At 62.8% G+C, this 47,382-nt stretch carries 51 protein-coding genes and 1 pseudogene (1 of these 52 running past the window's edge); 29 read left to right on the top strand and 23 right to left on the bottom strand.

All coding sequences use genetic code 11. The features are described 5' to 3' along the window. The 5 genes from YH62_RS04530 to cimA form a co-directional block, all read left to right on the top strand. Positions 1-460: the 3' portion of a GFA family protein gene (locus tag YH62_RS04530; protein ID WP_046792902.1), read on the top strand. 23 nt of this gene lie to the left of the window's left edge; only the last 460 of its 483 coding nucleotides appear in the window; its start codon lies beyond the left edge, outside the window; its stop codon occupies positions 458-460. Further along, complete coding sequence (locus tag YH62_RS04535) at positions 457-939, top strand: GFA family protein (protein WP_046792903.1); 483 nt, start codon at positions 457-459, stop codon at positions 937-939. The genes YH62_RS04530 and YH62_RS04535 overlap by 4 nt, the downstream gene beginning before the upstream one ends. After that, complete coding sequence (locus YH62_RS04540) at positions 936-1,409, top strand: GFA family protein (RefSeq protein ID WP_046792904.1); 474 nt, start codon at positions 936-938, stop codon at positions 1,407-1,409. Before YH62_RS04535 ends, YH62_RS04540 begins: the two co-directional genes overlap by 4 nt. Then, complete coding sequence (gene pip, locus YH62_RS04545) at positions 1,406-2,368, top strand: prolyl aminopeptidase (protein WP_046792905.1); 963 nt, start codon at positions 1,406-1,408, stop codon at positions 2,366-2,368. Before YH62_RS04540 ends, pip begins: the two co-directional genes overlap by 4 nt. Before the next feature lie 242 nt (positions 2,369-2,610). After that, positions 2,611-4,227: a citramalate synthase gene (gene cimA / locus YH62_RS04550; RefSeq protein ID WP_046792906.1), complete on the top strand. Its 1,617-nt coding sequence runs from the start codon at positions 2,611-2,613 to the stop codon at positions 4,225-4,227. Between the two features lie 2 nt (positions 4,228-4,229). On the opposite strand, the gene YH62_RS04555 is transcribed toward cimA, so the two are convergent. Further along, on the bottom strand, positions 4,230-5,102 hold the full coding sequence (locus YH62_RS04555; RefSeq protein ID WP_046792907.1) for a methyltransferase domain-containing protein: 873 nt from the start codon (positions 5,100-5,102) through the stop codon (positions 4,230-4,232). A gap of 126 nt (positions 5,103-5,228) precedes the next feature. Between YH62_RS04555 and rarD the strand changes: the two genes are divergently transcribed. Then, positions 5,229-6,140, top strand: a complete 912-nt coding sequence (rarD, locus tag YH62_RS04560; protein WP_046792908.1) for an EamA family transporter RarD — start codon at positions 5,229-5,231, stop codon at positions 6,138-6,140. Between the two features lie 32 nt (positions 6,141-6,172). Here rarD and YH62_RS04565 read toward each other — a convergent pair whose 3' ends face one another. Continuing rightward, the gene (locus YH62_RS04565; RefSeq protein WP_245282038.1) at positions 6,173-6,778 is read right to left on the bottom strand and encodes a TIGR00730 family Rossman fold protein; all 606 of its coding nucleotides are present in this window, start codon (positions 6,776-6,778) and stop codon (positions 6,173-6,175) included. A gap of 165 nt (positions 6,779-6,943) precedes the next feature. On the opposite strand from YH62_RS04565, the gene YH62_RS04570 reads away from it, so the two are divergent. From YH62_RS04570 to YH62_RS30430, 6 genes are all read left to right on the top strand, one after another. Next, positions 6,944-8,761 carry an Ig-like domain-containing protein gene (locus tag YH62_RS04570; protein WP_046792910.1) on the top strand — a complete coding sequence of 606 codons (1,818 nt, stop codon included), beginning with the start codon at positions 6,944-6,946 and terminating at the stop codon, positions 8,759-8,761. Between the two features lie 189 nt (positions 8,762-8,950). Continuing rightward, positions 8,951-10,840 (top strand): ABC transporter ATP-binding protein/permease, encoded by a 1,890-nt coding sequence (locus tag YH62_RS04575; RefSeq protein ID WP_046792911.1) that lies wholly within the window; start codon positions 8,951-8,953, stop codon positions 10,838-10,840. A gap of 25 nt (positions 10,841-10,865) precedes the next feature. Next, on the top strand, positions 10,866-11,015 hold the full coding sequence (locus YH62_RS30015) for a hypothetical protein (RefSeq protein ID WP_156176928.1): 150 nt from the start codon (positions 10,866-10,868) through the stop codon (positions 11,013-11,015). A 140-nt stretch (positions 11,016-11,155) separates the two neighbouring features. Beyond that, a complete protein-coding gene (locus YH62_RS04580) occupies positions 11,156-11,854 on the top strand; it encodes a phosphatidylserine decarboxylase (protein WP_046793049.1) in 699 nt (232 codons plus the stop codon). 12 nt (positions 11,855-11,866) lie between these two features. After that, positions 11,867-12,691, top strand: a complete 825-nt coding sequence (locus YH62_RS04585; protein ID WP_046792912.1) for a phosphatidylcholine/phosphatidylserine synthase — start codon at positions 11,867-11,869, stop codon at positions 12,689-12,691. 182 nt (positions 12,692-12,873) lie between these two features. After that, complete coding sequence (locus YH62_RS30430; protein WP_170986289.1) at positions 12,874-13,014, top strand: hypothetical protein; 141 nt, start codon at positions 12,874-12,876, stop codon at positions 13,012-13,014. 7 nt (positions 13,015-13,021) lie between these two features. Here the strand turns inward: YH62_RS30430 and YH62_RS04590 are convergent, their stop codons facing one another. From YH62_RS04590 to YH62_RS04600, 3 genes are read right to left on the bottom strand one after another with little or no spacing between them, the layout of a single operon-like run. Next, positions 13,022-13,636 carry a LysE/ArgO family amino acid transporter gene (locus tag YH62_RS04590; RefSeq protein WP_170986291.1) on the bottom strand — a complete coding sequence of 205 codons (615 nt, stop codon included), beginning with the start codon at positions 13,634-13,636 and terminating at the stop codon, positions 13,022-13,024. Positions 13,637-13,674: 38 nt separating this feature from the next. After that, a complete protein-coding gene (locus YH62_RS04595) occupies positions 13,675-14,442 on the bottom strand; it encodes an SOS response-associated peptidase (protein ID WP_046792914.1) in 768 nt (255 codons plus the stop codon). Positions 14,443-14,473: 31 nt separating this feature from the next. Beyond that, positions 14,474-14,800 carry a YnfA family protein gene (locus YH62_RS04600; RefSeq protein ID WP_046792915.1) on the bottom strand — a complete coding sequence of 109 codons (327 nt, stop codon included), beginning with the start codon at positions 14,798-14,800 and terminating at the stop codon, positions 14,474-14,476. A 92-nt stretch (positions 14,801-14,892) separates the two neighbouring features. Here YH62_RS04600 and YH62_RS04605 point away from each other — a divergent pair, with 92 nt between their 5' ends. From YH62_RS04605 to YH62_RS04635, 7 genes are all read left to right on the top strand, one after another. Then, on the top strand, positions 14,893-15,309 hold the full coding sequence (locus YH62_RS04605; protein ID WP_046792916.1) for an NUDIX domain-containing protein: 417 nt from the start codon (positions 14,893-14,895) through the stop codon (positions 15,307-15,309). Positions 15,310-15,345: 36 nt separating this feature from the next. Further along, complete coding sequence (locus YH62_RS04610) at positions 15,346-15,765, top strand: TIGR02301 family protein (RefSeq protein ID WP_046792917.1); 420 nt, start codon at positions 15,346-15,348, stop codon at positions 15,763-15,765. A gap of 106 nt (positions 15,766-15,871) precedes the next feature. Beyond that, a complete protein-coding gene (locus YH62_RS04615) occupies positions 15,872-16,129 on the top strand; it encodes a hypothetical protein (protein WP_046792918.1) in 258 nt (85 codons plus the stop codon). 16 nt (positions 16,130-16,145) lie between these two features. Further along, complete coding sequence (locus YH62_RS04620) at positions 16,146-16,916, top strand: hypothetical protein (RefSeq protein ID WP_046792919.1); 771 nt, start codon at positions 16,146-16,148, stop codon at positions 16,914-16,916. Positions 16,917-17,078: 162 nt separating this feature from the next. Then, a complete protein-coding gene (locus YH62_RS04625) occupies positions 17,079-17,918 on the top strand; it encodes a folate-binding protein YgfZ (RefSeq protein WP_046792920.1) in 840 nt (279 codons plus the stop codon). A 32-nt stretch (positions 17,919-17,950) separates the two neighbouring features. Next, positions 17,951-18,529, top strand: coding sequence for an HD family hydrolase (locus YH62_RS04630; RefSeq protein WP_137326609.1), 579 nt, complete (start codon positions 17,951-17,953; stop codon positions 18,527-18,529). Further along, positions 18,526-19,065 (top strand): tyrosine phosphatase family protein, encoded by a 540-nt coding sequence (locus YH62_RS04635; RefSeq protein ID WP_046792921.1) that lies wholly within the window; start codon positions 18,526-18,528, stop codon positions 19,063-19,065. Before YH62_RS04630 ends, YH62_RS04635 begins: the two co-directional genes overlap by 4 nt. A 271-nt stretch (positions 19,066-19,336) precedes the next feature. Here YH62_RS04635 and YH62_RS04640 read toward each other — a convergent pair whose 3' ends face one another. The 3 genes from YH62_RS04640 to YH62_RS04650 all read right to left on the bottom strand — a co-directional run bounded on the left by YH62_RS04640 (position 19,337) and on the right by YH62_RS04650 (position 22,142). Beyond that, complete coding sequence (locus YH62_RS04640; protein WP_046792922.1) at positions 19,337-20,149, bottom strand: ABC transporter permease; 813 nt, start codon at positions 20,147-20,149, stop codon at positions 19,337-19,339. Further along, entirely contained in the window at positions 20,146-20,934 is a 789-nt protein-coding gene (locus YH62_RS04645; protein ID WP_046792923.1) for an ABC transporter ATP-binding protein, read from the bottom strand. Before YH62_RS04645 ends, YH62_RS04640 begins: the two co-directional genes overlap by 4 nt. Positions 20,935-21,110: 176 nt before the next feature. Further along, positions 21,111-22,142 carry an ABC transporter substrate-binding protein gene (locus YH62_RS04650; RefSeq protein ID WP_046792924.1) on the bottom strand — a complete coding sequence of 344 codons (1,032 nt, stop codon included), beginning with the start codon at positions 22,140-22,142 and terminating at the stop codon, positions 21,111-21,113. A 249-nt stretch (positions 22,143-22,391) separates the two neighbouring features. On the opposite strand from YH62_RS04650, the gene YH62_RS04655 reads away from it, so the two are divergent. The 3 genes from YH62_RS04655 to YH62_RS04665 are packed head-to-tail and all read left to right on the top strand — an operon-like array spanning position 22,392 to position 26,658. Beyond that, complete coding sequence (locus YH62_RS04655; RefSeq protein WP_046792925.1) at positions 22,392-25,145, top strand: DUF2339 domain-containing protein; 2,754 nt, start codon at positions 22,392-22,394, stop codon at positions 25,143-25,145. Beyond that, on the top strand, positions 25,142-25,795 hold the full coding sequence (locus YH62_RS04660) for an HD domain-containing protein (protein ID WP_046792926.1): 654 nt from the start codon (positions 25,142-25,144) through the stop codon (positions 25,793-25,795). The genes YH62_RS04655 and YH62_RS04660 overlap by 4 nt, the downstream gene beginning before the upstream one ends. 11 nt (positions 25,796-25,806) lie before the next feature. Continuing rightward, the gene (locus tag YH62_RS04665; protein WP_046792927.1) at positions 25,807-26,658 is read left to right on the top strand and encodes an MOSC domain-containing protein; all 852 of its coding nucleotides are present in this window, start codon (positions 25,807-25,809) and stop codon (positions 26,656-26,658) included. Positions 26,659-26,705: 47 nt separating this feature from the next. On the opposite strand, the gene YH62_RS04670 is transcribed toward YH62_RS04665, so the two are convergent. After that, positions 26,706-27,932, bottom strand: a complete 1,227-nt coding sequence (locus tag YH62_RS04670) for an MFS transporter (protein ID WP_046792928.1) — start codon at positions 27,930-27,932, stop codon at positions 26,706-26,708. Positions 27,933-28,056: 124 nt separating this feature from the next. Here YH62_RS04670 and YH62_RS04675 point away from each other — a divergent pair, with 124 nt between their 5' ends. The 3 genes from YH62_RS04675 to YH62_RS04685 all read left to right on the top strand — a co-directional run bounded on the left by YH62_RS04675 (position 28,057) and on the right by YH62_RS04685 (position 31,041). Further along, the gene (locus YH62_RS04675) at positions 28,057-28,659 is read left to right on the top strand and encodes a TetR/AcrR family transcriptional regulator (protein WP_046792929.1); all 603 of its coding nucleotides are present in this window, start codon (positions 28,057-28,059) and stop codon (positions 28,657-28,659) included. Positions 28,660-28,812: 153 nt separating this feature from the next. Beyond that, positions 28,813-29,712: a DMT family transporter gene (locus YH62_RS04680; RefSeq protein WP_046792930.1), complete on the top strand. Its 900-nt coding sequence runs from the start codon at positions 28,813-28,815 to the stop codon at positions 29,710-29,712. Between the two features lie 105 nt (positions 29,713-29,817). Further along, complete coding sequence (locus tag YH62_RS04685) at positions 29,818-31,041, top strand: MFS transporter (RefSeq protein ID WP_046792931.1); 1,224 nt, start codon at positions 29,818-29,820, stop codon at positions 31,039-31,041. Here the strand turns inward: YH62_RS04685 and recO are convergent. Then, positions 31,029-31,781, bottom strand: coding sequence for a DNA repair protein RecO (recO, locus tag YH62_RS04690; RefSeq protein WP_046793051.1), 753 nt, complete (start codon positions 31,779-31,781; stop codon positions 31,029-31,031). The two genes, YH62_RS04685 and recO, sit on opposite strands and share 13 nt — an antisense overlap. A 163-nt stretch (positions 31,782-31,944) precedes the next feature. On the opposite strand from recO, the gene YH62_RS04695 reads away from it, so the two are divergent. Then, entirely contained in the window at positions 31,945-32,310 is a 366-nt protein-coding gene (locus tag YH62_RS04695; RefSeq protein ID WP_046792932.1) for a hypothetical protein, read from the top strand. A gap of 293 nt (positions 32,311-32,603) precedes the next feature. On the opposite strand, the gene era is transcribed toward YH62_RS04695, so the two are convergent. The 7 genes from era to rpoZ all read right to left on the bottom strand — a co-directional run bounded on the left by era (position 32,604) and on the right by rpoZ (position 38,902). Next, positions 32,604-33,542 (bottom strand): GTPase Era, encoded by a 939-nt coding sequence (gene era / locus YH62_RS04700; protein WP_046792933.1) that lies wholly within the window; start codon positions 33,540-33,542, stop codon positions 32,604-32,606. 9 nt (positions 33,543-33,551) lie between these two features. Beyond that, entirely contained in the window at positions 33,552-34,271 is a 720-nt protein-coding gene (rnc, locus tag YH62_RS04705; protein WP_046792934.1) for a ribonuclease III, read from the bottom strand. Continuing rightward, positions 34,268-35,014: a signal peptidase I gene (gene lepB, locus YH62_RS04710; protein ID WP_046792935.1), complete on the bottom strand. Its 747-nt coding sequence runs from the start codon at positions 35,012-35,014 to the stop codon at positions 34,268-34,270. The genes rnc and lepB overlap by 4 nt, the downstream gene beginning before the upstream one ends. Before the next feature lie 107 nt (positions 35,015-35,121). Continuing rightward, the gene (gene acpS / locus YH62_RS04715; protein ID WP_046792936.1) at positions 35,122-35,520 is read right to left on the bottom strand and encodes a holo-ACP synthase; all 399 of its coding nucleotides are present in this window, start codon (positions 35,518-35,520) and stop codon (positions 35,122-35,124) included. Between the two features lie 323 nt (positions 35,521-35,843). Continuing rightward, positions 35,844-35,996, bottom strand: coding sequence for a DUF3563 family protein (locus YH62_RS29340; protein ID WP_082118229.1), 153 nt, complete (start codon positions 35,994-35,996; stop codon positions 35,844-35,846). A 141-nt stretch (positions 35,997-36,137) separates the two neighbouring features. After that, the gene (locus YH62_RS04720) at positions 36,138-38,354 is read right to left on the bottom strand and encodes a bifunctional (p)ppGpp synthetase/guanosine-3',5'-bis(diphosphate) 3'-pyrophosphohydrolase (protein WP_046792937.1); all 2,217 of its coding nucleotides are present in this window, start codon (positions 38,352-38,354) and stop codon (positions 36,138-36,140) included. Positions 38,355-38,488: 134 nt separating this feature from the next. Beyond that, positions 38,489-38,902 (bottom strand): DNA-directed RNA polymerase subunit omega, encoded by a 414-nt coding sequence (rpoZ, locus tag YH62_RS04725; protein WP_046792938.1) that lies wholly within the window; start codon positions 38,900-38,902, stop codon positions 38,489-38,491. A 278-nt stretch (positions 38,903-39,180) separates the two neighbouring features. Between rpoZ and YH62_RS04730 the strand changes: the two genes are divergently transcribed. Then, positions 39,181-39,756, top strand: a complete 576-nt coding sequence (locus YH62_RS04730; protein WP_046792939.1) for an NYN domain-containing protein — start codon at positions 39,181-39,183, stop codon at positions 39,754-39,756. Positions 39,757-39,821: 65 nt separating this feature from the next. Then, the gene (locus tag YH62_RS04735; protein WP_046792940.1) at positions 39,822-40,916 is read left to right on the top strand and encodes a trifunctional transcriptional activator/DNA repair protein Ada/methylated-DNA--[protein]-cysteine S-methyltransferase; all 1,095 of its coding nucleotides are present in this window, start codon (positions 39,822-39,824) and stop codon (positions 40,914-40,916) included. Here the strand turns inward: YH62_RS04735 and YH62_RS04740 are convergent. The 4 genes from YH62_RS04740 to dapA all read right to left on the bottom strand — a co-directional run bounded on the left by YH62_RS04740 (position 40,908) and on the right by dapA (position 43,726). After that, positions 40,908-41,852 (bottom strand): YbhN family protein, encoded by a 945-nt coding sequence (locus YH62_RS04740; protein WP_046792941.1) that lies wholly within the window; start codon positions 41,850-41,852, stop codon positions 40,908-40,910. The genes YH62_RS04735 and YH62_RS04740 overlap by 9 nt on opposite strands. Further along, a complete protein-coding gene (locus YH62_RS04745; RefSeq protein ID WP_046792942.1) occupies positions 41,849-42,133 on the bottom strand; it encodes a hypothetical protein in 285 nt (94 codons plus the stop codon). The genes YH62_RS04740 and YH62_RS04745 overlap by 4 nt, the downstream gene beginning before the upstream one ends. 103 nt (positions 42,134-42,236) lie before the next feature. After that, on the bottom strand, positions 42,237-42,713 hold the full coding sequence (gene smpB, locus YH62_RS04750) for an SsrA-binding protein SmpB (RefSeq protein ID WP_046792943.1): 477 nt from the start codon (positions 42,711-42,713) through the stop codon (positions 42,237-42,239). A 128-nt stretch (positions 42,714-42,841) separates the two neighbouring features. Then, positions 42,842-43,726 carry a 4-hydroxy-tetrahydrodipicolinate synthase gene (gene dapA / locus YH62_RS04755; RefSeq protein WP_046792944.1) on the bottom strand — a complete coding sequence of 295 codons (885 nt, stop codon included), beginning with the start codon at positions 43,724-43,726 and terminating at the stop codon, positions 42,842-42,844. A gap of 232 nt (positions 43,727-43,958) precedes the next feature. Here dapA and YH62_RS04760 point away from each other — a divergent pair, with 232 nt between their 5' ends. After that, complete coding sequence (locus tag YH62_RS04760; RefSeq protein WP_046793052.1) at positions 43,959-46,019, top strand: lytic transglycosylase domain-containing protein; 2,061 nt, start codon at positions 43,959-43,961, stop codon at positions 46,017-46,019. A 208-nt stretch (positions 46,020-46,227) separates the two neighbouring features. Here the strand turns inward: YH62_RS04760 and YH62_RS04765 are convergent, their stop codons facing one another. Next, a complete protein-coding gene (locus tag YH62_RS04765; RefSeq protein ID WP_046792945.1) occupies positions 46,228-47,259 on the bottom strand; it encodes a porin in 1,032 nt (343 codons plus the stop codon). Positions 47,260-47,300: 41 nt separating this feature from the next. Next, positions 47,301-47,382, bottom strand: a pseudogene (locus tag YH62_RS30715) (site-specific integrase); the annotation flags it as partial.

The raw sequence follows: 47,382 nt of genomic DNA on the forward strand, positions 1-47,382 counted from the left end.
ATGCCAATGCGGAGCGGTCCGCTACCGTGCCGAAGGCGAGATCGGATTTCCGCATCTCTGCCATTGCCGCATGTGCCAGAAGGCTGCCGGCAGCTACTTCATGCCGCTCGGCGGCGTTAAGTACGAGAGCTTTTCCATCACGCGCGGCGAACCTGCCTGGTTCCAATCCTCGGAAACGGTGCTGCGCGGCTTTTGCGCGCAATGCGGAACGCCGCTCTTCTATGCCGGCGGCAGCGATCATATCAGCATCATGCTCGGCTCGCTCGACGATCCGGAAAGCGTGAAACCGAAGTTGCAGACCAATCTTTCGCATAAAATGTCCTGGTTCGGCGAGCTCGACGGCCTCAAGCACGCGGCGGAGATGGACATGACGCCGGAAGAGGAAAAAAGGGTTGCGGCAAGCAGCCGCCAGCATCCCGACCACGACACGGATACCTGGCCACCGGAGGATCGACCATGACCGCAACGGTCCGAACCGGCGGCTGCCAGTGCGGCGCGATCCGCTTCCGGCTTGCCGGCGAGCCGAAGAGCTCCTCGATCTGCCATTGCCGCATGTGCCAGAAGGCTTTCGGCGCCTATTACGCACCGCTGGTCGATGTCGGCGAGGCGGAGCTTTCCTGGACTCGCGGCAAGCTCAAACATTTCCGGTCCTCGAACCATGTTCTGCGCGGCTTCTGCGGAGACTGCGGCACGCCGATGACCTACGAGGCCGCGGACGGCATCGCGATCTCGGCCGGCAGTTTCGACGATCCGGCCGCGCTTCCGCCGGTCGTGCAGTTCGGGGTGGAGGGCAAGCTCGGCTTCGTCGACCACCTGCACGAACTGCCGGAACGGCACACCATGGAGGATATCGCCGCGGCTCCGTTCCTGGCAGATATCATTTCCTACCAGCATCCCGACCACGATACCGAAACCTGGCCACCGGAGAGATTGCGATGACCGAAAAGATCAGAACAGGCGGCTGCCAGTGCGGCGGCGTGCGCTTCCGCATCCATGGCGAACTCGGGCGCGCTTCCATCTGCCATTGCCGCATGTGCCAGAAGGCTTTCGGCGGCTTCTTCGGGCCACTCGTCAGTGCGCCCAAGGATGGGGTGGAGTGGACCCGCGGTGAACCGAAATATTTCCAGTCCTCGGTCAATATCGATCGCGGCTTTTGCGAAAACTGCGGCACACCGCTGACTTATCGATATCCGGGTGGACTCGAGCTTTCCATCGGCTCGTTCGATGACCGCGACGACCTCGCGCCGAAGATCCAGGTGAATTACGACTCTCATATCCCGTGGGTCACGACGATCTTCGAGCAGCCGATCCGCGACGCTATCGAGGACGCCAAGCAGGAGCAGATCATTTCTTTCCAGCATCCCGACCACGATACCGAAAACTGGCCTGAGAAAGGGCTGCATCTATGACAGAGTTGCTTCGCACCCTCTATCCGGAAATCGAGCCTTACGAGACGGGCCATCTCGATGTCGGCGACGGTCACTCGATCTACTGGGAAAGAGTGGGCACGCCCGGCGCCAAGCCTGCGGTCTTCCTGCATGGCGGACCGGCCGGCGGCATCAATCCCAACCAGCGGCGGCTCTTCGATCCCGAGCTCTACGACGTCATCCTCTTCGACCAGCGCGGCTGCGGCAAGTCCACTCCCTATGCCAGCACCGAGGCCAACACGACCTGGCATCTGGTCGCCGATATCGAGCGGCTGCGCGAGATGACCGGCGTCGAGAAATGGCTGGTCTTCGGCGGTTCCTGGGGCTCGACACTGGCGCTCGCCTATGCCGAAAAGCATCCCGAACGGGTAAGCGAACTCGTCGTGCGCGGCATCTATACGCTCACCAAGGCGGAGCTCGACTGGTACTATCAGTTCGGCGTGTCGGAAATGTTTCCGGACAAGTGGGAGGCCTTCGTGGCGCCCATTCCGGAAAACGAGCGGCACGAGATGATGCTCGCCTATCATCGCCGCCTCAATGGCCCTGACGAGGCGGAAGCGCTGCGCTGCGCCAAGGCCTGGAGCACCTGGGAAGGTTCGACCATCACGCTTCTGCCGGACCCTCAGCTCACCGCCGGCTTCGGAGAAGACCGTTACGCGATCGCCTTCGCGCGCATCGAAAACCACTTCTTCGTCAATGCCGGCTGGCTGGAGGAAGGGCAGTTGCTGCGCGACGCGGTGAAACTCAAGGGCATTCCCGGCACCATCGTGCACGGCCGCTACGACATGCCCTGCCCGCTGAAATACGCCTGGCAGCTTTCGAAGGCGTGGCCGGATGCGGATTTCCACATCATCGAGGGCTCGGGCCACGCGGTCTCGGAGCCTGGCATCACCGACCGGCTGATCCGCGCGACGGACAGGTTTGCGGGGAAGAGTCACTAAGGCAGGACATTTAAGAACTCCCCCTCTGGCCTGCCGGCCATCTCCCCCACAAGGGGGGAGAAAATCTGCGGCACCGGCTTCGCCAGATTGAACCCTCTTCCGTGGCTGGTGGCCATCGCCAGCGTTCCCGATGGAAGAAGAATGCAGCGGCTTGGTCTCTCCCCCCTTGTGGGGGAGATGGCCGGCAGGCCAGAGGGGGTCTATAACTCAGCAAGACACCTGCTCCGGCAGGAGGAGCGTCCATGACACGCGAACGCATCTATCTCTTCGACACGACGCTGCGCGACGGGCAGCAGACCCCCGGCGTGGATTTCTCGGTCGAGGACAAGATCGCCATCTCCAACCTGCTCGATGACTTCGGCATAGACTATGTCGAGGGCGGCTATCCAGGTGCCAACCCGACGGACACCGCCTTCTTCTCCGAGAAGCGCACGGAGAAATCGAAATTCGTCGCCTTCGGCATGACGAAGCGCGCAGGCATTTCCGCCTCCAACGATCCGGGCTTGAGCGTCCTTCTACAGGCAAAGAGCGACGCCATCTGCTTCGTCGCCAAGAGCTGGGACTATCATGTGCGCGTCGCGCTCGGCTGCACCAACGAGGAGAACCTCGAAGCGATCCGCGACAGCGTGATCGCCGCCCGCAGCACGGGCAAGGAGGCAATGGTCGATTGCGAACATTTCTTCGACGGCTACAAGGCCAATCCGGCCTACGCACTCGCCTGCGCCAAGACTGCCCATGACGCCGGAGCGCGGTGGGTCGTGCTCTGCGACACCAATGGCGGCACACAGCCGAACGAGGTGCGCGAGATCGTCGCCGCGGTGATCGCCTCGGGTATTCCGGGCAGCTCGCTCGGCATCCATGCCCATGACGACACCGGCCAGGCGGTCGCCAATTCGCTGGCGGCCATCGAGGCGGGCTGTCGGCAGATCCAGGGCACGCTGAACGGCATTGGCGAACGCTGCGGCAATGCCAATCTCGTGACGCTGATCGCCACGCTTGCCCTGAAAGAGGTCTATTCCAGCCGCTTCGAGACTGCCATCGACCCTGACCGGCTGACCGGCCTGACGGTGCTGAGCCATGCCTTCGACGAATTGCTCAACCGCTCGCCGAACCACCAGAGCCCTTACGTCGGAGCCTCCGCCTTCGCCACCAAGGCCGGCATCCATGCCTCGGCGCTTCTGAAGGACCCGCGCACCTACGAGCATGTGACGCCGGAAAGCGTGGGCAATTTCCGCAAGGTCATGGTTTCCGACCAGGGCGGCAAGTCGAACTTCATCAATGCGCTGAAGCGGCGCGGCATCGAGGTTGCCAAGGACGATCCGAAGCTGGATCAGCTCATCTCAATCGTCAAGGAACGCGAGGCATCCGGCTATGCCTACGAGGGGGCGGACGCGAGCTTCGAACTGCTTGCGCGCCGCACGCTCGGCACTATCCCGGAATTCTTCTCCGTCGAAGGTTTTCGCGTGATGGTCGAACGGCGTTTCGACTCCCACGGCCGTATCAAGATCGTCTCGGAAGCGGTGGTGACGATCGCAATCGACGGCCAGACGCTGATGTCGGTCGCGGAAGGCGACGGCCCGGTCAACGCGCTCGACCTCGCGCTGCGCAAGGATTTCGGCAAGTATCAGCACGAGATCGATGACCTCGTGCTGGCGGATTTCAAGGTGCGTATCCTGAACGGCGGCACTGAGGCGATCACCCGCGTGCTGATCGAATCCACCGATTCGAGCGGGGTGCGCTGGTGGACGGTGGGCGTTTCGGAAAACATCATCGACGCCTCGTTCCAGGCGCTGATGGATTCCGTCATCTACAAGCTGATGAAGAACCGCGAACTTGCGGGGAAGATCGCTGCGGAGTGAGGTCAGGGCTCCTCGAACGAAAGGCCCCAATCCTCCTCACTATACCACTCACCCTCCGGGCGCGGTTTCCGCCAGCGAAAGCTGCGGACCTGATAGGCTCGGCGGCTGCGGAAAGCATCCGCCAGCCCCTCGTGACGGCCGGGCGGCGGCGAACCCAATCCTTCCGCCCAGACGAAGCTGACCGATTGCAGGAAGCGCGCGCCGAACGAACGAGCCATGCGGTCGATCAGCAAAAAGGCTCCCGCGCGTGTAAAACCGGTCGGCTTGCCATTCTCGAAGCCGGGAATGCCGAGCGGGAACAGGAGCCTGCCACTGATCGCCAGATTGTCGATCCAGGCTGCCGGCGGATGGTCGAGGGCAAAGTTGACATAGATGACATCGGCATCCGACTTCGGCCACTCCCTCGCATCGCCCGCGACAACCTCCACGTTGGAATAGCCTTTCAGGCTTGCCCGCGCGCGGTCGGCAAGCGCCGGGTCGAACTCCACCGCAAGCACCTTGCCGGACGAACCGACGAGTTCCGCGAGGATCGCCGTGTAATAGCCGGTACCGGCGCCGAGATGGACGACGGTCTCACTCTCGCGGATTTTAAGCGCGTGAAGTGCCGAGGCATGCAGCGAGGGCATTCCGTTGTTGACGCCTCTTTCGGTATCGAGACCGATCAGGAGGTCCTGATAAAGAACCACCGGGTCGGTCGACGCCATCTCGCGGTATTTCCGGAAATCGTTGAATATCCAGGGCGGCGGACCGATGAATGCCTCCCGCGGCACCCTCGAAAAGGCATTCATGAGCCTTGCATTTCCCGAAACGCCGGCCTTGGCCAGAATCTGCCTGGCGTAAATTCGCCGGTGGATCGGCTGCTCTTCGAAATCCATTCCTTCCTCCCCTTCACGCGCATGGATGAACGCTACGCAATCAATGCTTCACTGAAATGAATTGGTTCGCCGTGCCCTATTCCTTTAAAGCAGGACCATAACCAGAACATATCCCGGAAACATCCCATGGCTACCGATACCATGCCCGACGCGGCAAAGAACGAGGATTCCGCGCGTGGCTTCGCCTTCGCGCTCTCGGCCTATTTCCTCTGGGGCTTCCTGCCGATCTACATGAAGGCGGTGGGGCATATACCGGCCATGGAAGTGCTGGCGCATCGGGTGATCTGGTCGGTGCCGGTCGCCGGCCTGGTGCTGCTCGTGCTCGGCCGCACCGCCGATATCAAGGCGGCGATCCGCTCTCCCCGCACCCTGATGATGGCAGGACTTACCGCAGCGCTCATCACCGTGAACTGGCTCACCTATATCTGGGCGATCAGCGCCGGGCACGCGCTCGATACGGCGCTCGGCTACTTCATCAATCCCCTCTTCAGCATCTTTCTTGCGGCCGTGCTCTTGAAGGAGAAGCTCTCGCCGATGCAGCTCGCGGCGATCGCGCTGGTGGTCGTCGCCGTCGCGATCCTGACCTTCGAGGCCGGGGGCCTCCCCTGGGTGGCGCTGGTGCTGATGGTAACCTGGGGTTTCTACGCCTTCTTCCGCAAGACGCTGCCGGTCGGCCCCAACCAAGGCTTTTTCCTGGAAGTGATCATCCTCTGCCTGCCCTGCCTCTTCTACATCCTCTATCTCGAAGGCAGCGGCGAGGGCCATCTCGTCGGGACGAGCGTTTCCGACAGCCTGCTTCTGATCGCCAGCGGCGTGGTGACCGCGATTCCGCTGATCATGTATGCCAACGGCGCCAAGCTGCTCAGGCTCTCCACCATCGGCCTCATGCAGTACATAGCGCCGACGATGATCTTCCTGATCGCCGTCTTCGTGTTCCACGAGGAGCTCAGCACGACGAAGCTCATCGCCTTCGCGCTGATCTGGACGGCGCTGCTCGTCTATTCCTGGCCGATGATCCGCAACGCACGCGGGCGCTGAACACGCCCGCTACACCCCTTATCGTCTGGTCCCTACAGTCTGGAGATCACCGCCTCCTCGCCCGCGGCGGGGCGCTCGCCATTGCTGAACTCGAGGATGGCGGGAACGATATCCTCCACCTCGGCGATCACCATCGGCTGGACCAGGTGCTCGCGGTGGATGAAGCCCTGCTCGCGCATGTGCTGGATGAGGTCCAGCATCGGGTCCCAGAATCCGCCGATATTGGCGAAGACCATCGGCTTCTCGTGGCGGCCGAGCTGCGCCCAGGTCATGATCTCGACGATCTCCTCCAGGGTGCCTATGCCTCCCGGCAGGGTGACGAAGGCATCGGCCTTCTGAAACATCGTATGCTTGCGGGCGTGCATGTCTTCCGTCACAATCAGCTCGTCGAGCTGCCCCAGAGAGTGTCGGGTGGCCTCCATATCGACAAGAAACTCGGGAATGATGCCGGTGACCTGACCGCCGTTCGACAGAACGCCGGAAGCGACCGCGCCCATGATACCCTTTGTGCCGCCGCCATAAACGAGGCGCAGGCCGTGGGTGGCAATGGATTTTCCCAGAGCGCGTCCGGCGGCAATATAAGCCGGATCGCGTCCCGGCTGAGAGCCGCAGTAAACGCAGATGGATCGAATCGGCACAATTTTCTCCGTGAAGTACAAGAAGATCAGGCGAGATTACGCCCAAACGACAAAAGTGACCGGAAAGTCCGGCAAGAGCAAGGGTTTATAGTGTGAAAAGCTTGTGAACGCAGGCCGAAAAGACTATCCGGATAATGGCGACTTACGCCGCCTGGAGAGACATTGATGATGAATAACCGTGCCGGCTGGCTCGCTCTGTCTGTACTTGCCGCAGCAACTTTGCTGATGGTGTTCTTCGTTCTGCCGCGGATTTCCAATGAAGCGAAACCTGTCGGCGAGGCGATCAATGCGGCCGGCACGGCCATCAAGGAAGCGGTGACCGAGGGCGGCGCGGCAGAGAGGGAACTCGTCGAGCCGCCGGCAGTCGCCGAAAAGGCGGTAAAGCCCGCAGAGCCCGCGCCCGGCCAAACCGCAGCGAACCAGCCCGCCACGCAATCCGCACAGCAACAGCAGCCCGCCTCCCCGGTTATGCCGTCCTTCGACGTGCTGCGCGTTGAGCCGAACGGCTCCACGGTGATCGCCGGCAGCGCAGAGCCGGGCTCCAAGCTCGAAATCTCGGACGGCAAGACCGTGATCGCCAAGGTCGAGGTCGGCCCCAGCGGCGATTTCGCCGCAGTGCTCGACACCCCCTTGAAGCCGGGCGAACACGAGTTGGTGCTGAAGGCAACCGGCCCGGACGGCCGCAGCGTCACCTCCGAGGAAACCGCTACCGTTTCCATTCCCCAGGATCGCGCCGGAAAACTGCTCGCCCTGGTGACGAAGCCCGGCAAGGCTAGCCGTCTCATCGCCGTCCCCGGTACCGAGACTCCAGCCGGCCAACCCGCGACCGGGGCAATCACCGCTCCGACCGCGGAAACGGCGGCCGCAAGCCCCGCCCCCGCGACAGGCTCCACACCGGCGTTGCCGGAAGCATCTTCCGGCCTCGTCGCCTCCGCGCCGCCCATTCCGGCCGCACCGGGTGCCGCGGCAGGCGCCGTCGCTCCCGAACTGGCGCAGGCACTCAAGGTCACGGCCGTCGAAATCGAGGGAAGCAAGATCTTCGTTGCCGGCCTCGCCAAGCCGAACGCCTCCCTGCGCGGAGAAGCCGACGGCAAGCCGATCGGCAAGGCCACCGCCGATGGAAACGGCCACTTCGTGATCGAGGGAACCGCCGACCTCACGATCGGCGACCATACCATCAGCGTCGAAACGGTGGGGCCGAACGGCCAGGTGCAGCTGCGCGTCGAAGTTCCCTTCAACCGGCCTTCCGGAGAACAGATCGCCGCCGTTGCCGGACCGCGGTCCTCGCAGGAGCTGTCGCCCATCGACGGCGGCGCCTTCGACAAGCTGCGCAACGATGTGGCACGCGCCTTCGACATTCTGCGCGGCCTTTATGCGGATGGGCGTGAGCCTTCCATGGAAGAACTCGCCGCTGCCCGTTCCGCTACCGGCATCGCCCTGAAATCGCTTTCCGAGTATCGCGTGCCGGTCGACGCGATCCCTTCGGTGAAGGCGATCGCCGAAAAGACCGCCGTCGAAGCGAGCAAGGCGCTTGCCGCGCTCGATACGCTGCCGAAGGAGATCAACGCGGTGGGCACGGGCTTAGCGGGCATCAGCGACATGATCGCCCAGGCCATCGGTCCGGTGATCGCCAAGGGGCTCGAGGAGAGCGAAACCGCCGCAGCCGAGCCGGCTGCCGCAACGCCGGCTCCGCAGACTGCGCCGGCAGCCGCCGAGAGCGCAGCCGGCACCCCGACGATCGCCCAGGCGCCGCTCACGCCGAGCGAGCAGAATTCGGTGATCATCCGACGCGGCGACACGCTGTGGCAGATTTCCCGCCGCATCTATGGCCAGGGCGTCCGCTATACGACGATCTATCTGGCCAACCAGGACAAGATCGCCAATCCGGACATCATCCAGCCGGGGCAGACTTTCGAAGTTCCGAACGAAGCGCTGCCCGATGCGGAGGAAGTGCATCGCACGCGCCTGCGGCAGAAGAGCTGAGACCGGCGATAAAGATTTACGGAAGGGCAGCGGATTCGCTGCCCTTTTTTCATGAGGCCCCACCGTGAGCTCTTGACCGGCCGGAGGCGGTGAGCTGGCCTCGAACTTTCACAATCACGTCATTGCAAGCTTCGCTTCTCCGTCCTATGTGCCGGGAAACGTTTTTTGCCCGCCGGCGCGGAGAGATTCATGGCAGACCGGAAAAAGACCGTATCGGCGGATTCCAGCAATCCGCTGGGAACCCTCGTCAACCTATGGCCCTATATGTGGCCGGCAGACCGGCCCGATCTCAAGGCGCGGGTGATCTGGGCGACCTTCTACCTCTTCCTTGCCAAGTTCGTGCTGCTCGCGGTGCCCTATTTCTTCAAGTGGGCGACCGATGCGCTGAACGGCCGGCTCGACATGGCGGGCATACTGCCGGCCTTCCTGCTCGGCGCGACCGTGCTCGTCATCGCCTACAATCTCACCCGCATCCTCCAGGTCGGCCTCAATCAGCTTCGCGACGCGCTTTTCGCTTCTGTCGGCCAATATGCGGTGCGCCAGCTCGCCTACAGAACGTTCGTGCACATCCACCGGCTTTCGCTGCGCTTCCATCTGGAGCGCAAGACCGGCGGCCTTTCGCGCGTCATCGAGCGCGGCACCAAGGGCATCGAGACCATCGTCCGCTTCACCATCCTCAACTCGGTGCCGACACTGCTCGAATTCCTGCTCACCGCCGTGATCTTCTGGGCGAGCTACGGCTTCACCTACGTCCTCGTCACGGCCGTCACCGTCTGGGCCTATGTCTGGTTCACGGTGCGGGCCAGCGACTGGCGCATCTCGATCCGCCGGGCGATGAACGACAGCGACACCGAGGCCAACACGAAGGCGATCGACTCCCTTCTCAACTACGAGACCGTCAAGTATTTCGGGAACGAGGAGATGGAGGCGAAGCGCTTCGATGCCTCCATGGCGCGCTACGAGAAATCAGCGACCGAGGTCTGGACTTCGCTCGGCTGGCTCAACTTCGGCCAGGGGCTGATCTTCGGTCTCGGCACGGCGGTGATGATGGTGATGTCGGCGCTTGCCGTACAGCGCGGCGAGCAGACCATCGGCGATTTCGTCTTCGTCAACGCGCTGCTGCTGCAGCTTTCCGTGCCGCTCAACTTCATCGGCTTCGTCTATCGTGAAATCCGCCAGGGGTTAACCGATATCGAGCAGATGTTCGACCTCCTGGAAGTCGAGGCGGAGGTGGAGGACCGGCCCGACGCCGAGGCGCTCGACATTCGCCAGGGCGCGATCGCCTTCAAGGACGTGCATTTCGCGTACGATCCGGACCGGCCCATCCTCAAGGGCATTTCGTTCGAGGTGCCAGCCGGCAAGACCGTGGCGATCGTCGGCCCATCGGGGGCCGGCAAATCGACGATCTCGCGCCTGCTCTACCGTTTCTACGACGTGCAGAAGGGCGCGGTCACCATCGATGGCCAGGACGTGCGCGAGGTCACCCAGAAGTCGCTCCGGGCAGGCATCGGAATGGTGCCGCAGGATACGGTGCTCTTCAACGACACCATAGCCTACAACATCCGCTACGGACGCCCTTCCGCCAGCGACGAGGACGTTGAGACCGCGGCCGAGGTGGCGCAGATAGGCAACTTCATCCGGCGCCTCCCGCAGGGTTTCAAGACCACGGTCGGCGAACGCGGGCTGAAGCTCTCGGGCGGGGAAAAGCAGCGCGTGGCGATTGCCCGCACCATCCTCAAGGCGCCACCGATCCTGATCCTCGACGAGGCGACATCGGCGCTCGACACCACGACCGAACACGAGATCCAGTCCGCGCTCGATACCGTTTCGAAGAACCGCACGACGCTGGTCATCGCACATCGGCTGTCGACGGTCATCCATGCCGACGAGATCATCGTGCTGCGCGACGGGCAGATCGCCGAGCGGGGGAACCATGCCTCGCTGCTTGCCGCCAACGGGCTCTACGCCTCCATGTGGAACCGCCAGCGCGAGGCGATCCAGGCCGAAGAACATCTGCGCCAGGTGCGCGAGAGCGACGATCTCGGCATCATCGCGCGCGGCCAGCCGGCGGCGGAATGATCTTTCTCAAGTTTAAGGTGGAAGCATGAGTATCAAGAGAACAACGAAATATTCCTGGAAAAGAGCGCTCCTGGCCGGCGGCCTCGTGGCCGCCTATCTGGTCGTATGGACACTCTACGGCTCGCCGCTGCTCGCGCTGACCACTTGGCTCGGCTGGGTGGAGCCGCAGCCGTAGGGCTCACTAGGGCATTGCGGGGCGGCGCTTTGCCGCGACTGGCATCAAGCTCCACCTGTGGTCGAGCGCGGGAACCGCATTGCCGCCCAGGCGGTTTCCTTGTAGTCAGTTGGCACTGACAAAGCAGGAGACGCCGGTTGATCAACCTCTTCGACACCATTCGCAACACGCTCGTTCCCGTCCACAAGGAAGGCTATATCTTCGTCGCGGCCTTCTTCCTGGCTTCGCTGATCCTCGGCTGGATTGCCGAGCCGCTGTTCTGGATCGGCCTGGTGCTGACGCTCTGGTGCGCCTATTTCTTCCGTGATCCGGAACGGGCGGTGCCGCAGGACGATGACCTCGTGCTCAGCCCCGCCGATGGCCGCATCTCCCATGTCGCGGCGGTCGTGCCGCCGGCGGAGCTCGGTCTCGGCTCCGAGCCCATGCTGCGCATCTCCGTGTTCATGAACGTGTTCGACTGCCACATCAACCGCTCTCCGGTACGCGGACAGGTGACGCAGATCGAATACCGGGCCGGCCAGTTCATCAATGCCGAACTCGACAAGGCGAGCGACGACAACGAGCGCAACGGCCTGGTGATCGAGACCCGTCACGGCAAGATCGGCGTCGTGCAGATCGCCGGCCTCGTCGCGCGGCGCATCGTCTGCTGGGTGAAGCCCGGCGAGCCGGTCGACGCCGGCGAGCGCTTCGGCCTGATCCGCTTCGGCTCGCGGCTCGACGTCTTCGTGCCGGAAGGCGCCCAGCCGCGCGTTACGGTCGGGCAGAAGGCCATCGGCGGCGAAACCGTGCTTGCCGAGTTCGGTTCGGCCAAGGGCCCCATCGTCAGCCGCCGCAGCTAAGGGAGGCGCAGCATGGAAACGCCCGTTTCTCCTCCCGAACCCAGCCGTTCCGGCGATGAGGGCCGCGGCCCGAGGCTGAGGGAAATCCCGCTTCGGCTGGTCGTGCCCAACCTCATCACGGTGCTTGCCATCTGCGCGGGCCTCACCGGCATACGGCTCGCCTTCGAGGGACGGTTCGAGCTTGCGGTGGGCATGGTCCTGCTGGCCGCCTTCCTCGACGGTATAGACGGCCGCGTGGCGCGGCTCCTGAAGGCCACGTCGAATTTCGGCGTGCAGATGGATTCGCTTGCCGACATCATCAATTTCGGCGTGGCGCCGGTGCTGGTCTCCTATGCTTTCCTGCTTGACGGAGCCCGTTCGCTCGGCTGGATCGCCGCGCTGATCTATGCGATCGCCGCCGGCCTGCGGCTTGCCCGGTTCAACGTCATGGCGGAGCGCGAACAGAAGGCCGCCTGGCAGGCGGAATTCTTCGTCGGCGTTCCGGCACCCATGGGCGCCATGCTGGTGCTCCTGCCGGTCTATCTCGGCTTTCTCGGCGTCGAGCCCTCGCCGGTCTTCGTCTATGGCAGCACGGCCTATACGGTACTGATCGGCTATCTTCTGGTGAGCCGCCTCCCGGTCTGGTCCGGCAAGGCCGAAACCAGCAAGATCCGCCGCGACCTGATGCTGCCGATCCTGCTCGTCATGGTGCTCTATGTGGCGCTTCTCATGAGCTACACCTGGGAAGTTCTGGTGGTCACGGTCGTCGCCTACCTCATCATGCTGCCGTTCAGCGCGCGCGCCTGGAAGAAGCGCTACGGCACACTGACGATCGAGGACGAGAGCGCCAACGTCTAAGGCGTCCTGAAACGCTCCTAACGGGAAAATTGCAACTTTCCCGCAACAGTTCCCCACCAGATGAAACTCTCGGCAGGCGGCCCCATGCGGGCCGCCTTGTCTGTCACGATTCCGCCCTGTTTTATGCGAAGAGGCGCGATTGCGATCAACGCAACAACAGATTCGCGTGTGTGAGGAGAACCATGAGCACAGACAAGCCAGCAGCAGCCAACGAACCGGCCAAGCCCGAGCAGAGCACACCCTACCGTCCGCTCGGCCTCAAGGCCGTGGTGGCGGCCGCGCTGATGCTGAACCGCAAGCCGAAGCTCAACCCGGCTCGCTGACCGGCGATTACCCGCGCAGGAAACTTGCCAACAGGCTGAGCGCGAGCAATGTCATCACCAGGCCGATGATGACATCCAGGATCCGCCATGCAGCGGGCTTTGCAAAGAGCGGCGCGAGAAATCGCGCCCCATATCCCAGGCCGAAGAACCAGACGAACGAAGAGATCGCCGCCCCTATCCCGTAGGCGAGCCGCTCGACGCCCTCGAAAGCGGCCGAAAGGCTGCCGAGCAGCACTACCGTGTCCAGATAGACGTGCGGATTGAGGAAGGTGAAGGCGAGACATGTCAGCACCGCCGCTTTCAGCCCCATGCTTTCCGGCGCGCCCGAAATCATGGCGGCCGGCTTGAGCGCGCGGCGAAACGCCATGACGGCGTAGCTTGCGAGGAACACGGCCCCGCCGAGCGTCACCACCGCAATCAGCATCGGCGACCGCGATACCAGGGTGCCGAGACCGGCGACGCCTGCGGCAATCAAGAGCGCATCGGAAAGCGCGCAGATCAGGCACAGAACGAACACATGGCTGCGGATGAGCCCCTGGCGCAGGATGAAGGCATTCTGGGCGCCGATGGCGATGATGAGGGACGCACCGAGAGCGAAGCCGGAAAGACCGGCGGAGAGCAGTGGCATTGGGAATTATCCGTTATGGGAAGCCGGGAGGATCAGAAGAGCGACATCTGACTGTCGTCCGATTTCGGCTTCTTGGGAGGCTCCTCCTCCGGAAGCGCCGCCGCTATCGGCTTCTGCAGCTCGGGTCCCATGTTCGAAACCTTGTTGACGAGGTCGGAGACGGGCAAGGCCTCGAAGAAATCCTCTTCAGCCGGCCGCATCAGATCGGCGACATCGCGCGGCTCCTGGATCTTGCATTCGAGCCAGCGGGAAAAATCCTCCGGCTGGATGACGATCGGCATCCGCTCGTGGATATGCCGTATGGAGGCGTTCGCAGCCGTCGTCATGATCGCCGCCGTATCCACTTCCGAGCCGTCGGCGGAAGACCAGGTCTCCATCAGGCCGGCGAACGCGATCACGCCGCCGCGTCTCGGACGCACCCAATAGGCCTGGGGCTTTAGGCCGCTCTCCTTCGGCGGCCTTCGCCATTCATAGAAGCCGGAGGCCGGAACCAGGATGCGCCGGTGGCGCATGGCCGCCCGAAAGGATGCCTTGCCGACGGCCGTTTCGGCGCGGGCGTTGATGAGCAGTGGAAAATCCTTCGGGTCCTTTACCCAGCCGGGAAGAAAGCCCCAGCGCGCCAACAATGCCCGCCGTTCCGGCAGATTGCTGCCCGGTTCCTGCTTGTCACTGGCGATCACCACGAGGATTGGCTGGGTCGGCGCGATGTTGTAGCGGGCCGGAAAATCCTCCGAACCCAGCAGGCCGAAGAATTCGGAAAATTCCTTGGGAGTGGCTGTCAGGGCAAAGCGTCCGCACATGCGGCTTTCATCGCACTCGCGCCCGACAGGGTCAAGCGCTACGCGGCCCGAACAGAATGACTGTGGCGCCGAACAGGCAGAGCGCTGCCCCGGCGACATCCCAGCGGTCGGGCAAGCGCCCCTCCACGCTCCACAGCCAGAGAAGCGAAGCCAGGATATAGATGCCGCCATAGGCCGCGTAGGCCCTGCCGGCCGCCTCGGCGGGCACCAGCGCCAGCGCCCAGGCGAAGAGCGCCAGCGAGAGCATTCCCGGCAACAGCCACCAGATGGGCTTTTCCAGCCGGAGCCACGCCCAGAAGGCGAAGCAGCCAGCGATTTCGGCAAGGGCGGCAAAGGCATAAAGGGCGTAGGTCTTCACACTACCTCCGACTCGCGATTCAGGTTTTGCTTTTCGCGGGTGTCTTTGCGTCGTAACCTAGACGGGCAAACCGTGACAATACCCGGAATATAATGTCCCCCTCACCACAAGCAGCTTCATCCGCCATTCTGGAACGCGACGGCAGGTTTCTGCTGATCCGACGCATGAACCCGCCTTCGGCCGATCTCTACGCCTTTCCCGGCGGCAGGGCGGAGCCTGGGGAAACGCCGGAACAGACCGCACTCAGGGAATTCTTCGAGGAAACCGGGATCGAGGCGCGCAATCCGGTACTTTTTGCGACCTACGACCTCAACGGCGACAAGGACGACGACCGCCACTTCTTCCTTTCCGTCTTCCGGGTGGAGGCGGATGTGGGCACGGAAGCCATCGCCGCCGATGACGCGGCCGATTCGGGATGGTATTCGATCGAGGAGATCCGGACGCTGCCGGTGCCGCCGAGCGTGCTCGAATGCGCCGAGATGCTGGCGGCGATCCGCGATGCAGGATAAAAGTCACCGCCCTCGTTTCGCGGCCAGAGACGCTTCATGATTCGATTGCCGAAATTTCCGACCAGCCTGCTTCTGCTCCTCGCGCTTTCGGCGTCTCCCCTTTCGGCGCAACCGGCCCGCAACGGCGAATCGCCTCCCTCGGTGGGAGAAAAGCCCGCTCCCTATGACGACCAGCTATCGCGGCTCGCTGAAATCCTGGGCTCGGTGCATTATCTGCGTACGCTGTGCGGCGCGCCGGCTTCCGACTGGCGTCAATTCATGCGGCAATTGCTGGACTCCGACACCGCAAGCGAGCCAAAACGCCGCGAAAAGCTGACCGCGGCCTTCAATCGCGGCTATCGCACTTTCGCCGCTATTCACACTTCCTGTACTCCGGCTGCGCGCACGGCTGAGGAAAGATACCGTAACGAAGGCGCAACACTGGCCGCAGAAATCGCCGCACGCTTCGGAAATTAGCGGATTATTTACCTCTTTTTTCGGCAGACCGTGTCGTTTTGATAAAAGGCTGGTAGAGTTGTTAACGGGGCAGTAAGTAACTGACGGGCCACCGAAGGATAGACGAATGCAGACAAGCCGCAACGACATCGATGACATGATTGTGCACGAGAAGATGCAGGCTGCCTTGGAATATCAGACGGAGGCCTGGGCCGGCGGCATGGCCGACGGCATCGAGCCGGAAATCATTGCCGACGCCGCGATTGCATTCGCCATGCGTGAAACCATTCGCCTCCACGGTGAAATGGGAGCGGAAGCCATGCTCGAGGCACTCAAGACCCGGATGTTGGCAGGCGAATTTTCTCCTGAGCGCACGATTCAGTAAACGGCCGAGGTTTCCCATGCGGAACGCGGCGGACACGCATTCCTCCCCTCTTTTCACGAGGCTTCTCGGCGCGACGGCTGTCGTCGTTCTTCTCGCCGCAAGCTCTCCCGCATTCGCGCTTTCGGAGCTGCAGCAGACGATCGAATCGAACGCTGGCGAATCGGATACCGGCGAACAGGCCGGCGATGCGGCGCCGGATATCGACCGTCCGGGGCTTCCCATGCCCGATCCGCTGGTCGACCGGTCCCGCGCCCAGGCCGAGACGGTGGAGCAACCCGCAGAGAGCAGTGAACCCGCCGCCGAACAGACGGACGAGACCGCCGCTCCTGTCGAAATCATCCGCGATTTTTCGACCTTGCCCGAGCCGGTGCGCCGGATGCGCGAGCTCATGATCGAAGCGGCCGCTTCGGGCGACATCGAAAGAATGCGGTCGCTCATGAATCCCGGGCCGAATCAAACACAGCTGAACGGCGAGGGCGACGACCCAGTCGAGGCGCTCAAGGGCTATTCGGGCGACGCGGACGGACAGGAAATCCTGGCGATCCTCATCGACCTCCTTTCGACCGGCGCGGTGCACCTCGATGCCGGGACACCGGAAGAGGCCTATGTCTGGCCCTATTTCGCCGGCAAGACGCTTTCCTCCCTCACGCCCCCCGAGCGGGTGGAGCTGTTGCGGATCGTGACCGCCGGTGACCTCATGAACATGGAAGAAACCGGCAACTACAATTTCTACCGCGTCGGCATCACGCCGGACGGCCAGTGGAAATTCTTTTCCGGCGGCGATTGAGGCAGGCAGCGGAAACCTTGTCGGAGGTTCCGCGAAGGCTTACTTCTCTCCCAAACGCATGTCGCGCAAAAAGCGTAGCGGTTTTGCGACCACGACATGCGCAAAATAGAGCGTGCGAATCTGAAGGATCACGCCGCGCTTTAATGAACCGGAACCGACGCCATGCCCACAGCCTACCTTCCCGAGCGAAGCTTCATCCGCCTTTCCGGCAGGGATGCGGAGGACTTCCTCCAGAACCTGATCACAACCGACGTGGTTTCGCTGCCCGCCGGCGAAGCCCGGCCCGGAGCCCTGCTCACACCGCAGGGCAAGATCATGTTCGATTTCCTGATCTGGCGCGAAGGCGAGGGTTTCGTCATCGAAACCGACCTTGCGCAACGCGACGGGCTCTTGCGCCGCCTTACCATGTACAAGCTCAGGGCGGCGATCGAACTCTCCGCCAGCGCGGAGGAAGGCGTCACCGTTAGCTGGGGCGAGGAAGCTGCTGACGGCATTGTCGATATCCGCTTCGCCAAGGCAGGCATCCGCCTGGCGCGCGTTCCCGGCCAGCACCGGGAAGGGCAGGAAGACGCCTATGACGCTCTGCGGATCGAGGCCGGCATCGCCGTTTCCGGAGCCGATTTCGCGCTGCAGGACGCGTTTCCCCACGATGTGCTTCTGGACCTGACGGATGGGCTTTCCTTCCGCAAGGGCTGCTATGTGGGGCAGGAAGTCGTCTCCCGCATGCAGCATCGCGGCACGGCGCGGCGGCGGGTGGCGCAGGTGCGGGGAGAAGCGCTGCTTCCCCCTTCCGGCATCGAAATCACTGCCGGGGGCAAGCCTGTCGGCACGCTCGGCTCGGTTGCCGGCAATCGCGGGCTCTCGATTGTGCGCATCGACAGGGTGGGCGATGCGCTCGCGCGCGGCCTGCCGATCCTTGCCGGTGACGTGCCCGTGGAACTTGCCCTGCCCGCCTGGAGCGGCCTTGCCTTCCCCGCAGGGGCGCAAGAGGCTGAACAGTGAGCATTTCCGGCAAGGCGCGTGCTTGGCAACGCATGCTCTCGGGCCGGAGGCTCGACCTCCTCGACCCCTCGCCGCTCGACGTGGAAATCTCCGATATCGCCCATGGGCTCGCCCGTGTCGCGCGCTGGAACGGCCAGACGCGCGGCGACCACGCCTTTTCGGTCGCGCAGCATTGCCTGGTGGTGGAGGAGATCTTCCGGCGCTGCAATGACGAAGGAACCGAGGCGCTGCTGATGTGCCTTCTGCACGACGCGCCGGAATATGTGATCGGCGACATGATCTCGCCCTTCAAGGCCGTCGTCGGCGGCGGCTACAAGGCGGTGGAGCAACGCCTGGAAGCGGCGATCCATATTCGCTTCGGTCTGCCGGCACATCCGACGCGGGAGTTGAAGGCGCTCATCAAAAAGGCCGATGCGATGGCCGCCTTCTACGAGGCCACCGAGCTTGCCGGCTTTTCGGTCGAAGAGGCCCGCAAGTTCTTCGGCCAGCCGCGCGGCGTCACCCGCGATATGCTACCGATCGAGCCAATGCCGGTGCTCGAGGCGCAGCGACGATTTGTCGAGCGCTTTGCCGAGCTTGAAGCCGAGCGCAGCACCGGGGCGGTGTCATGAGCGCCATCATCGTCTGCCCGCTTGCCAGTATCGCGGAAATGGCCGTGCGGCATGGTGCGCGCGACATGGTCAGCCTCATCGCCGAACGCCAGGACTTCCATAGGCCTGGGATGATTTCCGCGGATCGGCACCTGAAGCTTGCGATGAACGATATCGGTTTTGCCGGAACCGGAAGTCTGATAGCGCCGAGCGAGGCTCACGTGCTGGAACTCATCCGCTTCGTGCGGGAGTGGAACCAGAGCACGCCGATCATCATCCATTGCTGGATGGGCGTTTCCCGCTCGCCCGCCGCGGCCGTGATCGCGGCGCTTGCGCTGCATCCGGAAGAGGACGATTTCGCCCTGGCCGCCCGCCTCCGCTCCGTCGCGCCGCATGCCACGCCGAACCCACGCATCATCGAGATCGGCGATGGCATTCTCCGCCGCCGCGGACGGCTCGTGACGGCCATCAGAGGGATCGGCCGCGGCGCGGAGACCGACGGCAGAGCCTCCTTCAGCCTGCCGCTCTTCCGTCCGAACTTCGCGATACCTGATTGAACCGCACCATTTTCGCCCCAGCGCCGCTTGACCTCTTCCTCTCCTGCTCCACTTACCAGCCAAGGATACAACCGAAGCCTCAGCTTCCCCTATCCTCAGGTTGAGTTCGTGATGTCTCGGCGGAGGCGGACCTCCCGCGCTAGCGAATGCGGCAGAGCCGGAACCTCATTACCTGACGGAGAGGAAGCGGCGGATCGGGCTGTCTACGAGGGACAGCCTGATCCGCTGTGGTATTGCGGCTTCACATCCGTCTGTTTCCGCAGACTGTTTCTCAGTTCGCCATGGTCGAGCGATGCGCCCAGCCGGTCATGCGCTTCTCGATCCAGGCCATCAGCGCATACATGGCGATACCTTCCACCGCCAGCATCAGCAGGCCCGCGAAAACCAGCGGCACGTTGAACTGGCTCTGGGCCGAGCTCATCATGTTACCGAGGCCATAGTTGGAGGCGACCGTTTCCGAAAGAACCGATCCGACGAAGGCGAGAGTGATGGCGATCTTCAGCGAGCCGAAGAAATAGGGCATGGATCGTGGAATGCCGACCTTGAGCATGATGTCCATCTTCCTCGCGCCGAGGGCGCGCAGCACATCCTCGGTTTCCGGTTCGATGGTGGCAAGCCCGGTCGCGACATTGACGACGATCGGGAAGAAGGAGATCAGGAAGGCGGTGAGCACGGCCGGGACCGTGCCGATGCCGAACCAGATGACGAGGATCGGAACCACCGCTACCTTGGGAATGGCGTTGAAGCCGATCATCAAGGGGTAGAGCCCCGCATAGATCGCCTTCGACCAGCCGATGAAAAGGCCGAGCGCCAGGCCGGCAACGACGGCGATGATGAAGCCGAGCGTGGTCGTATAGAGCGTCTGCAGCGAGTTCTTCCAGATCGGAGACCAGTATTGCACGATCGCCTGGAAGACGCGGGTGGGCGCCGGCAAGATGGTGGGCGGCATGTCGAGCGCGATCACCACCAGCTCCCAGAAGACGAAGAGGCCGAGCGTGTAGAGGAATGGAGAAAGCCATACCCAATTGATGCGGGCGGGCGTTTTCTGTGGCTTGGCGGCGGTATTCTCGGTCACGGCGCTCATGCGGCCACCCTCGCCTTGGCGATTTCTCCGTGAAGCTCATGGACCATGTCGTTGAAGCTCTTCTGATACATGATCTCCAGATCGCGCGGCCGCTCGAAGGGCACCCGGTGCTCGTTCAGGATACGGCCGGGACGCGCGCTCATGACGAAAATCCTGTCGGCCAGGAAGACGGCCTCGCGCAGGTCATGGGTAACGAGGATGATCGTTACCCCTTGAGCGGCGTGCAGATCCCGGATGACGCACCATAGCTCCTCGCGGGTGAAGGCATCGAGCGCGCCGAAGGGCTCGTCCAGCATCAGAAGCTCCGGCTCGTGGATCAGCGCGCGACAGAGATTGGCGCGCTGCTGCATGCCGCCCGAAAGCTGCCAAGGATATTTGGAGCCGACGCCCTTTAGGCCGACGATCTCCAGAAGACGCTCCGCCTTCTCGACATATTCCTTCCTGTGGGCGCGCAGCCGGCGGCGGTGCCGCTCGACTATTTCCAGTGGCAGGAGGATGTTGTCGAGCGTCGTGCGCCAGGGCAGCATGGTCGGGTTCTGGAACGCCATGCCGACGATGGAGATCGGCTGGGTCACCTGCTTGCCGGCCACGATGACCGTGCCGCCTTGCGGAACCTGCAGGCCGGTGACGAGCTTCATCAGCGTCGATTTTCCGCAGCCGGAGGGGCCGACCACGGCGGCGAATTCTCCCTTGCCGACCTTCAGGCTGAGGCTAGAGACGGCAAGTGTTCCGGCCGCACCGCCATAGCGCATGTCGACATTTTCAATGGAAACGAGGTCAGCCATTTGTACACTCTTTTCAAGCAGTCGCATGTGGAAACTCCCCCTCTGGCCTGCCGGCCATCTCCCCCACAAGGGGGAGAAAACTTGTGGCGCTCACCTTGCTCCATAAGACGGGTCAGGGGTGCGGCAGGTTAAGCCCCTCCCCCTTGTGGGGAGGGGTTGGGGAGGGGCATCCACGATCAGGGAAGCATCCGCTCTTCCTTGGGCGGCAGGAAGCTGCCGTCGAAGATGCGGTCGGCTGCGACATTGCCCTTGAGGCCCATGGAAATCTTCAGCGTCTCGATGGAAGCCGAGAGACGATCCATATCAACCCCGCCGAAGCCATTCTCCACGACATAGGGCGTCTTGATGTTCATGGCGTTCGCCATGGTGAGCCGCTCCAGCTCGATATCGCTGTTCAGCGTCTCGTTGCGCTTCAGAACGGCGGCAACACCCTCTTCCGGATTGGCGACGGCGGCAGCGAACCCCTTGGCGAGCGCACGCAGGAAGCCCTTCACCGCTTCCGGATTTTCTTCTGCGAAATCAGTGTTTACCAGAACGGCGTTGCCATAGAGATTCAAGCCGTTCTCGGCCATCAGGATGGTGGCGATGTCGTCGTCGGAAATTCCCTGCGCCTTGAGGTTCAGGATCACCGAGAAGGCGAAGCCGAAGACGGCGTCCACATCGCCCTTGGCCAGCATGGGCTCGCGGACCGGGAAACCGATCGATTCGATGGTGATCTTGCTGTCGTCGATCTTGGCGACATCCTTGAAGGCCTTCCACTGGGCGAATGCGCCATCCGGCGGCGGAGCTCCGAGCTTCTTGCCCTCGAGCGACTTCGGGTCCTCCGTCACGCCCAAGGACTTGCGCCCGACGACGGCGAAGGTAGGCCGCTCGTAGATCATCATCACCGACTTGATATTCTGGGAGGAATCCTCGTCCAGGAACTTGATCAGCGAGTTGATGTCGCCGAAGCCCATCTGATAGGCGCCGGTCGCGACACGCGGGATCGCCTCGACCGAGCCGTTGCCGGTATCGATCGTGACATCCAGCCCTTCTTCCTTGAAATAGCCCTTGTGGGCGGCCAGCAGAAAGCCGGCTGCCGGCCCTTCGAACTTCCAGTCGAGCGTGAACTTGATGGAGGTTTCGGCCAAGGCCGGCGTCGAGAAGCCGGCGGCAAGCGCCAGCGCCGCGACGGCGGAAAGCCTGGAAAACGATCGGCGTGTGAACATGAATTAGCCCCCTGTCGGTTTTTTTGAATGCCTCATTCAAAGCCTTTCCCGAGAAAGCGCGCAAGTAAAAATTGCACATATTCTCATCATATTCTCACAGAGGCCAATTTTTAAACTATCCCGTGAATATTTGTGCAGCAGCCCGCCCATCTTTCGGGCACGGTTTGCTACCATATGGAGCGGCCCTTTCCTTCCCAAGCCGGCAGATTGTATAAGCGTTCTCCAAGCCTTCCGCTCGCGAGACCGCCGATGTTCGAAATCCTCCTCCTGATAATCCTGCTGGCCGGCCTTGCCTGGCAGCGGAAGTATGCGCAGCGGCTCGATGCGCTGGAGGATGAGCTTCAAAAGCTGAGTGCCCGGCTGGCGCAATATGAAGGCGGGCCTCGCCCCGCGCTTGATGCTGACGCCGAAACGGTGACGGCTTCCGAGCCGATAGCCGAAGCCCCGGCGGCGATTGCCGAACCGGCACCTGTGGAAAGCGACCCCGGCTCTATCGAGGTCGCGGCGCGCGAAATCGAATCGGAGCCTGCCGCGCGCCTCCCTTCCCGGAAGGGGCGGGAGAAGGAGAGCCTCGAAAGCAATCTCGGCGCCCGCTGGGCCGTCTGGGTGGGCGGCGTGGCACTCGCCTTCGGCGGCATTTTCCTCATCCGCTATTCGATCGAAAGCGGACTTCTTGGGCCCGCCGCGCGGATAGCGCTCGCCTTCCTCTTCGGCCTGCTGCTCATCGGCGCCGGCGAGGTCATCCGCCGACGCGCCATGCCGCAGGTTTCCGAACGCTATAACAACGCGATGATACCGGGCGCGCTTACCGGAGCCGGCGCCGTGACCCTTCTCGGCGCGGTCTTCGCGGCTCATGCGATCTACGGCTATATCGGCCCCGGCAGCGCCTTCCTCCTGCTGGCCCTCGTCTCCTTCGCCACGATCGGCCTCTCGCTGCTGCACGGGCAGGCGCTTGCCGGTCTCGGTCTCCTGGGATCGCTCATCACGCCGGCGCTCGTCACCACCGACCAGCCGAACGCCAATGCGCTGTTCATCTTCCTGGCGGTGACATGGCTTGCGACGAATGCCGCCTCGCGGTTCCGCAACTGGACCGTTGTGCCGATGCTCGCCAATATCGGCATCGGCGGCTGGGCGCTCGCCTATATCCTCGGCGCCCCCTCCTACGATCCGCTGCCGCCCACGCTTACGCTCATTGCCGTCATCGCCGGCACGGCGCTCTTCTGGCCGGGCAGCCGCTATGGCAAGCCGGCGGCCGATGACAACAACGGCGGCGGCTGGTTCGGGCTCCTGCTCCGTCCACCGCTGAAAATCACACTCTCGCTGTCGTTCGCGGCCGTGCTGTCGGCACTCGCGTTTATCGCCGCGGACCGTCCGGCGACCGGCGACCCGGCCTTCTCCTTCGCCGCCATCATCGCCACGCTGGCCGCTCTCGGCGCCAGCCGCCGCTATGCCTTCTGGCCGGCATTGCTCTCCGCCGCAGGCGCCGTCGGCGGCATCGGCCTGATCGCGTTGACGCTTCTCAACTACATGGCGGCGCCGGCTGCGACAGACGGCAGCCCGATCGCTCCCCTCACCTATACGCACCAGATCGCCGTAAGCCTGCTGCTCGGCGGCATCTTCACCCTGCTCGGTTTCGGCTTCCTGCGCCGGCTGCGCCATGGCGAACCGGAATTCTCCTCCGTCTGGGCGGTGCTGATGTCTGCCGTGCCGGTTTCGATCGCGACGATCAGCTTCCTGAATTTCGGCGATCTTTCCCGCGACTGGACGCACGGGCTCTACGGCATCGCGCTGGGACTGGCGCTTCTGGCGGGTGCGAACTGGCTGTTCCGTCAGACCGATCAAGACGAAACCCGCATCGACTGGCCGGCCAATCTGCTGGTCGCTGGCTCCTTCGCCGCATTCGCCTTTGCGCTCCACGCGCTGACCAACGGGATCACCACCACGACATCACTCGCCGTTCTCGGTTTCGCCTACGCCATGGCGGTACGCATACGCCCCTGGCCGGCGCTGCCGTGGGTGATGGCTGCGGCCCTTCTCACCGTCTTCGCACGCATCGCCTGGGAGCCGACGCTGGTGGGACCGAACAGTCTCGGCACCACGCCTTTCCTCAACGCGCTGCTGCCCGGTTACGGCATCCCGGCCCTGCTCGCCGTCGTTTCCGCCTATGAGCTGCGCCGCTGGCCGGACATCCGCATCCGCAACCTCCTGCAGGCGCTCGCCTCGCTCATGGTTCTGATGACGGCCGCGATACTCGTGCGCCACGCGATGAATGGCGGCGTGCTTAATGACAACGTGCCGACGCTCGGCGAGCAATCGATCTATACGCTGCTCACCGTGGGCTTTTCCGCAGCCCTGATGACGCTCGACCTCAAATCCCCGAGTCCGATCTTCCGCTACGGCTCGATGATCGCCGGCGTACTTGCCACCATCAACGTTCTCTCGCTGCATGTCGTGGGACTGAACCCCTACATTACCGGCGAGAGCACCGGGCGGTGGCCTTTCATCAACCTGCTGCTGATCGGCTATCTCATGCCCGCGCTCGCCTATGCCGGCGTCGCCTGGTATGCGCGGGGCAAGCGTCCGCAGCCCTATGTCACCATGCTGGCGGTCTCCGGCGCCGTGCTCGGTTTCCTCTGGGCCACGCTTTCGGTGCGACGCTTCTGGCAGGGCGAGTTCATCGCCGAATGGAAGGGTTTCCTGCCGGGAGAAACCTATACCTATTCGGTGGTGTGGCTCGTGATCGGCGTGGCGCTCCTGGCCCTCGGCTCGAAGCTCGATGCCCGCAGCCTTCGCCTCGCCTCGGCGGGGCTGGTGTTCATCGCGGTCCTCAAGGTCTTCCTCGTCGACATGTCGAACCTCGAAGGCATCCTGCGCGCCCTCTCCTTCATCGGCCTCGGCGCGGTGCTGATCGGCATCGGGCTCTTCTATCAGCGCATCCTCGTTCGCAAGAACAGCACACCGGAGCCTGAACCGGCTGTCGCCGCAGAAGAGCAGGCACAGTGACCCTCCACGCCCTTGCCGCCGGTTTTGCGCCCTACGAGGCGCTTGCCGAGACACTGATCCCCTTTGCGACCGAAGGTGACGACGGCTCGCACGACATCGCCCATATCCTGCGCGTCTTCCGCAACGCCATGCGCATCCATGCGCAGGAAGGCGGCGACGGCACCGTGCTCGCCGCCGCAGTCCTGCTGCACGATTGCGTCGCGGTGGAAAAGAACTCGCCGTTGCGCACACAGGCTTCACGGCTCGCGGCGGAGAAGGCTTCCAAGATTCTTGCCGAACTCGGATGGGCGAGGCCGGCAATCGGTGCCGTGGCGCATGCGGTAACCACCCACAGCTTTTCGGCCAATATCCCGCCCGAGACCCTGGAAGCGAAGATCCTGCAGGATGCGGATCGGCTGGATGCGATCGGCATGGTAGGCGCGGCGCGCTGCTTCTATATCGCCGGGCGCATGGGATCGGGCCTCTACGACCCGATCGATCCGCTTGCGAAGAATCGGCCGCTGGACGACAAGACCTTCGCCATCGACCACTTCGAAACGAAACTGTTCAAGCTCGCCGAAGGCTTCCAGACTGCCGCAGGCCGGGCACTTGCCCGCGAGCGGCACGAGCGGCTGAAACAGGTGCTCGACCTCTTCATCGACGAAATCTGAGGATCATTTTCATGCGCGTCAGCCAACTCCACTTCTATCCGATGAAGAGCGCCCGCGGCATTGCTCTCGAAGAAGCGGAGATTGCCGCGACAGGCATTCCCGGCGACCGGCGGATGATGGTCGTGGACCCCTCGGGGCATTTCATCACCCAGCGGGAGCTGCAGGCGCTTGCCCGGCTCGAGGTGCAGCCGCAGGATGCCGGGGCCCGCATCGCCATGGATGGCCAGGGCGAAATCTCGGTCGCCCGCCCGCCGGCGGATCAGCGCATGGACGTTGCGGTATGGAAGTCCATCGTCAACGCCGCCGTGGCGGACGATGCCACGAACGAAACGCTTTCCAGGTGGCTCGGGCGGGAAGTCCGCCTCGTCTTCTTCGACGAGCGCGCGAAGAGAACCGCGAGCATCGAATGGGCGGGCGAAGGCACGCCCGTCACCTTCGCGGACGGATATCAGGTGCTCATCACCACCACCGCCTCACTCGCCGCACTCAACGCCGACATGCGGACGCATGGCGAAGAAGGTATTGGCATGGAGCGCTTCCGGCCCAACATCGTCATCGATACCGACGAGGCCTGGGCCGAGGACCAATGGGCTTCGATCGAGATTTCCGGCATCCGCTTCGATCTCGTCAAACCCTGCGCCCGCTGCATCATGACCACGCAGGACCAGACGTCCGGCTCTCGCGATGCGCCGAGCCCCATGGCCGCCATGGGCCGCATCCGCATGTCGGCGGACCGGCGCGTGCCGGGTCCGCTCTTCGGCTGGAACGCCGTGCCGCGCGGTACCGGCAGGATCAGGATCGGGGATATGATGACGGTGGTCGAGGAGCGGCCGGAAGGCTGGGCGATCAAGCGACGGGCTTAACAACAAAAACCCCGCCACTCGGCGGGGTTTTTCAATGATATGACCGGCTACTCCGCAGGGCGCAGGGCTGCAGCTTCCGATGGCTCGGCCTGCTGGTCCGACCTGCCGAGATGGGCGTAGCCCGCAAGCATGGCCAGAAGCGCGATGCTGCCGCCCGCCACCGCGACCCAGAAGCCGTTCGAGGCGCCATAGGCATCGATCGTCCAGCCGGAGACGGAGGAACCGAGGGCAAAGCCGATGCCGACGCCCGTCATGGCATAGGTGATGCCTTCGGTAAGTTGCGAGGCCGGCACCAGGCGCTCGATCAGGCTCATGCCGGTGATGAAGGTCGGCGAGATGGCGGCGCCTGCGAGGAAGATCACCAACGTCAGCATCCAAAGGCTGCCGACGAAGGGCATGGGTAGCGTCGTGATGGCGGCGATCAGGCTGGCGAATATCAGGCGGCGGGCAAGCGGCGTCTCGAACTTGATGGCGCCGAAGGCGAGACCGACCACGAAGGAGCCCGCAGCGTAAGCCGCCAGGATATAGGTTGCGGCTCCCTTCTGCCCCTGCGCCTCGGCAAAGGCGACGACGGCGACCTCGGCCGTGCCGAAAATCGTGCCCATGCCCGCGAAGACGACCACCAGGAACCACATGGAAAGGAAGCGCAGGACGGAGCCCTCGTTGCCAGCCTGGCCGGGATGCACCTTGGGTTCGGTGGATTTCTGGGCAACGAAAAGCGCTACGCCGATGGCGAGGAACGCGGCGGAAGCCAGAACGCCCGCTTCGGGAAAGAGCCCGACGCTCAGGCCGATGCCGAAGATCGGCCCGCAGATATAGACGAGCTCGTCCATGACCGATTCGAAGGCGAAGGCCGTGTGCAGTTCCGGCCGGTTGCGATAGATCTCCGTCCAGCGGGCGCGCACCAGCGCCATCATGCTGGGCATCAGGCCTGCCGTCACGGCAAGCGCGAACAGCGTCCAGTTCGGCAGCCGCCAATGGGCGGCAGCCGCCAGCCCGAGCAGCGCCACGAAGGTGATGATCGTCATCGGCACCAGCACCCTGCTCTGCCCCACCCGGTCCACCCAGCGGGAGACCTGGGGGGCGATGAAGGCATTGGCGAGCGCGAACGTGGCGGAGACTGCACCCGCCAGCCAGTATTCGCCATGGGTTTGGGAAAGCATCGCCACAAGGCCGATCGTCGTCATCGGCAGCGGCAGGCGGGCAACGAAACCGGCGGCCGCGAAGCCTTTGGCTCCAGGCGCCCTGAAAATCTGGCCATAGGGATTGGGCATGAGGGACTCCTTGGATTATTTTGGATGACCACTTACATACGGCGCGTATATGAGGTAAATAATCGCATACGAAACGTATGTCAATTAACATACGACGCGTATGCAAATAATTTTCGGAGTCTGCATGGCGCACAAACCACGCAAGCAAATGATCGCAGAAACTCGGGGCAAGCTTGTGGCAGCGGCGCGGCACGCCTTCGCGTCCAAGGGTTACGCGAATGCCTCCATGGACGAATTCACCGCCGAGGCGGGATTGACGCGCGGCGCGCTCTACCACCACTTCGGCGACAAGAAAGGCCTGCTGCAGGCCGTCATCGGGGAAATCGACGCGGAAATGTCGGATCGGCTCTGCGCCATTTCCAGCAAGGCCCCGACCGCGTGGCAGGGTTTCGTGGATGAATTCACAGCCTATATCGAGATGGCGCTGGAACCGGAAATACAGCGCATCATGCTGCTCGACGGACCCGCGGTCCTCGGCGACCCATCCCAGTGGCAGAACCAGAGCGCCTGTATCAGAACGACAACGGCCAGCATCCAGAGACTGATCGACGAGGGCATCATTCTCCCGGTTGACGCGGAAGCGACCGCAAGACTGGTGAACGGCGCCTCGCTTAGCGCCGCTCTCTGGATCGCGGGCGCGGACGATCCGGAAGCCGCGTCCAAAAAAGCCGTCGCGGCTTTCAACGTGCTGGTCTCGGGTCTTTTGAAGCAGCGCAAGCAGGACTAGCCACGTCCTGCTCAGGGCGCATGGCAGCTATTCCAAAAACGCAGGTTGTCCGACAACTACAAGGCGGCAAATGTCACGGATGACTCACCGTTCAGCCGCGCATCGCCCCATGGTCATTTCGATCCGGCATTCATTTGAGGGATCGACGTTTTCATGACACCTCGGGCAACCGGCCTTGTTTTCGCGCTCACGGCCGTGACGATCTTCTCGGTCCAGGACGGTATTTCGAAACACCTCGGCACCCATTACCCACCGGTCTTCATCACCATGATGCGCTACTGGGCCTTCGCAGCCTTCGCAATCCTCCTGGCGATGCGCTCCGCCGGTGGTTTGAGGGCGGCAGCGAGGACGAAACGGCCCTTTCTGCAGATCTCACGCGGGGTAATCCTGGCCGTCCAGATCGTCGTTGCCATTTCCGCCTTCGCCACGGTCGGGCTTGCCCAAAGCCAGGCGATCTTCCAATCCGCTCCTCTGCTCGTCGCGCTGCTTTCCGTGCCGATCCTCGGCGAGCAGGTCGGCTGGCGGCGCTGGACCGCGATTGTCGTCGGCTTTGTTGGTGTTCTGCTGATCCTGAAGCCGGAGACGGGCGGTTTCGACAGCATGGTCCTTCTGCCGATCGCCGGCGCCGTGATCTACAGCTTCTACGCAATCACCACGCGGCTTGCGAGCCGCGACGACCCGGCGATCACCAGTTTCTTCTATACCGGCGTGGCCGGCGCTGCCGCCATTACGCTGGCCGGCCCCTTCTACTGGACCACGTTCACGCCGACCGATACCCTGTGGATGCTGGCGCTCTGTGCCACCGGCATGGTCGGGCACTACCTCCTCATCCGCGCCTTCGATCTCGTGGATGCGGTGATCGTGCAATCCATGTCCTATATCCAGCTGGTACTGGTCACCTTCATCGGCGTGCTGATCTATGGGGAAACGCTCGGCTTCAACATGGTCGTCGGATCGCTGATCGTCGTGGGCGCCGGGCTTTTCACCATCTACCGGGAGGCGCGCGCGGGCCGCACCAGCCAGGCACCGATCGAGCCGCCCGGCGAAATCTAAGCGCTTGCGATCATCAAATATGGTGATGATTTACCCCAACAAAACTCGTTTTGGGGAAACCGGCCGCGGCAGTATGATCCGGCACCCGAGTCAGGAGGAGACGTCATGACCCAGGCCGCCCGCCAATCCCTGCCCTGGCTTATCATCGCCGCGGGTTCGATCATCATCATGCTGACCTTCGGCCCGCGCTCGGCCATGGGCTTCTTCCAGCTTCCGATACTGACCGATACCGGCTGGGATCGCTCCACCTTCGGGCTTGCCATGGCGATCCAGAACCTTTGCTGGGGGCTGAGCCAGCCCTTCTTCGGCGCGATCGCCGACAAATACGGCACGGGCCGGGTGCTGACGCTGGCGGGCCTGATCTATGCGGTCGGTCTCATCCTGATGTCGACCGGCCATTCCATTGCCGCGCTCCATATCGGCGGCGGCGTGCTGGTCGGCTGCGGCGTCGGGGCCGGCTCGCTCGGCACGGTGCTGGCCGCCTTTGCCCGCAATGTCACGCCCCAGCAGCGCTCGCTCGCCTTCGGCATCGGAACGGCCGCCGGTTCGGCCGGCATGTTCCTGTTCGCGCCGCTGACCCAGGGGCTGATCTCCGCCTATGGCTGGTCGGATAGCCTCGTCTATCTCGCCGTGCTCATGCTGCTGGTGCCCCTGCTCGCCTATCCGCTTCGCGGCAATGCCGCATCGGGCACGCAATCGCAGGCCGAGTTCAAGCAGACGGCGGGCGAGGCGCTCAGGGAGGCGTTCGGCCACCAGAGCTATCTGCTGCTGGTCTCCGGATTCTTCGTCTGCGGCTTCCAGGTGGCCTTCATCACCGCGCATTTCCCGGCCTATCTCGGCGATATCGGCATCGACGCCCGTTATGCGGTCATCGCCATGGCGCTGATCGGCTTCTTCAACATCATCGGCTCGCTCGCCGCCGGCGTCATCGCCCAGCGATATTCCAAGCCCTACTTCCTCGCCTATATCTATATCGCCCGATCGATCGCGGTCACGGCCTTCCTCCTGCTGCCGCAAACGCCGCTTTCGGTCATCGTCTTCGCGATCGTGATGGGCCTCCTGTGGCTTTCCACCGTGCCGCCGACCAATGCGCTGGTGGCCATCATGTTCGGAACCCGCCATCTCGGCATGCTTGGCGGCATCGTCTTCCTGTCGCACCAGGTGGGATCGTTCCTCGGTGTGTGGATGGGCGGCTTTCTCTACGATCGCTTCGGCTCCTATGACGTGGTCTGGTGGCTCGGCGTGGCGCTCGGCATCTTCGCCGCGATCGTCCATTGGCCGATTGCCGAGAAGCCCGTCTCCCGTCCGCTCGCGGCTCAGCCGGCCTGACGCTCTTCACCCTTCGCCATGGCCTTCAGCGCCGCCTGCACGAAACCGTCGCGGGCGGCGTTTTCCGTCAGCCCGCGCGGTTCATAGACATGCCGGTGCAGGAAATAGCCGGTGAGCCTGAAGGCGGCCGCAAGGCTCTCCCTGTCGGCCGCGACGCCCGCCTCCTCCCCGAGGAATGCCGGCAGGACAAGCATCCGCTCGGCATAGGGCTCGCCGGCCTGCCGGCAGACGGCTCGGCCGCTCTTCGGCGAGACGTAGACGAGCTCCTCGCGGCTTCCAGTGGCCGCGCATTCCGTGAGATCGAGACCGTAGCCGAGATCGTTCAGCACCGCCAATTCGAAGCGGATGAAGAGTTCGCCCGCATCGGCGGGTTGGTCCATGGCTTCCAGGATGATGTCGAGAGCTTCGAACAGATGCGGGTGCGGATCACGCTCCGGCAGCAGCCGCAAAAGCGCGCCCATGGCCTGCACGCCGTAAACTGCGGTCGCCGTCTCCATCAGCCGGGCAGCGCGCAGGCGGATCGGCTCCAGCTTGAATTCGCCGAGATGTTCATCGAGCCTCGCACGCCACACCACATCCACATGATTTCCCGGCTGCAGCACCGGCTGCATGGTCCGCGACCGGCCCGAGCGCACGAGACCAAGATGGCGGCCGCGCGAGCGCGTCATAACCTCGGCGATGACGCTCGTCTCGCCGTGGCGCTTGACGCCAAGGATGATCGCTTCGTCCTGCCACTGCATGCGGAGATTCAACTTCCTTTCAAACAGATTCAACAATAGCCGATAAGCGCGTCGAACTGAATCGGTTTCTAAATTCGGCCATCCCTCTCTTCTGTGAGGTCGGGCGGGAACAAATCGCGGGGGATGCGGATTTTCCCGGGAACTTTCCTAACCGGGGGCTCCCATGAGACATGCTCTTCTTGCCGTTCTGCTTCTTGCATCACCCGCTGCCGCCCAGTCACCGCAACTGGAGCAGGCCTGTGTGGCGGTCGCGAAGAATTTCCTGCTGGCCCCGGTCCTGAAGACGGGCGTCGTGCAATCCTTCCCGGAACTCGACCCGCCCGGCGCGCGCCTTACCTATACCACCCGCGAAGACGCCAAGCCCACGGATTTCACCAATGAGATCGAATGCCAGTTCGAACGGGCGAGCGCGCCTTTCGGCCTCACCCGCTTCTGCATCGAGGAGACCTGCTATTCGGCGACCGAACAGCAGCCGGAGAACCGTCGCCGCTATGAGGAGGTCAAGGCGCTGATGGCGCGGGGGAAGTAGCTATCCACCCTCCCCTTGACGGGGAGGGTCGGCACGTAGTGCCGGGGTGGGGTGAAATTGCCCTGCATTTGCTAACGCGACGATGACACAATAAAGTCACCCCACCCGCCGCTTCGCGGCGACCTCCCCCTCAAGGGGGAGGTGTTTCCCTGCCGCACCGTCTTCCACCAATCTCAGCAAAGCTTAGAAGCCAGCGCGAGGGGCAATCTTCCCGGCCCGTCGCTTAAGCTCCCGGCGTTCGTCGCTGCAATCGATTCACTGGATCGATTGCTGCCGCTTCGCGGTATCGCTCCTCACCCCTTCGGAAACTCGAGCCCCATCTCGCGGAAGCGCTCCGGATCGTCGCCCCAGTTCTCGCGCACCTTGACGAACAGGAAGAGGTGCACCGGCTGTTCGAGGATTTCCGACAGCTCCTTGCGGGAAGCGGTGGAGATCGCCTTGATCGCCTCGCCGCCCTTGCCGAGCGCGATCTTCTTCTGGCTGTCGCGCTCCACATAGATGACCTGCTCGATACGTACCGAGCCGTCCTTGCGCTCTTCCCATTTCTCCGTTTCCACATGGGAGGAATAGGGAAGCTCCTGATGCAGGCGCAGGAACAGTTTTTCGCGCGTGATCTCGGCGGCGAGCTGGCGCATCGGCAAATCGGAGATCTGGTCTTCCGGATAATACCAGGGGCCTTCCGGCATGGTCCTGGCGAGATAATCCATCAGGTCCTTGCAACCGGAGCCGGTCGTCGCAGAAATCATGAAGGTGCGCTCGAAGGGGACGAATTCGTTCGCTGCGGCAGCAAGCTTCAACAGATCTTCGTGCCTGACGCGATCGATCTTGTTGAGCGCCAGGATCTTAGGCTGGCGCACTTCCTTCAGGCCTTCGAGGATCGCCTCGGCGTCGCCGCGCAAGCCCCGCTCGCTGTCGATCAGGAGCATGATCAGATCGGCATCCTTGGCGCCGCCCCAGGCGCTCGTCACCATGGCGCGGTCCAGCCGGCGGCGCGGCTTGAAGATGCCCGGCGTATCCATGAAGACGATCTGGGCATTGTCATGGATGGCGATGCCGCGCACGATCGCCCGCGTCGTCTGCACCTTGTGGCTGACGATCGAGACCTTTGCGCCGACCAACTGGTTCACCAGGGTCGACTTGCCGGCATTGGTGGCGCCGATCAGCGCCACGAAGCCGGAGCGCGTGCCGGCGGTATCCTGCTCGCCGGCGCCAGTGTTTTCATTTTCCGTCATATCAACCAATCAATCCGAGGCGGCTGGCTTCTGCCACACACCCTCGCGTTCGAGCATTCTCGTTGCCGCCACCTGTTCGGCGGCTCTTTTGGACCGGTCTATGCCGGTTTCCGGCGCCACGCCCGGCACTTCCACCGTCACGGTGAAGCGCGGGTCATGATCGGGACCGGAGCGGTCATCGACGCGGTAGGACGGCGTCAGGCCGAATTTCGCATGCGCCCATTCCTGCAGTTCGGTCTTGGCGTCGCGCCTCGCGCCATCGGCACGGGCGGCGCGGGCTTGCCAATAGCGCAGGATGAAGGCGCGTGCCGCCTCCAGCCCACCATCAAGATAGAGCGCGGCGATCAGGCTTTCCACCACATCCGCACGCACATTCATCATCCGCTTGCCGGTAAGCTTCTTGACATCCGCGCCGGTGCGGATGAACCGGTGGAGATGCAATTCATCCGCCACATCCGCGCAGCTCTCTGCGCTGACAAGCTGGTTCAAGCGAACCGAAAGCTCGCCTTCGGCCGCCGTGCGGAACGTGCGAAACAGAAGCTCGGCCACGCAGAGCCCGAGCACGCGATCGCCCAGGAATTCCAGCCTCTCGTAATTCGCGCCCTTGGCGGAGCCGGTGCTCGCATGGGTGAGAGCCCGGTCAAGCCAGTGCTTGTCAACGAATTCATGGCCGATGGCCACCTCGAGCTGTGCCCTCTCCTCCTCCGACAGAGCCTTTGCTTTCATCATCTGACGACCTTGAAGAGCCTCTCCCATCTCATGTTCGCCGGCCACTTCCAGAACTCGCGGAACGAGGTGTCGTTGCCGATCGAGAAGAAGATGACGCTGGCGCGGCCGATCAGGTTTTCAGCCGGGACGAAGCCGACGTCGAAACGGCTATCGAGGGAATTGTCGCGGTTGTCGCCCATGAAGAAATAATGGCCTTCCGGCACGATGAACTCGCGGGTGTTGTCGCCGCGCGAGACGGGCGACTGGTCGAGCGTATCGTAGGTCACGCCGTTGTCCAGCGTCTCGCGGAAGACCGGCACGTCGGCGCCCGGATCGAGGCGATAATCGGATGTGAAGGTGCCGTCAGCCTGCTTCGGCACCGGCTGGCCGTTGATATAGAGCACGCCGTCGGTCACCTGGACCCGGTCGCCCGGAAGGCCGACGAGGCGCTTGATATAATCGACGTTCGGATCGGTGGGCAGGCGGAAGACGATCACGTCTCCACGCTCGGGCTCACTGAATTCGAGGACGCGGCCGGAAAAGAGGTCCGGCGAGAAAGGCAGCGAATATTTCGAATAGCCGTAGGCGAACTTGTTGACGAAGATATAGTCTCCGACAAGCAGCGTCGGCATCATCGAACCGGACGGAATTGTGAAAGGCTGGAAGAAGACGGTGCGGATGACCATTGCCAGCAGAAGCGCCTGAACGATGACTTTGATGTTTTCCCAAAGGGCGTTCTGCTTCTTTTCAACTTTTTCGGACACGTAACGGGTCTTTCTAATTCGGGCCGCCCATCTATCGGCGGGATCGCTGTTTTCTCTAAACGCTTCCAAATGCCGGGGCAATGGCCCTCGTGGCGCGATCTTCGCCTCTACGCAGGCAGCGCCTCGATGAGCACATAGGCCTGCGCATAGGGATATTCGTCGGTAATCGTGATGTGGATCACCGGCTTGTGACCCGCCGGCATCATTCCGGAAAGCCGTGTGGCCGCGCCGCCGGTCAGCACCATCGTGGGCTTGCCGCCGGGCAGGTTGACAACGCCCATATCCTTCCAGAAAACGCCTTGCGCCAGGCCGGTTCCCAGCGCCTTCGAACAGGCCTCCTTGGCCGCGAAGCGCTTGGCATAGGAGGCGGCGCGGTTCTTGCGGCGATCAGATTTCGCACGCTCGATATCGGTGAAACAGCGATGGGTGAAGCGCTCGCCGAACCGTTCGATCGATTTCTCCACCCGGCGAATGTCGACGATGTCGCTGCCCAATCCGATGATCATGAACTTCCTTTTCCGGACAATATGCCTGAACCAAAGCGATTAGCTCGCCTGACTTGGCCATTCCTGCCGCCTCAGTCAAGCGTCAGCGGCGTCTCGACCCCCGGACAGAGACATAGGTGATCGCACGGAAGAGGAAAGCCCGCAACAGCGCGGGCACGTCATGATCCGCGAAGGAAAAGGATGGTCAAGCCACCCGGCAAGGCGGATGAGGGCCGGAGGCCATGAGCCCCCTAAAAACAAAAGGCCTCGCGTATGTCCCGCGAAGCCCGTGCCGGCGGCGCTGCACGAATGCGCTGCCGCTCTTTTTTCAAGCGACCTGACGATCAGTAGTAGGTGCGGAACAGGCCACGGTCGATCTGCCGCTGACGGTATTCGAGGTCGATGCGATCGACGGCGCCGTTCAGGTAAGCGATCTCGCGGTCCTCGGTGGTGGGGGCGCGAAGGGCGCGGGCAAATTTGCGTACGGATTTCAACATGTTCTATCTCTCTTTTCTCTCATATTGCACCGCAATAATATAGGCCCACCGAAGCCGATCCACCAGCGCCGCGGAAGCTAGTCTGCCTTGCGCTGGAAGCATGGCGGAGAAAAGAGAAGGCTCATTTTTGGGCAGACGCCGTCAATCATAGACCCGCTTGACGGTGGATATGCAGTCCAGCTCCTTCAATTGAATGAGAAGCTGGTTCAACTGGCGCAGATCCCATACCTCGACATCGATGGTCATCTCGGAGAAATCCGTGGCAACCCGGCCCATGTCGAGCGAGCGGATGTTGATATCAAGCCGCGCCACCGCCTGCGCAACGGTCGCGAGCGTGCCGGGCTCGTTCAGGGCGTTGATGACCAGGCGCGCCATGAAGCGTGACTTGTTGGCCTCGTCGAGATCCCAGCGCACGTCGATCCAGCGCTCCGGCTGATCATCAAAATGCTGCAAGGCCGGAGCCTGGATGGGATAGATGGTGATCCCCTTGTCCTTTTCCATGATGCCGATGATCCGATCTCCCGGGACCGCACCGCTCGGTGCGAAATGGACCTCCATATTGCCGGACAGGCCGCGAATGGGCAGCGGATCGGGCCCGGCCTCCTCTTCTTCCGCACCTTCCTTGCGGCGGTCCGGAATCTTGAAGATCATGCCGGAGGCGCTGCGCATGTTGAACCAGCCCTCGTCGGCCGGCTTCACCGTCACGCGCTCGTCCTTGTAGTCCGGGAATACGGCACGCAGAACATCGAGCGAGGAAAGCTCGCCGCGCCCGACCGACGCGATCGCGTCCTCGACATCCTTCTGTCCCAGCCGGTGCAGCGCGGGCTTCAGGACGTCACGCGAGAAGACCTTTCCGGCGCGCTCGAAGGTCCGCTCCAGAATACGGTGGCCGAGGCCGGCATATTGCTTCCGGATCGCCATGCGGGTTGCCCGGCGGATCGCCGCGCGGGCCTTGCCGGTCACCACGATCTCTTCCCAGGCGGCCGGCGGCACCTGCACGCCGGAGCGGATGATCTCCACCTCGTCGCCGTTGTTGAGGCGCGTGACCAGCGGCATGATGCGACCGTTGATCTTCGCGCCCACCGTCGTATCGCCGATATTGGTGTGGACCGCATAGGCGAAATCGATCGGCGTCGCACCGCGCGGAAGGGCGATCAGCTTGCCCTTGGGGGTGAAGCAGAAGACCTGGTCCTGAAAGAGTTCGAGCTTGGTATGCTCGAGGAATTCCTCCGGATTGTCGCCCTCCGCAAGAGCTTCGATGGTGTGGCGCAGCCAGGAATAGGCGTTGGATTCCTTTGAAAGAAGTTCGCCGTCGCCGCCCTCCCCGTCCTTGTAGAGCGCATGGGCCGCGATGCCGTATTCGGCGATCTCATGCATGCGCCTGGTGCGGATCTGCAGCTCGATGCGCTGGCGCGAGGGGCCGACGATCGTGGTATGAATGGAGCGGTAATCGTTCTGCTTGGGCGTGGAGATATAGTCCTTGAAACGCCCGGGCACGACACGCCAGCGGGTATGAACGATGCCGAGCGCCCGGTAGCAGGAGGGAATATCTCCCACGACGATGCGGAAGCCGTAGACATCGGAAAGCTGCTCGAAGGAGAGCGACTTCGACTGCATCTTGCGGAATACGGAATACGGCTTCTTCTGCCGCCCCTTCACCACTGCGTCGATAAGGCCGTTGGCGACCAGCAGGTCCTGCAGCTCGTCCTCGATCTTGGCAATGAGACCTTCGTTGCGGGCCGAAAGCTCGGCAAGGCGTTTGGTGACGGTCTCGTAGGCTTCCGGGTTCATGTAGCGGAAGGACAGGTCCTCCAGCTCGTCGCGCATGTCCTGCATACCCATGCGGCCGGCGAGCGGCGCATAGATATCCATGGTCTCCTCGGAGATGCGGGCGCGCTTTTCCTGCGACATGTGCTCCAGCGTGCGCATGTTGTGCAGCCGATCGGCGAGCTTCACCAGCAGCACGCGCACGTCGTCGGAGATCGCCAGCAGGAGCTTGCGGAGGTTTTCGGCCTGCTTGGCCTTCTTGGTCACCAGGTCGAGGCGCTTGAGCTTGGTGAGCCCCTCGACCAATCGACCGATATCCTCGCCGAACAGTTCATCGATCTCGGCCCGCGTCGCCGTGGTATCCTCGATGGTATCGTGCAGCAGAGCCACCGCGATGGTCGACTCGTCGAGATGCATGTCGGTGAGGATCGCCGCCACTTCGAGCGGGTGGGAAATATAGGGATCGCCGCTGGCACGCTTCTGCTGGCCATGCTTCTGCATGGCGTAGACATAAGCCTTGTTCAAAAGAGCTTCGTTGGCTTCGGGCTTGTACTTCTGCACCCGCTCCACGAGCTCATACTGCCGCATCATCCCGAAATAGGTCCCTAATTACTTTCTGAAAAAGAAATGGCGCGCCAATCGTCAGACTGGCGCAGCCATCATAATGCAGACAATCAGATTACGGCTATAGGATGAACGATTGGTAATCGCCCATGCTATCCTGCTTAGTAGTCGTCGCTCTTTTCCGGCGGCACGAGGCCTTCGATGCCGGCAAGCAGCTCTTCTTCCGACATCTGGTCGAAAGTGACGGTTTCCGGCAGGTCCTCTTCCTCTTCGCTGCGGTCCGCACCGGCGACAGCGCCGGCGCCGGCAGAGATCAGCGAAGCCGGATCGGGCTCGGGCTCGTCCACTTCCACATGCTTCTGCAGCGAGTGGATCAGGTCTTCCTTCAGGTCGTCGGGCGAAAGCGTCTCGTCGGCGATCTCGCGCAGCGCAACGACCGGGTTCTTGTCGTTGTCGCGGTCGATCGTGATGCCGGCGCCCTGCGAAATCTGCCGCGCGCGATGGCTGGCGAGCAGTACCAGCTCAAACCGGTTGTCGACTTTATCAATGCAATCTTCTACGGTGACACGGGCCATTGCCTGTCCTTTACGATCGGTAATTCTGCGGAATTGATACGCCCGATACAGGGAACGCGTGGCAAATTCAAGTTTTTCCTGCAGAATCCTTTTGCATCCCCGCACCTCGCGCCACGAAGAGTATAGTCCGCTATTCAACCCAAAGATGCTTGGAATATCGCGAATCCTGCCATAAATGACTGATATATGAATAGTTCTTAATGTAACGGATTATTCTTCCGGCAGAAGATCAACTTATCGTTTTGCCGGCATATAAAATAAAAGGGGATGGAAACCATATGTTTGATCCAAGAGAGAAGATCGCGCTCTTCATTGACGGCGCCAATCTTTACGCCGCTTCGAAAAGCCTGGGCTTCGATATCGACTACAGGAAGCTTCTGAAAGCGTTCCAGAAGCGCGGCTATCTTCTGCGCGCCTACTATTACACGGCTCTGATCGAGGATCAGGAATACTCCTCCATCCGCCCGCTTATCGATTGGCTCGACTACAACGGCTACAAGGTCGTCACCAAACCGGCCAAGGAATTCACGGATTCCATGGGCCGCCGCAAGATCAAGGGCAATATGGACATCGAACTTGCGATCGATGCCATGGAGCAGTCCGAAACGGTGGATCACCTCGTGCTGTTTTCGGGCGACGGCGATTTCACCACGCTGGTCGAGGCGCTGCAGCGCAAGGGCCGCAAGGTTTCCGTGGTCTCCACGATGCAGACCCAGCCGCCGATGATCGCCGACGATCTGCGCCGGCAGGCCGATCATTTCATCGACCTGATGGTGCTGAAGCCGGAAATCGGACGGGATCCCTCGGAACGCCCGGCGCGCCCGGCCGAACCGGTGGAGCCGGCGGACGTCTGAATATTTCGAGAATCCACGCCTGTTTTTCGGCGGCATCCCGTTCGGGATCGCGCTAAAAGACTTGCATGCTTTTCGAACGCCCCAACGATGATCTCCTTTACGAAGCGCTGATCGCACGCGATCCGGCCTATGAAGGTTTTGCCTATGCGGCGGTGAGGACCACCGGCATATTCTGCCGCCTCACCTGCCCGGCCCGAAAGCCGAAGCGGGAAAACACCGCTTTCTACGGCACGATAGCCGAATGCCTGGAGGCGGGTTTCCGCCCCTGCATCCGCTGCAAGCCGATGCTGAAACTGGGCGGGGTCGACCCCGTCGTGTCGAAGCTGCTGCAGGCGCTCGACGCAGAACCGGAACGGCGCTGGAGCGAGGATGATATCGGCGCGCTCGGCATCGATCCCTCCACCGCAAGACGGGCCTTCAAGCGGCAGTTCGGCATGAGTTTCCTGGAAATCGCCAGGCTGCGACGGATGGGAAAGGCCGCGGAGATGCTGGCCTCCGGCGAAAGCGTCATCGATACGCAGCTCGACGCGGGCTATTCCTCCGGCAGCGGTTTTCGCAGCGCCATCACTAAGCTGTTCGGCGCAGCTCCCGCCAATCTGCGCGACAAGACGCTGCTGAGAGCCGACTGGATCGAGACCCCGATCGGTCCGATGATGGCGATCGCCGACAGCCACGCGCTGCATCTGCTCGAATTCGCCGAGCGGAAGGCGCTTCCGGCGGAAATCCGAAAGCTGCAGCGTTATACCGGCAGCGGGATCGCCATGGGAAGGCATCCGCCGATCGACCAGATCGAGGCCGAGCTCACCGCCTATTTCAACGGCGAGGACCGAGGCTTCCAAACGCGGCTTGCGGGCCACGGATCGCCTTTTCAGCGCCGGGTCTGGGAAGCGCTTCGCGCGATCCCGACAGGCGGCATGAGAACCTATGGCGCACTCGCAATGGAACTTGACGCCCCCTCCTCCACCCGTGCGGTGGCGGGCGCCAACGGCGCCAACCAGATCGCTATCGTCATTCCCTGCCATCGGGTGCTCGGCGCCGACGGAAGCCTCACCGGCTATGGTGGCGGCCTATGGCGCAAGCGCTGGCTGCTCGAACACGAGAGGCGCATGGCGGCACGGGCAGAACGAAGCGAACCCGAGAAACTTGCCGCATCAGGCTGATTCCACATCCGCCAGTTTCGCCTTGCGTGCTCGGAAGATGGCCTCGACGATCAGCGAGAGCGGCAGGCCGATGGCGAGCGGGATGAAGAAATAGATGACGCGGAAGGCGACGAGCGAGCCGATGGACGCATCCTCGCCCATGACATGCCGCACGGTCGCTTCAAGCACGCCGAGCCCACCCGGCGCGTGGGTGATGAGGATCGCGAGATTGGCGAGCACGAAAGCCGTCGCCGCCTTCAGGTAGCTCACATCGGCGGTCGCCGCCATGACCTCCCTCAGACAGGCCGAGACTAGGGCGAAATTCACCGCTCCGATGACCGTTTGGGCGATGGCAATCCGCAGCGTCGGCATGCGGAACGTCCATTTGCGGATTTTCAGCGGCGCGCGGACGAAGGCCGCGAGCGCGAGATATCCTACGACGGCAAGCAGGCTGGCCGCCCCTATTCCCAGGATCGCGCCTTCCCGCAGGCGAAGGACCTTGGCGGCATCGGCCGGATTGAGGATCAGAACCACGCCGGAGAGAACGGCCATGCCGAGCCCAACCGTGACGCCGGAAAGCAGCACGATCTTCGTCACCTCCTCGGCGCTCATGCCCCAATGGGCATAGTAGCGGTATCGAAGCGCGCCGCTGCTCAGGCCCGCAAGGCCGACGCTCTGGCCGATCGACAGCGACAGGAAGGAGGCGAGCGCGATCTTCGGATAGGCAAGGCGATTGCCGACATAACGCACGCCGGTCCAGTCGAAGCCCGTCAGGCAGAGATAGGAGGCGGCGGAAAAACCGAGCGCCGTCAGCATGTTGGATGTCGGGATTGCCTGCACGGACTGGACGATATCGGCAACCGAATATTCCCGAAACGTATGATAGAGAAGATAGACCGCTATCGCGATGCCGAAGACAACCGTGGCATATGTCAGGATGGCTTTTCGTTTCGTCATATGCGGTCGATGATGCGGTAAAATGCCGGGTCGTCCGGGTTATAGCCGGGCGCGGCTTTGAGAAAGCTCACGTTCGTCGCCGAAAGATCGGCGATATCGGCAACGTGGAAAAGCCGCCAGCCGGCGCCCGTTCCGGAGGTCTGCCAGCCGCTGAGGGCCAGTTGGCCGGTGCCCACGAAACCGAGGATATGCGGCCGCACCTTTCTCGGCACGTCCTTGTAGCGCAGCTCGACCACCTTGCGGCCGTCGATGGCTTTCTTGATGATCTCGGCATAGGTCATGGCGGACCTCGCGCAATTCCCGATCCTCCTTCAACGAGGAGACACGGGAAAGGTTCACGGCCGCGCGCCTGTCAGCGGCACGATGCGGGCGCCGAACTGGAGGTCAGTTGTCCTTCAAAAGCCTGGACTTCTGGCGGTTCCAGTCGCGCTCCTTCTCCGTCTCGCGCTTGTCGTGCAGCTTCTTGCCCTTCGCCAGCGCGAGCTCGAGCTTGGCGCGGCCCTTCTCGTTGAAATAAATCTTCAACGGCACGAGCGTCATGCCTTCACGATTGATGCCCGCGCGCAGCCGGTTGATCTCGCGCTTGCTGAGCAGCAGCTTGCGGCGGCGGCGCGGCTCGTGATTGAAGCGGTTCGCCTGCAGGTACTCCGGCAGATGCGAATTGATCAGCCAGATTTCCTCGCCCTCGTCCGAAGCGTAGGATTCCGCGATATTGGCCTTGCCTTCGCGCAGCGACTTCACCTCCGTCCCCGTCAGGACGAGGCCGGCCTCGTAAGTATCAAGGATCTCATAATTGAAGCGGGCCTTGCGGTTTTCCGCGACAATCTTGTTGACCGTGCGCTGGCTGCCTTTGGGTGCCATGGTGAAGAAGTCCGTCCTGCCCTTTGATGAAGGATTGTTCCCCGTCCGCGGGCGACGGACGGGGTTCTGTCATCCATATGTAATGTGCGGGCGCCGCAAAGGGAAGCAAGAGCGGCGGCCATGCCGCCTCAGTTCAGCAGCCCCGCGTGGCGGAGTGCTGCGTCGATTGCCGCTTCGGTCGCCGGCTCCAGGGTGGAGAGCAGCGGCGAACGCACCGTGCGGTTCATGCCGCGCGTCCTGAACAGCCCGTATTTTGCGCCGCAAAGGCCCGGCTCCAGGAAGATCGCCTTGTGCAGCGGCATCAGCCGGTCGTGATATTCCAGCGCCATTGCGTAGTCGCCGGCGAGCGTCGCCTTCTGGAACTCGGCGCAAAGACGCGGCGCGACATTGGCCGTCACCGAAATGCAGCCAACGCCGCCATGCGCGTTGAACCCGAGCGCGGTCGCATCCTCGCCCGAAAGCTGGACGAAATTCTTGCCGCAGGTGATGCGCTGCTCGGAGACGCGCTCGATCTTGCCGGTGGCATCCTTGACGCCGGCGATATTCCTGTGCGCCTTCGCGAGCGCTCCCATCGTCTCGGGCGTCATGTCGATGACGGAGCGGCCGGGGATGTTATAGATGATGATCGGCAGGTTCACGGCTTCCGCAATTGCCGAATAGTGGGCGTAAAGCCCCTTCTGTGTCGGCTTGTTATAGTAAGGCGTGACGACCAGCAGGGCGTCGGCGCCGACCATTTCGGCGTGCTGGGCAAGCTCGATCGCCTCGCGGGTGTTATTGGAACCGGCGCCGGCGATGACCGGTACGCGCTTATCCGCGGTCTGCACGCAGATCTCGACGACGCGTTTGTGCTCCGCATGGGAAAGGGTGGGCGATTCCCCGGTAGTGCCGACCGGCACGAGGCCGTGGCTGCCTTCCCTTATCTGCCACTCCACATGGTCGGCAAAAGCCTGCTCATCCACCGCTCCATCGGCGGTGAAGGGGGTGACGAGGGCGGGCATAGATCCCTTGAACATGCGTAGACTCCCACTGGCCGGCCATCCATTCTTCGGCCGCAATCCATGATTAAAGGTGGGCACCATAGAGCGGCGGGAAAGCGGCGACAAGCGGAGACACGCGGGATTTTCAACGCAATCCCACCGATGGGAGAACGCGCATTTTCGTGAGGTCCGGAAAGGTTTCATTAATCCGCGTGTTGGCTAATATGAATTGTCCATCGAGGGGGAAATCGTTGTCGCGAGCTACCGGATGAACAAGGCTGCCCTGCTCTTCTCGGCCTTCGGGCTCGGCCTGCCGGGACTGCCGCTTGCCGCGCCCCCTTCCGAAGGCACCGTTCCGCTTCCTTACGTTCGTCCGGACAATCCTCTGCCCGCCGCCATGCCGTTTCCGGATGTAACCGGAGCCATTCCCCGTGCTGACGGCATTGTGCCGGCAGCGGAACTGAAGGCCGGGCTGGATGCCGTTTCCAACGGTGATGCCGCATCGGCCCGCGAAATCCGCGACCGGATGACGAAGGGCTCGCTCGACCACCATATTCTCACCTGGGCGATCGCGACATCGGGCCTTCCCGGCGTGCCTTCCTATGAGATCGCCGCAGCCCAGCGTGAGCTTGCGGGCTGGCCGGGGCTGAAATCCCTGCGCGCCCATTCCGAGCGGGCTCTCTATTGGGAGAACCCGACGCCGAAACAGGTGCTTGCCGCCTTCGGCAAGACCAAGCCCGAGACCGTGGAAGGCGCGATCATTCTCTCCCGCGCTTTGGTCGCGACGGGCAGCACGGCTGAGGCGGCGGCAACGCTTCGCTCGATCTGGAGCTCCAAGACGCTGGATACGCCCACCGAGGACAATATCCTCGAGGAGTTTTCATCCCTGCTGACGCCCGCCGATCACAAGACGCGCATGGCCTACCTGCTCTATCGCAGCCGGGCCGCCCAGGCGAAGCGCTTTGCAGACCTCAGCAAAGCGCAATCCTTCCACAAGGCCTGGAGCGCGATGATCGGCAATGCCAAGAATGCCGAAGCCCTGGTCAAGGCCGCCGATCCATCCTGGGCGAACGACCCGGCCTATCTCTTCGTCCGCATTGAACTTCTGCGCCGGCAGAACAAGTACCGCGAAGCCGCCGCGTTGCTGGACAAGGCCCCCCGCGAAGCTTCCCGCCTCATCAACACCACCGAATGGTGGAACGAGCGTCGCATCATCGCACGCGGCCTTGCCGACGAGGGCGATTTCAAGGAAGCCTACCGGATCGTCTCCAACCATGCCGCCACGCTGCCCGCGGACATCGCCGATGCGGAGTTCCATGCCGGCTGGTATGCGCTGAGAGCGCTTGATGACCCGGCAACGGCGGAGAAGCATTTCCGCCGGATTCTCGACGCTTCGAAACGGCCGCTTTCCGCTTCGCGCGCTCTCTATTGGCTCGGCCGGGCGGCGGAGGCCGGCGGCCCAGGCAAGGCCGCGGAATTCTATACGCAGGCGGCGCGATATCCCGGAACCTTCTACGGCCAGCTTGCCGCCGCGCGCCTCGATATCCGGACCCTCAACGTCGCCTATCCCTCCCCCACGGCGGACGACCAGAAGAGGCTCGAGGGCCGCGAAGCCGTCAAGGCGATAGACCTGCTTGAAAGCGCCGGCCAGGACAGGCGCGCGGAGGCGCTCTACAAGGCGCTTGCGGAAGAGATCGACAGCCCCGGCGAGCTTGCGATCCTGACCGCCCGTGCCGAGCGCGACGGCAAGCACAATCTTTCGCTGGAAATGGGCAAGGCCGCCTTCGCGCGCGGCATCGACGCCGCCGCGCTCGCCTTTCCGATCGGCGTCATCCCCGCGGGCGCGGATATCGCCGGATCGGGCAAGGCGCTCGCCTATGCGATCGCGCGGCAGGAAAGCGCCTTCAATTCGGGCGCAGTATCCATAGCCAATGCGCGCGGCCTGCTCCAGCTTTTGCCGGGGACGGCTCAAGGAGTGGCCAAGCGCCACGGCCTTTCCTATGCGCCCGCCAAGCTCACCAGCGACGCCGGCTATAACGCAACGCTCGGGGCGCACTATCTCGGGGAGCAGATAGACACATTCGGCGGCTCCTATATCCTCACCTTCATCGCCTATAATGCCGGCCCACGCCGTGTGCGGGAATGGGTGGCGCGCTACGGCGATCCACGCGGGAAGCCGCTCGACGAGGTGATCGACTGGATCGAGCGCATACCTTTCCCGGAGACCCGCAATTACGTGCAGCGGGTGATGGAGAATTACGAGGTCTACAAGACGCGGCTCGGGCAGCAGGCCGAGATCGAATCCGACCTGAGATTCGGCCGGCAGTAACTTTCATCACTGACCGCGCAGACCATGCACAACTGCGCATTCACTGCCCTAAATCTTTGTTTTGATGAATATAATTCTTGCAGAACCAAACCGCTGCAGGCTTTTGCGCGACTGGCATTGCGCGAGCGACTGACAGCAAAACGGCTTCCGGCAAAACGAAAAAGCCCGGCTCAAAGGCCGGGCTTTCCTATCCGATCGTCAGATCAGATTAGAAGTCGCGCTGCAGGCGGACGATACCGGACCAGGTGTCAGCGACGTCATGATAACCGACGGAGACCTTCGAGGTCAGGCCTTCGACAATCTGGTAGTTGACGGTCGCGCCGGCTGCCCAGTCGTTCTCGCCACCGAAATCGCCATCAGCATCCGTTTCAGTATCCCAGAAGTACTGGAACTCAGGGATGATTTCGAGCTTGTCGGTAGCCTTGAACGCGTAAGCAACAGAGACGGTGGCTTCTGCGGCAGTGTAGTAGGCGTTTGCGCCAGAGGCGTAGATGCCGGCTACGTGCAGAGTGCCCGGACCAACTTCAACCGAACCCCAAACGCGAACCGCACCATCTTCGGCGCCGAAATCGTAGGAGCCGAGGACTTCGAGGGTTGCCGGTCCAAGGGTCGCCTGAATAACGCCTTCGAGGCCGACATCGTTGCCGTCACGGCCGTAGACGAAGGAGTTGCTTTCGAAGTCGTCAGACAGCTCGTCAACCTGGAGACCCGCGGTGAACGCGTCGCCCGAGTAGATGTAAGCGATCGAGGTAAAGCGCGTCTGGTTGCTCAGGAAATCCAGTTCGCCCGGAAGGTCGTTATCCCACCAGCTGAGGTAGGTACCGGCCTTGAAGCCGCCGAGCTGCAGGTAGACTTCGTCGAAGTAGAAGTTGTCTTCCGCAGTCGAACCGGAGTTGTCACGCGAAGATTCGCCATGGATGGCGATGAAGCCGGTCAGCTCGCCGAGTTCGGTGTCGCTCTTCGAGGTGAAGGCAACGCGACCACGGGTCCACGCATCCCAATCGCCATCGTTGAAGCCGTTGGCGCCACGGCCGTAATCGACCTGGAAGCGGACGTAACCACCGACCTTGAGGCAGGTTTCGGTGCCAGGGATGTAGAAGTACCCCTCGCCGAACGCGTCGCAGACGCGAACGTATTCCATCGGCTCGGGCTCGGCAGCGACGATAGCGTCAGCCGCCTGGGCGCCGGATACTGCTGCGAGAGCAGCAGCGGAGCCGAGAAGAAGGCTCTTGATGTTCATTTTGACCTCCAGTCAAAATCGACGGGAGGAAGGGCTCGTTCTTAGCCTGAAGCTCGCTCGAGGATAGGCACACAAACATCGAGGTCGTGCGAGGCCAAATGCGCATAGCGCATTGTCATCTGC

It is taken from the genome of Rhizobium sp. LC145 (genome assembly GCF_001005825.1).
GTDB lineage: Bacteria > Pseudomonadota > Alphaproteobacteria > Rhizobiales > Rhizobiaceae > Neorhizobium.

Bases quoted from the DNA above. Each gene is read 5' to 3' on its own strand.
- YH62_RS04535 (WP_046792903.1), top strand. From the start codon at position 457: ATGACCGCAACGGTCCGAACCGGCGGCTGCCAGTGCGGCGCGATCCGC.
- YH62_RS04540 (WP_046792904.1), top strand. From the start codon at position 936: ATGACCGAAAAGATCAGAACAGGCGGCTGCCAGTGCGGCGGCGTGCGC.
- pip (WP_046792905.1), top strand. From the start codon at position 1,406: ATGACAGAGTTGCTTCGCACCCTCTATCCGGAAATCGAGCCTTACGAG.
- cimA (WP_046792906.1), top strand. From the start codon at position 2,611: ATGACACGCGAACGCATCTATCTCTTCGACACGACGCTGCGCGACGGG.
- YH62_RS04555 (WP_046792907.1), bottom strand. From the start codon at position 5,102: ATGGATTTCGAAGAGCAGCCGATCCACCGGCGAATTTACGCCAGGCAG.
- rarD (WP_046792908.1), top strand. From the start codon at position 5,229: ATGGCTACCGATACCATGCCCGACGCGGCAAAGAACGAGGATTCCGCG.
- YH62_RS04570 (WP_046792910.1), top strand. From the start codon at position 6,944: ATGATGAATAACCGTGCCGGCTGGCTCGCTCTGTCTGTACTTGCCGCA.
- YH62_RS04575 (WP_046792911.1), top strand. From the start codon at position 8,951: ATGGCAGACCGGAAAAAGACCGTATCGGCGGATTCCAGCAATCCGCTG.
- YH62_RS30015 (WP_156176928.1), top strand. From the start codon at position 10,866: ATGAGTATCAAGAGAACAACGAAATATTCCTGGAAAAGAGCGCTCCTG.
- YH62_RS04585 (WP_046792912.1), top strand. From the start codon at position 11,867: ATGGAAACGCCCGTTTCTCCTCCCGAACCCAGCCGTTCCGGCGATGAG.
- YH62_RS30430 (WP_170986289.1), top strand. From the start codon at position 12,874: ATGAGCACAGACAAGCCAGCAGCAGCCAACGAACCGGCCAAGCCCGAG.
- YH62_RS04595 (WP_046792914.1), bottom strand. From the start codon at position 14,442: ATGTGCGGACGCTTTGCCCTGACAGCCACTCCCAAGGAATTTTCCGAA.
- YH62_RS04605 (WP_046792916.1), top strand. From the start codon at position 14,893: ATGTCCCCCTCACCACAAGCAGCTTCATCCGCCATTCTGGAACGCGAC.
- YH62_RS04610 (WP_046792917.1), top strand. From the start codon at position 15,346: ATGATTCGATTGCCGAAATTTCCGACCAGCCTGCTTCTGCTCCTCGCG.
- YH62_RS04615 (WP_046792918.1), top strand. From the start codon at position 15,872: ATGCAGACAAGCCGCAACGACATCGATGACATGATTGTGCACGAGAAG.
- YH62_RS04620 (WP_046792919.1), top strand. From the start codon at position 16,146: ATGCGGAACGCGGCGGACACGCATTCCTCCCCTCTTTTCACGAGGCTT.
- YH62_RS04625 (WP_046792920.1), top strand. From the start codon at position 17,079: ATGCCCACAGCCTACCTTCCCGAGCGAAGCTTCATCCGCCTTTCCGGC.
- YH62_RS04630 (WP_137326609.1), top strand. From the start codon at position 17,951: ATGCTCTCGGGCCGGAGGCTCGACCTCCTCGACCCCTCGCCGCTCGAC.
- YH62_RS04635 (WP_046792921.1), top strand. From the start codon at position 18,526: ATGAGCGCCATCATCGTCTGCCCGCTTGCCAGTATCGCGGAAATGGCC.
- YH62_RS04640 (WP_046792922.1), bottom strand. From the start codon at position 20,149: ATGAGCGCCGTGACCGAGAATACCGCCGCCAAGCCACAGAAAACGCCC.
- YH62_RS04645 (WP_046792923.1), bottom strand. From the start codon at position 20,934: ATGGCTGACCTCGTTTCCATTGAAAATGTCGACATGCGCTATGGCGGT.
- YH62_RS04650 (WP_046792924.1), bottom strand. From the start codon at position 22,142: ATGTTCACACGCCGATCGTTTTCCAGGCTTTCCGCCGTCGCGGCGCTG.
- YH62_RS04655 (WP_046792925.1), top strand. From the start codon at position 22,392: ATGTTCGAAATCCTCCTCCTGATAATCCTGCTGGCCGGCCTTGCCTGG.
- YH62_RS04665 (WP_046792927.1), top strand. From the start codon at position 25,807: ATGCGCGTCAGCCAACTCCACTTCTATCCGATGAAGAGCGCCCGCGGC.
- YH62_RS04670 (WP_046792928.1), bottom strand. From the start codon at position 27,932: ATGCCCAATCCCTATGGCCAGATTTTCAGGGCGCCTGGAGCCAAAGGC.
- YH62_RS04675 (WP_046792929.1), top strand. From the start codon at position 28,057: ATGGCGCACAAACCACGCAAGCAAATGATCGCAGAAACTCGGGGCAAG.
- YH62_RS04680 (WP_046792930.1), top strand. From the start codon at position 28,813: ATGACACCTCGGGCAACCGGCCTTGTTTTCGCGCTCACGGCCGTGACG.
- YH62_RS04685 (WP_046792931.1), top strand. From the start codon at position 29,818: ATGACCCAGGCCGCCCGCCAATCCCTGCCCTGGCTTATCATCGCCGCG.
- recO (WP_046793051.1), bottom strand. From the start codon at position 31,781: ATGCAGTGGCAGGACGAAGCGATCATCCTTGGCGTCAAGCGCCACGGC.
- YH62_RS04695 (WP_046792932.1), top strand. From the start codon at position 31,945: ATGAGACATGCTCTTCTTGCCGTTCTGCTTCTTGCATCACCCGCTGCC.
- era (WP_046792933.1), bottom strand. From the start codon at position 33,542: ATGACGGAAAATGAAAACACTGGCGCCGGCGAGCAGGATACCGCCGGC.
- rnc (WP_046792934.1), bottom strand. From the start codon at position 34,271: ATGATGAAAGCAAAGGCTCTGTCGGAGGAGGAGAGGGCACAGCTCGAG.
- acpS (WP_046792936.1), bottom strand. From the start codon at position 35,520: ATGATCATCGGATTGGGCAGCGACATCGTCGACATTCGCCGGGTGGAG.
- YH62_RS29340 (WP_082118229.1), bottom strand. From the start codon at position 35,996: ATGTTGAAATCCGTACGCAAATTTGCCCGCGCCCTTCGCGCCCCCACC.
- YH62_RS04720 (WP_046792937.1), bottom strand. From the start codon at position 38,354: ATGATGCGGCAGTATGAGCTCGTGGAGCGGGTGCAGAAGTACAAGCCC.
- rpoZ (WP_046792938.1), bottom strand. From the start codon at position 38,902: ATGGCCCGTGTCACCGTAGAAGATTGCATTGATAAAGTCGACAACCGG.
- YH62_RS04730 (WP_046792939.1), top strand. From the start codon at position 39,181: ATGTTTGATCCAAGAGAGAAGATCGCGCTCTTCATTGACGGCGCCAAT.
- YH62_RS04735 (WP_046792940.1), top strand. From the start codon at position 39,822: ATGCTTTTCGAACGCCCCAACGATGATCTCCTTTACGAAGCGCTGATC.
- YH62_RS04740 (WP_046792941.1), bottom strand. From the start codon at position 41,852: ATGACGAAACGAAAAGCCATCCTGACATATGCCACGGTTGTCTTCGGC.
- YH62_RS04745 (WP_046792942.1), bottom strand. From the start codon at position 42,133: ATGACCTATGCCGAGATCATCAAGAAAGCCATCGACGGCCGCAAGGTG.
- smpB (WP_046792943.1), bottom strand. From the start codon at position 42,713: ATGGCACCCAAAGGCAGCCAGCGCACGGTCAACAAGATTGTCGCGGAA.
- dapA (WP_046792944.1), bottom strand. From the start codon at position 43,726: ATGTTCAAGGGATCTATGCCCGCCCTCGTCACCCCCTTCACCGCCGAT.
- YH62_RS04760 (WP_046793052.1), top strand. From the start codon at position 43,959: ATGAACAAGGCTGCCCTGCTCTTCTCGGCCTTCGGGCTCGGCCTGCCG.
- YH62_RS04765 (WP_046792945.1), bottom strand. From the start codon at position 47,259: ATGAACATCAAGAGCCTTCTTCTCGGCTCCGCTGCTGCTCTCGCAGCA.